Here is a 57,671-nt window from a genome sequence, read left to right as displayed (position 1 = left end):
TTTGTCGGCAATCGAAATGATTTTTGGTATGCAACAAATATTGAAATTGTTGACTATATGAAGGCGTTTCAAAACCTAAAATTTTCTGCAGATAGTCAATTTGTCTATAATCCATCAGTTTTGTCTGTTTGGCTTAGTATTGATGGCAACATAGTGAATGTACCTGGTGGAAGTCAAGTGGCTTTAATATAAAAACATTTGAATTTAAATAGACTACAAACTTTAAAAATTTGATATTTCGTTTTTTATAACGTCTTTTGTAATGAGACAAGTTGATAGGAGAAGATATAAATGCAAATGAATGGATTAGTAGGTGGCTTTTATAAAATATCAGAATGGATTATGAAACTAGCATATGTAAACTTATTATGGATTTTATTTACACTTGTTGGATTAATCGTTTTCGGTTTTTTTCCAGCAACCACAGCTATGCTTGCAGTGATTCGAAAGTTAATTATGGGGGAAACAGATATCCCTGTTTTTAAAACTTTTCTAACCTCATATAAGAAAGAGTTCAAGATAAGCAATCTAATAGGAATCATAATGTTTGTTGTTGGATATATTTTGTATTTTGACCTTTCTATTGTTAGGGAAGCAAATGGATTGATAAGGCTAATTTATTTTCCATTGTTAATGATCTTTTTTGGGTATGTCTTAACATCATTTTATTTTTTCCCCGTCATTGTCCATTATGAAACGAAGATTTTTCAGGCAATAAAAAACTCATTTATTATTATGATTTTACACCCATTATCAACGATCATGATGGTAATTGGGATAGTAGCAATTTATTTCTTAATGATAACCATTCCTGGATTAATTCCAATTTTTTGCGGAAGCATCCCCGCATTTGTCATTATGTGGTCTGCACTTCTCGCCTTTTCAAAAATTGAGAAAAAGCAAGAAGTGATCCCTCTCCAAAAATAGAATGATCCCTGCCTAATATCCTGATTTTTTTAGATAGGCAGGGGTAAATTCTACAACAAAAAAATCTCAAATTTCAAAAATGTGCTAAGAGGTAATAAAAATGGTGAAACAAAAAAGTGTGGTTGTTTGTAAAAAAAGATTCAGATAGGTTAAAAAGGAGTCTTTCATTAAAGGTTTTCAAAATGAAGGAAAGGAGGAAAGTGGCAAAAATATCCTAATCTAGAGTATGTAAAGATTAGGTACTATAGCCTATTTTTATTTTAGCAAAAAGTACTAGTTTTTACAATAACCAAAATAGTTTGTTTTTTTTCACAGCTAAGCAAAAAAACTAGGATGGAAGACTTTTTCACATTTTACTTAGTATTTATTGAAAGCGCTTCGCTTTAATCTAATCTGGAGGTTTTTTATGTTTAATAAAACAGGAAATCGATTTAGAAAAACAAATAAATTTATAATTAGCTCAATATTAACTGCTTCACTGTTTGTTCCCCAAGTAACAATGGCAAACAGCACACCTGAACAAGATCCTTCTTACAAAAATTATCAAATGGAATTCTTAGATCGAGGCCTAGTAGCTGTAAATGTAGAAAATGGTGTTTTTATAAGCTGGAGATTGTTAGGGAATGAACCTGAAGATATTTCTTTCAACCTATATCGTGATGGGAAAAAGGTAAATTCCTCACCAATTAAATCGAACACAAACTTTTTGGATAGGAAAGGGAATGCGGATTCTACTTATACTGTACGTGCAGTATTGGATGGTAAATTACAATCGAAATCAAAAGAGATTGGTGTATGGGGGAAAAACTACCTTTCAGTACCGCTAGAAAAACCAGCCGATGGAATTAATCCAGATGGATCAACCTATACCTACCATGCAAATGACGCAAGTGTTGGTGATCTTGATGGGGATGGTCAATATGAAATTGTATTAAAATGGGATCCATCGAACTCACAAGACAATTCAAGAAACGGTGTGACAGGTGAGGTCTTTGTCGATGCGTATGAAATGGATGGAAGCCATTTATGGAGGATTGGCCTTGGGAAAAATATTAGAGCTGGTGCCCATTATACGCAATTTATGGTTTATGACCTAGATGGAGATGGTAAATCAGAGGTAGCATTAAAAACCGCTGATGGAACAACGGATTCGACAGGTAAGGTTATTGGTGACCCAATTGCCGATTATAGAAATGCAGAAGGTAGAGTATTAGAAGGGCCTGAGTTCTTATCGATTTTTAATGGAGAAACTGGCCAGGAACTTGTGACAACTGATTTTGAACCAGCAAGAGGAAACGTAACGGATTGGGGCGATGGATATGGGAATCGTGTGGATCGCTTCTTAGCAGGGATTGCTTACCTTGATGGTGAAAGACCAAGCCTCATTATGGCGCGTGGTTATTATGAAAAAACAATGCTAGTTGCCTATAATTTTCGCGATGGAAAATTGACGAAGGAGTGGACGTTTGATAGTGACACACCAGGAAATGAAGGATATGCTGGCCAAGGAAATCATAATCTAAGTGTGGCAGATGTAGATGACGATGGAATGGATGAAATCATCTATGGTGCAATGGCAATTGATGATGACGGTAAAGCCTTATATACAACAGGATTGGGACATGGAGATGCGATGCATTTAGGTGATTTAGATCCAAATCATCCAGGTATGGAAGTATTTCAAGTGCATGAAGATAAAAACTCTGCATTTGGAATGGAGTACAGAGATGCTGATTCAGGGGAAGTTCTTTGGGGGATTTTTACTGGAAGAGATACTGGAAGAGGAATGTCTGCTGATATTGATCCTCGTTATGAAGGTGAAGAGGTTTGGGCAAGAGGTGGCATATACTCAAGTACTGGAGAATTAATAACAGAAGCTATGCCATCATCAACGAATTTTGGCATTTGGTGGGATGGCGACTTATCCCGTGAGCTCCTAGACCATAATTGGGATGAGTCTATAGGTTATGGAACAGGTAAAATTGATAAATGGGATTATGAAAACAATACAACTGTTAATCTACTATCAGCAGAAGGTTCAGCATCTAATAACTACACAAAGGGCAATCCAAGCTTGCAGGCCGATCTATTTGGTGACTGGCGTGAAGAAGTAATGTGGAGAGCAGCAGATAGTAGTGAGCTAAGGATTTATACAACAACAAACATGACGAATCAACGCATTTTTACTCTTATGCATGATCGCGTTTATCGTTTAGGGGTTTCGTGGCAAAATGTTGCCTATAATCAGCCGCCACATACAAGCTTTTATCTAGGTCATGGCATGAAAAATCCATCTGCACCAAAAATGTATGTTGTATCACAAATTGATGTGGATGTGTCACCGAACGTGCTTAATACAAATAAAAACAGTAGTGAAAATTCCGTTACAGCTAAAGTGAAAACAGCTTTAGGATCAAAAATAACATCTGTAAAAATGAAAATCAACGACATAACAATAATAGGAGCTCCAAAAGGAAACACGCTCAAATTTAATCAACAAGACATCATTAGTGCACTAAACGGTGAGAATGGGGAAATTGAGGTATCCATAACAGGCTCACTAGAGAATGGGAATTATTTTGTAAGTGAAGATATGTTTAGGATTATTAATCGCTAATAACTAGCAACCGTTTACTTTTCAACAATAATATTCATTTAAACAAAGGAGCGACTATTTTGGGACAAGGGAAACTATTGGGTTTAATAAGTGTTATTCTTCTGTTATCAATTTTTATGCAAGGTATGGCGGTAACCCCTCAAGTAGAGGCATCACAAGCAGCTCCGAAAAAATATCAATTTGACTTTGGAGAAGGTCCTGTAGAAAAGGGGTTTACGGGAGTTAGCGCAACTACTCGTTATAATGAGAAAATGGGCTATGGATTTAACACACCAGAAAACATGAAGAATGTTACAGCTGCAGGAACAGGGGTTGCTAGTGATGCTGTTCAATTTTTAGCCTTTGGCACGAAAAGTGAAAACACATTCAATGTTGATCTTCCTAATGGGCTTTACGAAGTAACTGTAACACTTGGTGATACTGCAAGAGCAAGCGTTGCTGCTGAAGGAGTTTTTCAACTCATCAATATGACTGGAAACGCAGCAACAGATACATTTCAAATCCCCATTACAGACAATCAATTAAATCTACTTGTTACAGAAGGGAAAGTTGGTACAAACTTTACTCTTAGTGCTATTGAGATCAAGAAATTATCTAAACATGCTGTAATGAAACCGACAATTTATATTGGTGGTGACTCTACAGTTTGTAACTATTACCCATTAGCGAATAGTTTACAAGCAGGTTGGGGACAACTTTTGCCAGAGTTTGTTGATACGGAAACATATCAAATACGAAATATGGCTTCAGGGGGGCAAATTGCTAGGGGATTTAGAGACGATGGTCAGCTTGAAGCAATCTTGAAGTATATTAAACCAGGTGACTATTTTCTGTTACAGTTAGGAATTAATGACACAAATCCAAAAAATATGACAACCGAAGCAGAATTTAAAGAGATAATGAGAGACATGGTTAGACAAGTTAAAGATAAAGGAGCGATGGTGATACTATCAACTCCTCAAGGAAGGGCAACAGATTTTAATTCAGATAATGTTCATAATTCAGAAAATAGATGGTATAGACATTCCATTTTAGCTTTAGCTAAGGAAGAAAAAGTACCATTAGTAGATCTAAATGTACTAAGTTCAACTTATTTTACATCAATAGGTCCTGAAGCTTCAGGTAAACTTTATATGCCTGGAGATAGCTTACACCCTAACCGTGAGGGTGCAAGACAACTTGCCCAAATTGTAGCTGATGATTTGAATAGACAAGGGTTTGAAGGATTTATGTCTCGATAATATTAATGGAAAATGAAATAGTAACTTAATAGACAAGGCTGTATAAAAGCTAGCCCTTTATACAGCCTTTTTTTTGTATTTTCAAGCATTTACCTCTCATGGTGTAAAAAAATTGATCTCAAAAAGAAATGAAAAATTTTCTATTTATATAATTATAATGTAATCAAGGATTGATTATAGTAAAATAGTCATTAATCGGCAATATTCAAGGAGAGAATTATGGCGAAAAAAGTAAAATGGCTATTATTATATATTATATTCAGCTTCGTTTGGATTATTGTTACTGATAACTTAATTGTCTATAACGGAATCCCCAAAGACATTCATTTAATTTTTCAAAATATTAAAGGATGCATATTTGTTGTGCTAACGAGTGTGTTTTTTTACTATTTAATAGTGAAAAAGGAAGCATATGAAAAAGAAAGGCAAGAGAAAAATAAGTTAAATATATTAATAAATTCAATGGTCGACTTTGTTAATTTTAAAGATGGTGATGGCAGATGGACGGAGGCAAATGAGTTTGCATTAAAGCTATTTCAAATTGAGAATGTTGATTACCGAGGTAAAAAGGATTCTGAGCTAGCTGACTTTAGCAATTTTTATGGTGATGCGCTAAGATATTGTGAAATATCAGATGAAGAAGCATGGTTAAAAGGTGAGGTTAGTCAGTGTATTGAAGAAATCCCTATGCCAGATGGAACGGTTAAAACGTTTAATACGATAAAGGTTCCAATATTTAATGAAAATGGAACAAGAAAAGAGCTCGTCGTATTGGGACGCGATGTAAGTGATAGGATTGCTGCTGAAAGGAAATTGGCAGAAAGTGAACAAAGATATAAATCATTGTTTGAATTTAATCCAGAATTAGTATATATGATTGATCTACAAGGAAATCTTACAAACGTAAATGACCATTTTTATAAATATACTGGCTATAACAAGGAAGATTTCTTACAAAAGTCAGTACTATCTCTTATCGTTGAAAATGATCGTCGACGGGTTAGTGAAGCCTATATAAAGGTGATTAAAGAAAACAAACCATGGATTAATGAAGAAATTGAGATTATTAAAAAGGATCAGTTAAAGAAGAGTTTACGTTGTACTGCAGTTCCTATGATCATTAATAATGAGACAGTAGGAGTGATTGGGTATGCCGTTGATATAACAAAAGAAAAAGAAACGATGCAACTACTTCGAAAAACTGAGAAGCTTTCAGTTGTTGGGGAATTGGCTGCAAGTGTTGCACATGAAATCAGGAATCCGTTAACATCATTAAAAGGATTTCTTCAAATGCTCCAATCCTCAAGTGATGAAAATCAAATGTATTATAAAATTATGCTTGAAGAAATTGAACGAATAAATATTATCTCAAGTGAGCTATTAGTTTTAGCAAAGCCGCAACAAATTCATTTTCAAAAACGAAATATAAATGAGTTGCTATCAAATGTGAAATCATTGCTTGAGTCTGAAGCAAATTTATATGGCGTTGAGTTAGAAATTTTAACAAATGATAGGCTCCCACTTGTAGATTGTGAGTCTAATCAATTAAAACAGTTATTTATAAACATAATCAAAAATTCTATAGAAGCTACATCAAAAAAAGTGCAAGTTTCTATTAATAAAACAGATCACGACCATATTTGTATTCTGTTTAAAGATGACGGATGTGGGATAGACCAAGAGAGGTTAAAGCATTTAGGAGAGCCCTTTTATTCAATGAAGGAGAAAGGGACAGGCTTAGGGTTAACCGTTAGCTATAGAATTGTCGAGTTTCATAAAGGTCAAATTCAGTTCCAGAGTAAAGTGAATGAAGGAACAACTGTAAGGCTTGTCTTACCAATTAATAAATAAAGAAAGAAAAATCCCTATACATCAAATGCCGAATAGCAAATGATGCATAGGGATTTTTTATAGTTGAAATTCAAGCACAAATTATAATTACTTAAAGCTTCTGAGATTATATCTGGATAATGTTGTAAATGAACAATCACAAATAGTTGGTAAAGTCGTATATTATAAAGTGGCAACTCACCTAAAGGAGCTGATTTGAAGTGACTCATTACTATTGTCAACCTATGTATAATCCGGTATATTATCCCAATGGATACCCAGTAAGACAGGTAACTACAATCCCCTACAATTATTACTATCAACAGCAAGGTAGACAATTTCCTGATGTCGATCCTACATTATTTGAACAATCGGCTAAATCAATGCAACATTTAATGAAAGAAGCAAGTTTGGTTTTAAATGAGCTAGCAAAGTCAAAACCGTTTGCTAAAAAGGTTATGGATGCAGCACAGCAATCAAATATGAAGGAAGTTGATCAGTTAATCAAGTCGACCGGTATTAAGTCAAAGGTAGAGACAACTTTTAATCCTGATGGAATTAACCTAAAGCTATCGTCTAAAGTTGGTGGTTCGGATTGTTGTCACTTAACAATTGGGCTTAGATGGCTGTAAATTGATTAACTTAATTTATGCAAAACGAGATGGAGCTACCAATTTCGTGTATATTCCCTTATTAATCCTGCGTTCACATTCAATAAAGTTTAACACAACCTAAATAGCTCCCCTCTGTCCCATAATATTAGTAAATTATAAAGACCCCCCTTCTGATGGGAATCTTGGCTTATCCTTGAAATTTGCAAATATTAAATCAAAATCGCATATGAATCCTTCAAATTACATTTTGTTTGAACAATTGTCGAAAGCGTTTATAATAAGGATATGGAAAACATTACATTAGTAATATTTTCTAAACTAATAAAAGGTGAATCAATATTAATTCCTAAAGTTTAGGTAAATATCACTAAATATTTATAGTTAATTAGAACTGATGTTTAATAAGAGATTTATAGATTTTATTTAAAAACCTCCATGAGTAAGTCCTTTTTCATAGTTCAAAGTTAATGTGAATCCTTAACGTTTAATAAGTAAAAATATCAATATTTAGTAAGAAACACTCTTTGTAATTGGAGGAAAGTAAATGGCAGGAGAAACAATTTTAATAATAGATGATGATGAGGATATCAGATCGATTTTACAACTGTACTTGTCAAAAGAGGGGTACTCTGTTACCGTATCTGGATTTGGAAATACTGCAATAAAATTAGTCGATCTCCATCGTCCCAATTTAATCATTTTAGATGTGTTACTCCCTGATATGGATGGATATGAGGTTTGTCGATTATTGCGTCAAAACACAAGTGCACCAATTTTATTTTTAAGCTCAAAAGAAGATGATTTTGATAAAATTTTAGCGCATCGAATTGGTGGAGATGATTACATAACAAAGCCCTTTAGTCCTGCATTACTTGTTGCTAAAGTACAAGCTCATCTACGTAGAAATAAAAATATTTCACATCAAGTATATAAACTGGATGAATGGACTGAAGACTCTGTATTGGTTTTTCCAGGGCTAACAATAGATAAAAACAGCTGTGTTGTAAAAGTAAATAAAAAAGCGATACCACTATCAGCAAAAGAATATCAGCTATTATGCTTGTTAGCAGAAAATCCAAATCGAGTCTTTACCGTGGAGCAGATGTTTGAACGGGTTTGGGGTGAAGAAAGTCTTGGTGATTATAGAACTGTAATGGTACACATCAGTAATTTGCGTAAAAAAATTGAACCACATCCTACAGAGCCAATTTATGTCTTAACCTTAAGAGGTATGGGGTATAAATTTAATGGCTTTTTTGATGATTAATATCACCATAAGTCTGTAAAAAATTTTTAATCTCTTCTTTTGTAATTCCTAGAGTGAATGCTTCTTGAATCAGCTTTACCCATTCATAATCGAGATCTCTATTTGAATCAGATAAAGTGAAATGCTTAAACTTTTCCATTTGAAACCTCCGTCATGATATTTGATAACCTTATCATACTTTATAAACTATAAAGCTTGTATAAGGTTTCTTAAAGATTAGTTAAAGAATGCAAATAAATTCCATAAGCAAAAGGTGGATGACAAATGGAATCATTAAGTAGGTATCAATCATTAGAGGAAATATCAAGCAATCACTTATATACTCTTTATAAAGGATTTTCTACTGATACTAGAAAGAATGTGCTTCTTAAGATAGTAAAGGAGCAACACGTTTCAAAAAAAACAATCGCTTCCATACAGCATGAATATGATTTAGTTCAATCAATTGAGATTGAAGAAATATTACGACCTATAAGTTTGGAAACTGATGGTAGGCAACCTTATGTGGTATATGAATATTTTCCTTGTGAAACGTTGAACACCTACCTCAAGAAAAAAGAAAAATTGAAAGTAGACGAGTTTTTAAGAATGACTATTAAGCTTGCAACGGCATTAGTTAATCTTAATCGCCATCAACTTGTACATAAAAACATTAACCCTTCTACGATTTTACTTAATCATACTTCAAATGAACTTAAACTTACTGGTCTCCAATATACTCAAAAAAATCGAATAAGTAACAATCAAATACCTATTGATAAAGAGATGGACATCGAATTAGCCTATATATCTCCAGAGCAAACTGGAAGAATCAATCGAAATGTAGATTTTCAATCAGACCTTTATACACTTGGTGTCGTTTTTTATGAAATGCTAACAGGTCAAACACCTTTTGTTGTAGAATCACCATTTGATTGGATCCATGCGCACTTAACAAAACAACCACCTCCTTTAACAGATCTAAATGAAGATGTTCCTGAAATCCTAGCAAATATTATTATGAAACTTCTAAGTAAATCTCCAATTGATCGCTATAAGAGTTCGTATGGCTTAAGAGAGGACTTAATCACTTGTCTCCAACATTATGAAAATGGACAACTAACCTCGTTTGCAATAGGGAAAAAAGATACATTTATGAATATAGAGACAAATAATCGATTATTTGGAAGAGAAGAAGAAGTAAATAAGTTAATATCCATATGTAATCGTACTCTTGAAAACGGTGAAACACAGCTTATGCTCATATCTGGTGAATCAGGAACAGGAAAAACAGCGATAGTGGATGAAGTGTTGCAGGAATTAAATAAGAAACAGACATTTTTAATTCGAGGAAAGTTTGACCTTCTCCTTAAGCAAAGTCCTTATAGTGCCATACTTGATGCATTTAAAATGCTTTTTAAGCAAATTCTCACAGAAGATGAAACAAATATTAACAAGTGGGGTCGTTTGATTGAAGATGAAATAGGATCTAATCTAACAATTTTATTAAGTGTTTTACCTGAATTGAAATGGCTTGTAAATAAAGAGAATGAAGAAATTGAATTGACGGCAGTAGATATGTCCTCACATTTTTATTATTTATTTCAAAAGCTTGTACGTGTATTTACTCAAAAAAATCATTCGCTCATTTTATTTTTAGATGATTTGCAATGGGCAGATAGTGCTTCTTTAGAATTGATAGAGTATTTAATTTCAAATCAAGATACACATTATTTTTTAATGATAGGAGCCTATCGAGAAAACGAGATAACGTCAGAACATCTTTTATATCAAACGATTAGTCACTTAAAAGATGAAAGAAAGGTACAAACTATTACTCTTGATGCTTTATCCTATGATATAGTAAGCGATTGGATTCAGTCATATCTATCAGAGCAAAAAGAAGATGTTAGAGTGTTAAGTACAACTATTTATCGAATTACACAGGGAAATCCATTCTTCATTAAACAATTACTACTATCTTTTTATGAAAATAACATTCTATTTTTTAATGAAAAGAGCGGAAACTGGTCGATTGATGAAACAAAATTATCACAAGCCTCCATTCAAGATAACGTTGTTTTTTATTTAATCAATCGCTTGAAAAAGTTACCAGAAACAACACTAAGGCTTATTCAAATAGCAGCGTGCATAGGTAATCAATTTGATTTACATACAGTTTATAAAATAGCAAAACAAGATCAATTAAGTACGAGTAGAATAATCGATACTGCAATTGACATGGGGCTTCTTCTTCCAGCGCACGAAAATGTAGATAAAAGGGAGAGTAAACAAGATATTAGTGATGTTTCTACTTCTAACTATCGTTTTATCCATGACCGCGTTCAACAGGCAATCTATTCAACAATGTCAAACAAAGAAACGTCAACTAACCATCTGGCAATTGGGAGAGAGCTTATTCAAGATGAAATGACTGAATCACAATTAGTAAATGTAGTCTATCATCTTAATCTAGCTCGACATTTACTGCCTGAAAAGGAAACGATCATGCTAGCCAAAATGAATGTAAATGCTGGAGAATTCGCGAAAAATACAGCAGCCTATCAAGCAGCATTAATATATTACAAGGTTGCATACGAATTATTAGGTGAGGATTGGAAGAATCACTATGATTTTACATTTAACCTACTTAAGGGCTTAGGTGAAGCACAGTATTTAAACAGTAAGTTCGATCAATCTGAACATACGTTTAATACATTGCTCAAGCATGCAAAAACAAAGGTTGAAAAACTATCGATTTATAATCTGAAAATCACATTGTATACACATGTTCACCGTGTAGAAGAAGCGGTTGAAGCAGGCTTAGCAGGATTGCAATTAATGAATCAGAAATTTCCTTTTAAACCGAATAAACTACATATTGTCAAAGAATTACTTTTTGTTAAAATAGCTTTCGCACTAAAACAACCGAAAGACTTATTGAAATTGCCAGAAATGGAAAGTGAAGAAAATCGTTTAATTTTGCGGACATTGATCCAATTAAATGCTCCGACCTATCATGTAGATCAAAACCTTTCAACTATTTTCATGCTAAAAGCGATGAGAATGACGATTAAGTTTGGTCTAACAGAATTTAGTCCATTAGTTTTTAATAATTATGCACTCATTTTAAGTGCAGGTTTTCATGATTTTAAGCAAAGCTATGAATTTGGAAAGCTAGCTTTATTGTATGCTGAAGAGAATGGCAATATAGGTATAAAAGGTAGGGTATCCTTTGTTTTCGCAAGCTTTGTGAACCATTGGAAAAACCATATAAAGGATAATATTAAGTATCTGGAACAATCGCAAAAATATTGTCTACAGGCGGGGAACATTCATCTCGCTGGAGCAAATAGTTCATTTCTCGTCATTTCTCATTTTATTAAAGGAACACTCTTAGAAGAGCTTAAGAATATTATTCAATTACAGAAAACCTTCATTGAAGATATTAAATATCCAATCTCGGCAGGCTTTATGGCAGAAATGCAGGAATGGCTTGACTATCTTACGAGTGATAAACGGATTGAATGGCAGTTTACTAAAATTATTGATGATGATTCTGCCAAAATCATTCATTATACAATGCGTCTACATATGGCCTACTTATTTAATAAGGATAAATTTGCTAATCAAGTATTAAAGGAATTAGCACCTTTAGTGAATAGTCGCTTAACATTAGTAATCGCACCAGAATTTTATTTTTTCGAAGCATTATGGCTATTGAAGTTTATTAGACTAGGAAAGACCACTATTTTGAGTAAAAGGGAATCGCTTAAAAAGATAAAACGAAATATACGAAAGCTAAAAAAATATGCTAAGTTGTCACCTGAAAATTATGAGTCTAAGAAAATGCTAGTTATGGCGGAGTTAGCTGCAATTACAAACAATAAGCAAACTGCAGAGGCGTATTTTGATATAGCGATCCAATCTAGTGAAGAAAATCAGTTTCTTCAAATGGTCGCTTTATGTAATGAAGCAGCTGGTCGATTTTACGCAGAGCAGAAGAAAAATAAAATTGCAGGTCTATACTTTACTGAAGCTTATAACAGCTACCTAAAATGGGGGGGCACTAAGAAAGCACAACATCTGTCTGATAAATATCGAACATACATGCTAGACAATGTAGAAGTCAAGAAAACGTTCTATGAAGGTCGAGCAGAGAATTATGATTTAAATGCAGTATATAAAGCAGCACAAATTATATCAAGTGAAATGAAAATTGAGCAATTGTTAGAAAAAGTTATCCATATTACGATGGAAAATGCAGGTGCAACGAAAGGGACAATTTTATTTAAACAAGGTGAGGAATTAATTGTTGTTGCTCATGAAAATTATAGGCTTGAAGAATCCGTACATAGAGATAATAATTTTTCACCTAATATTGTTCAGTATGTAAATCGAACTGGTAACATTGTTCAATTAGATGATGCAAGTAATATAGGTATTTTTCAAGAAGACGAATACGTCCTAAAAACGAAGGCGAAATCTATTATTTGTATACCAATTTTCTATTATCAAAAGTTAAAAGGGATTCTATATTTGGAAAACGAAAAGGTGACAAATGTGTTTTCAAAGGAACGGATTAGCTTCTTAACGCTACTATCAACGCAGGCGGCGATATCGATTGAAAATGCTCAGCTCTACAAAAACCTTGAGGATAAAGTTAAAGAAAGAACAGCCGAGCTTCAACAAGTTAATCAAACCCTTGAGGAGGCAAATAAGTATTTAGCACAATCAGAAGAAATAAGGAGAGAGTTACTATCCAATATTTCACATGATTTGCGAGCACCAATTGCAAGTATACAAGGGTATATGGAAGCAATACTAGATGGATTAGCGAACACGGAAGCAAAGCGAGATGAATACATACGAAATAGCATTTCACGTATAAAAGGATTAAATGTCCTTATTAACGATTTGTTTGATTTAACCCAATTGGAATCAGGCAATCTTTCTTTTAACTTTGATTATGTTCCAGCTGATAAACTGTTGGAAAACATAAAAAGCAAATTTCTCTACGAAGTCACAAGAAAAAATTTGTATTTACAGCTTGAGTTAAATGAAGATATGGAACTCTTTCCGTTAATTGAGATTGATGTTGAGAGGATAGGACAAGTTTTCGCTAATTTGATTACAAATGCAGTTAAACATACAAATAGTGGTGGGATTCATCTGAAATTAGAGATAGTGGAACAAAATGTAATAATCTCTTGCCGTGATACTGGTTTAGGGATTGCTTATGAAGATTTGCCTTATATATTTGAAAGAAACTTCACAAAAGCGAATCACCCTTCAAGAAAAGGGCATGGTCTTGGTCTGGCAATTTGTAAAGAAATCATCAAACATCACAACGGAGAAATTTGGGCAGAGAGTGAGATTGGAAAAGGTACCACGATTTATATACAGCTTCCTGTTGTTCGTGTGGAGGAAGAATTAGTATTAACTTAGGTCGGATTTGTTTTTACACGTGCTTGGTATCAAAACATGTAAGTGTTTATAAAAAAAAACGTGACTTACATTTAATGGTAAATATGATCTAAATCTATCGTTTGGCATATCCAGTGTATGGTTTGAATAAGTTCAGAATGAAGATTCTTTCGTGACTACGTCGAATCATTTTACATCATTTGCTAAACGAAAGTGGGGATCATCAAATGCCAAGTGAGTTATATAAAGTTGAAGTTAATATTCCGATCCAATCAATATGGGACTTTGTAAGTGTAATGGACAATTGGGCACCTCTTGTACCTGGATATATTGAGCATGAGATTTTAAATGATAGCGAGTCAATTTGGAAGTTCAAAACTGATTTAGGGGTTATTAAGAAGAAGGTAGAATTAAAAGTTGATATCACAGATTGGATTAAACCTAAAAAGGTTATTTTTAATCTAACTGGTATCAATGAAAAAATGACTGGAAAAGGTTATTTCGAAGCACAAATAATTGATACGAACAACACTCTGATGACTGGGTATCTAGAAATCACACCTGAAGGCAAAATGGCGAAATTAATTAATTCTAAGCTTAAGAAAAATTTAAATGAATTGACCAAGGAATTGACTGAAGCGATAATAGCTAAAATAAAAGAAGATGAACATGCGATAAGATAGTTGTTAGTAAGAATTAATCAAGTATAGAAAAATCTGTCCGTATTTAGGCATCCTATGTAGGTAGGATGTCTTTTTTACTATGAAAAAGAATGTAGCTTAGTAATAGAATTAATTAAAAGGCTAACTCGCTAAACTTTGTTGCTATGTACCAAGTGGTGTGGTGAGGTTGATTTCCGCTCCAATCAACCTTCCACAGTGTTCGTGTTATAACAACAATCTCTAAATTGAACGAAGCTTGTTCTTAAAAGTTAATTAAAAGCTTTGTTATTGACAACGGAATTTTATTTGTGATATATTTATCTCGAAATAAGGATATTTGAATCTGAGATAATACCACAAGTAATTATCTCTTTATATTTTGAATAGTCAATTCAATAACATCGAAAAATATATTAACAATTATTCACTGTCCCTTTAAAGTAAAAAAACTCAGAAAAGGGCTAGTACACAGTTCGACATTATAGAGCTATGTTTGTAGCTTAATTGGAGGAAATTAAAGTGAATGAATTAAAAGGATTACACCATGTAACAGCCATTACAAGTAGTGCAGAAAAGAACTATGAATTTTTCACTTATGTTTTAGGCATGCGTTTAGTGAAGAAAACAGTAAACCAAGATGATATTCAAACATACCACTTATTTTTCGCAGATGACAAAGGTAGTGCAGGCACAGATATGACTTTCTTTGACTTCCCTGGCATTCCCAAAGGTGTACATGGTACAAATGAGATATATAAAACATCTTTCCGGGTACCAAGTGATGCTGCGTTAGATTATTGGGTAAAACGTTTTGATCGTTTAGAGGTAAAGCATACAGGGGTGAAAGAACAATTTGGTAAACAGACGCTTTCATTTGTTGATTTTGATGACCAAGAATACCAATTGATTTCAGATGAAAATAACGAAGGTGTAGCTTCTGGTTCACCATGGCAAAATGGACCGATTCCTCTTAAGTTTGCAATAACTGGTCTAGGGCCAATTTTTATCCGTATCGCTAATTTTGAATACTTTAAAGAAATGTTGGAAAAAGTTCTATTATTTAAAGAAATAGATCAGACAGGAGCATTTCATTTATTTGAGGTTGGTGAAGGAGGAAATGGTGCCCAAGTAGTAGTAGAATATAATGCAATTCTGCCTCAAGCTAGACAAGGTTTTGGTACAGTACACCATGCAGCATTCCGTGTTGAAGACCGAGCAGTTCTAGAAGAATGGATTAATCGTATGGAAAGCTTCGGATTCCAAACCTCTGGATATGTTAATCGTCACTTTTTTGAGTCATTGTACACAAGAGTTGCTCCACAAATTCTATTTGAGTTTGCAACAGATGGTCCAGGATTTATGGGAGATGAACCTTATGAAACACTTGGAGAAAAATTATCTTTACCTCCATTCTTAGAGCCAAAACGTGAACAAATTGAAAGTTTAGTTCGCCCAATTGATACTGTAAGAAGCACAAAAGAATTCATTAAAGAATAATGAATAATTTACTATTTTAGATAAATTATTATGCTAAGTATTATGTATATTAAAGAGCTTCCTAATAGATGTTTCATCTCTAGGAAGCATTGTTACAAAAAGTAATAACCTAATAATTTATGATATTAATAAAGTTACAGATCTAATAAGTTGACAAAAGAAGAAAAACCTATTAAAATTATCTCATATTCAAGATATTTAAATTTAGGATATATATATTTTAAGCTATTAATGAAGTTGATAAGATTTAGGAATAGGACCCTGTGTTCAAAGCATAAAAATTTTTATTTTTTATCTCAAATTAAAAATTCTTCAAATGAGGGTAAAAGTGATCTTAGGAAAACTTTAAACAGCAGAATTTAAACCTCCAAATTAAAGGGGTTGATAAAATTTAAAAATATCAAATGAGAACAAACAATATTTTAGGCGGTGTAAAAGATGGGCATTATAGAGAAATTATTTGGTGGATCTAAACATAAGGAGGAAAAAACAATGACAAAATTAAACATTGGAATTATCTTAGGAAGTACACGTCAAGGACGATTAAGTCCACAAGTAGGAGAATGGGTGAAAGCAATTGCGGACAAACGTGAAGATGCAAATTATGAAATCGTAGATATTGCGGAATTCAAATTACCATTTTTAGGTGAAACAGATGGTCAAGAACCAGGAATAAAAGCTTGGTCAGAAAAACTTGCTAGTTTAGATGGATTCGTATTTATTACACAAGAATACAATCACAGTATCACAGGAGCTTTGAAAAATGCACTTGATCTAGCTCGTGTGGAGTGGAACAATAAAGCTGCAGGTATTGTGAGCTACGGTTCAACAGGTGGAGCTCGTGCAGCAGAACATCTTCGTGGGATCTTAGGTGAATTACTAGTTGCAGACGTTCGCACACATCCTACATTGTCACTATTTACAGATTTTGAAAACGGAAGTGTTTTCAAGCCAGCTGAATTACATCTTGATAATGTTAATGGTATGCTAGACCAAGTTATTGCATGGAGTGGCGCACTAAAAACATTGAGATAAAATAAATGACAAATCGTTATACATGGGAGGGGAGGATGTTAATCCTCTCTTTTTTTATATGATTAGAATAAAAATCCTAGAATATTTTTATAAAATGAGCGTTTAATTGGAAAATATGTTAACATAATATGGTAAATAGAGTTAAAGTAACACATCTACATATAAATAGAACAGGTCATCCATCTACTTTTAGTAACATTTTTTTAAAGAAAGAAGGTGTGAAAAAATTGGTAATTAATATCTTGTTTACAATTATGTTCATACTTGGTGTATATTATCTAATCAATTATCGATTAAGGATAAAGAAAGCAGCTGATTTATCTAAGGATGCACTTTATCCAAAAATAGACGATGAGTTTAATAGTATTCTCCTTCCGATTGAGTGGAAGGAAATGGAACCTCTTGCAAAGAATACGAAATCCTATCAATATGTGAAATGGGGAACTCTTATTGCCCTTTTATTGTTATTGGCTCTATTGTGGATTGTTCTTGCAACAGAATGGTTAGGATCCTCCTTCTTTAGTGTTGTCTATTTGTTTATTGTGATCATTAACTCGATTAAGCATCGTGGAAATCTGTTTATCTTATCAAAAGGAATCATTCTCAATGGTAAGTTCTATTCTTCAAATCAAATAAAGAATTATCAAATAGAAAAAATTGTCCGGTGGCACGAGCTTTACGGGCTTGATGATCGTGTGAACAACGCTTATAAAATAACATTTAAAATAAAGAAGGAGCTATTCCCTCCAAATTATATTGTTGTAAAAGATTCTGCTTACCTTGAACGAATGATTTTATTACTTGATGAACAAGGTATTCCAGGTATGAAAGAAAAGGAACTAGCTAATTCTTCAGTAGGTAATTTTACAACTAAATCTTAGTGTTTCCTCACAAATAGGCATAATCCATAAATGGTTTACGTCTATTTGTACTTCAAGGAAGGATATATGGTTAGTTATAAAAATTTTACTTTTTCAATAATATCTATAGCTAACTAATTAACAAAATTGGATGATCAGATGGATATTTAAAATATTGTCTAATCGCAAGTGATATACCTTTTGCAATATTTGTAGCCATTGTATATATAAGATGGAGATTCGTATAAAATAGAGAAGATTCTACAGCAGGATCATTTTCGAGGACCACTCCCATTACGCTACAATCTCCAATAGATGGAAGGTTATGGCCAAGACCACTCCCAGGTCGCAAAGAGCCTTCACGAACAACAATCGTGTTAACGATCCCTTCTGAACCAAGTACACTATCAATTGCAACAACAAAGCTATTATTTGGTAAGGCAATACCCGAAAATCTTGGGACAATGGTTGTGGCATCTAAGGGAGATTTTAGATTTCCCAATACAGTTAAGTGATTTGGATACATGTCTTGAAGTAAGGTTCCAACAAATGGACCAAGGCTGTCGCCATTAATTAGGTTAGAACCAATGCCTACGACATATATATGCTCCGTCCCTTCTGGAATTAAATTATACAAGGTGTTACGAATAAACAGCGGTGCTAGCTTATGACTATATGGGATAATTCCCTCAAGCATTGAAATTCTTGTGTCCATATCATTCTGTTTATACATGTTGTTATTTCCCCTCACCAATATTTTAAGTAGTTCACCGATCTCTCTGTGTAAAACGCTTTCATATTCTGGTATTTTTTAGAATTTTTGATCGTTATTTTATTTTACATTATAATTAAATATTCTTTATTCATATTAAAATTCCTTCTATAATTTGATTAATAGAATAAGTAACTAATAAACGTTTTGCTTGATCCTAGAATGATTTGTTGTTCTGATGAAGTTGATTATTGGTAAAGTGACTAGCTCATTGAATATAAAAGCTAAAATTTAGGTGTGACATAATTAATGTACGAGAATGCTTGCTAATGCTGCTAATAAATGAGCTTAAGTCAGCTTTTTTTATATGAAAGTTAGGAAGTAAAAGCTAAATAATTGAGATGTAGTGCACCCTTAATTTTCGTTTTTATTTAGTTTAAGGCTCAGTTAAAGGCTCACTGTTTTTTTGCGAATTGTTGCATGTAGAGGTAAAAAGCAATCAAGTTTAACAGAGTGAAGTATAATATAAAATTTTTAAAAAGAAGGAGATATTGTGCTAGGATAATCCACTATGAGAAAATAATATTAAACAGTTGGAAGGGATGATACATATGGCAAATTTAAAATTCGAAATAATAGAAAAGATTGGAACAATTTCAGAAGGCGCAAAAGGATGGAAGAAGGAATTAAATCTAATGAGCTGGAATGACCGTGATCCTAAATATGATTTGCGTGATTGGGATCAAGATAACGAAAAGATGGGAAAGGGAATTACATTATCTAAGGATGAGTTAATTCAATTAAAAGAGCTATTGAATGGAATGGACTTATAATAATACTCAAACTAAAAAGACAGGGGCGATCGATAATCTGCTCCTGTTTTTTGAATTTAGAAACAGTATTTATTGTCACTCGAAAGGATTCGTAATCGAGTCCTAATAAATACAAGAATGGTAATTCTGCCAATAATTCACTAATGTGATCCACTTGTAAACCTGTTAGCCTTGTAGATGGCCCTGTTTTATCCTAAAAAAACAAACAGGAGGTTTACAAAATGAAAAAATTATTAAAATTAGTGATCACAATTACATTAGTAATTGGTTCTTATATAGTATTTCCTACAACTCAAATAAATGCTCAAGCAGAAGATTCGATTCAGACTGGTGACACGTTGAAATTATTATGGGAAAAATATGATATCGAAAAAGTTGATAGTGACTACATTGACTTACGTTTTATAAATGAGAAAGAAAAAGCAAAAATCTCAAAGAGCTTGATTGAAAACAAAGATAATTCTTTAAAAGTCTCAAATAAAGAAAATTCTTTGGAAATCTCAAACAAAGAAAAGAAACTTCTTGCTCGTCTTGTCCATGCAGAAGCAAAAGGTGAGCCATATGAAGGTAAAGTAGCAGTTGCAACAGTAGTGTTGAATCGAGTTGAACACAAAGAATTCCCTGATACAGTTAAGGAAGTTATTTATGAAGAGAATGCATTTGAACCTGTCCAAAATGGTTCAATAAATGAAACTGCTGATAAAGAAGCACATAAAGCTGTTAAAGAAGCTTTAGCGGAACAAGAAAAAAATGATGAGTTACTGTACTTCTATAACCCTGAAACAGCAACAAGTGATTGGATTTTAACTCGTGAAGTTGTTAAAACAATTGGAGATCACGCATTTGCGATTTAAAGGGCGTGTACAGGATATAAAAAGTACCCTATAAAGTAGACACAGTAAAGTCTACCTATTGGGTGCTTTTTTTTATTATTCTTCTTTTTCATTGACTATTTTCGTAAACGCCTGCGGTGTCTCACCTGTCCCGCTGCTCCCGCAGGAGTCTCGCAATCCGTTCCAATCAACCTGAAATAGTTTTGTCTTAAAAGCAACAATCTCTTAGAAAAGAGCCTTCATTTTACACAACTGAATACTTATTCGTGCATTATTGCATACAGGTGAAAACAATGGACAACAACGGGATCATGATAGAATATTGGATTATATAAAAGTATAGTCGAAATGAGAAGGAGGTATATTAAAAATGGTGAACCGTGCAATGAATATTATTATTACAGACTATAATGAAAACTGGACTCAATTATTCAAAAAAGAAGCAAAATTAATTAGTGGAATTTTAAAAGATGAACTTGTAAAGATTCATCATATAGGCAGTACAGCAGTGTCCGATTTGAAAGCTAAACCAATCATCGATATGATGCCAATCGTAAAAGATATTTCAAACGTTGATCTTTTTAATGAAAACATGATTGAAATAGGTTATGATCCACTTGGAGAGTTTGGGATTAACGGAAGAAGATATTTCCGAAAAGGTGGAGAAAACAGGACACATCAAATACATATGTTTCAATATGATAATCATTTTGAAATTGAACGCCATTTGGCGGTACGTGATTATCTTAGATCACATAAAAAAGACGCAATTGAGTATGGAAAGTTGAAGGAAAGCCTTGCACTTGAATTTTCTAAAGACATTGAAGGATACAGTAATGGTAAAAGTGATTTTGTGGAAAACTTGGAACGGAAAGCAATTGAATGGAAGCGTGAAAATGAAAGGTAATCTTTGATTTCGTTTTTAACTAAACCAGTTATTAGTTTGCTAACATTTTCAAGAGTTTGCGAAAACATCAAACAACCGCTTTATTAAAAGGAGATTAGCTTTTTGTAATCGAATATAATAACAGAATTGCAATAGTTTCACGGAATAAGGAATAATTGTAAATATGGGGAAATGTAAAATGGTAAAGTTAATAACTGGTGAAACAGAGTACATACGAAATGAATGATTGTTACACAAACAATGAATATGACATTGAATTTGATCGCTGCACTCCAAAAGTTAATAGGGTATACAAATAATGCAAAAACCGTGAATGATGCTCCTGTTTTTATGAAATAAACATAATAGAGGCAGTTGTAAAACTTGGTCAAGCTCTCACGATGGTCCAATAATAGAATCACTTTATCATGTTTAAAATTGGTTCAATACTTAGTAGAAAAGTGGTGATTATCTTTGTATAAAAATATGGTGGAACTAAACGATAATTTAACAGAAATCTTTTTTGAAAAGCAAATAGATGATGAGGAGAGTCGTTACTTTGGAGGCGTGGTAGATGCTAAAACAGGTATCCCTAGTCCAAGTCATACTGGAGTTGGAAGTGTGCTTGGTAGTTGGCTGAGCTCCTATGTGAACCCAGACTCTCGATTTTATCATTATGACCTATTAGCGAGAAGAATTGATAAAGCATTGGATTACATGCTAGATCAACAGCATGAGGATGGAACAATTTCCCCGGGATGGACCAATTACCATTCCCCACCTGATACGGGATTTATAGTAACTGGATTTGCCCACATTTATCATTTATTGAAAAATGATAGTGGTCTAGAAGCTGACAGTTTAACTAGTAAGGTTAAGTCTTTTCTTGAAAGAACGATTCCGGCAATGCTGACTGGTGGATGTCATACTCCGAATCATCGCTGGGTCCTAACTTCTGCCTTATGCCACCTTTATACGATCTTTGGAAATGATGAATTATTAGATCGCGCAGAGGAATGGCTAGCAGAAGGAATCGACATTACCAAAGACGGAGAATGGACGGAACGGAGCAATGGGATCTATAATTCTGTCAGTAACATCTTTCTTTATCACACGGCACGGATAGGAAATAAACCGAAATTGCTAAATTATGTAAGGAAAAATCTTGATATGATGCAATACCTTGTTCATCCAGATGGAGAGGTTGTCACAGATTATTCAGGTCGTCAGGACTTTGGAAATGTTTTCGATTTATCTCCTTATCACTTAATCTGCCGTTTAATGGCTTTTCACGACAATAACCCGGTTTATGCTGCCATGTCAGACTTAGCTGCTGAAAATCTATCAGAAATGGGTCCAGTTAATAATCATATTATGATAGGATACCTGATGTTCCCTTTTATAAAAGAACAAAAGGTTGGTAAAACAGCGTTGCCGACTAATTATGAAGTCTTGATAAATGGTGATTTCCCAGGAATCGACAACTTAAAGAAAATGAATCTAGTTGGACATGGCTCCAAAATTGAACATAGTAGTATGCATGAGTCCTTTGGAGCACCCATTGTTCGTTTTCGACAGAGTGAGGAAAGTGCAACCATTATGAGTAAAAACGCGTCGTTTTTTTCTCTTCGTAAAGGCAATGCAAAACTACTTGGTGTAAGAGTAACTAGTAGTTTTTCACCTGGGATCATTGAATTTGACACAATCGAAAAAATAGATGATGGTTATCGTCTAAAAAAGCAGATGGAAAAAGGGTATCGAGGCCCGATACCGAAGCAGCAGTTAGCTAATATGGAGGATACAAGTATTTGGTATTTACTACCGCACCAACACAGGGGATTAACTCATAGCCAAACATTCGAAGTTGAGATCGATATAGTGAAGACTAGTGACAGTGAATGGAAACTCTATGTGAAGTCAGACGATCGAGAAGACGTATTTATGCAGATAGAATTCCTTTTTAATACTGATGGTCTTCTTAAAGGTGATGAAATTACTAGAGTTAATGAAAGAACGTATTTTTGGAAAAGGGATGAACTCACCTTTCAGTCTGGTGAAAACTATATTCATATGAACACTGGGACTCATGAACATTGGATAGAGAATATAGGAGGAGCTGGTGAGGTAAACAATGTGCAGGCAGTTAAAGTTAACCTTGTGTCTCCTATAGACAAAACCTTTCGTGTTTGGATTAAATAATATGTAAAATTTTCTTAATGGTGTTTGGTGATAATAAAACTATCTACTTGAAAAAAGTAAATGAGATAGATAAAAAGTCAAACGTAAGCTGGAGGTCATATATATTATTAAATCCAATATTTATAAAAAGATAATTTGATAATTAGTTTTCCTAATCGTTATATTGTTGAAGCTTGTGCACGATTCAAAATCGTGTTCCGTGAGAAGTGTCGGTTCGACCCCGACCACTGGTATCTATTTGTGAATAGAAAATAAGATAGAACACTCGCAATCGTTTATATATCAGCTTTTGTGAGTTTTTTGTTTTTTTAAGAATACGATAGAAAACGATAAGTTTGATTTGGATAGTAACGTATGAACGCCTCTTATATTACAGTGTCAATCCTCGGATATTTGGAGCCACTCTCGGCATTGATTTTTTCAGCTAGCATTTTAGGAGAAAAGTTAAGTCTTGTGTAAATATCCGGGGCTTTGTTGATTTTAGGAGGTGCAGCATTTGGAGAATTGTTTCGGTCGAAGAAAAACGAGCTAAGGGAAGAAAAGGCAAAGTGGCATTGTGATAAGCAGCATGGTGAATGTTGCAAATCGTCATAGACGTTTGATGTCTTTGGTAGGTTGCTGTCGATAAGCAGTAAAGAAAATCTAAGATTTATATAAAAAAGGGATCTATGCTTCCATTCCATTAAATCCTATGTATATGGGAATCGAGAAGAGGATCTCCTTCAATATGACAAGAAGAATAGTAAAGTTATTTGCCCATCTGGTAACGAGTATCTAATGTTCTTTAACTATCCTCTGAAAAAAGACTTATTTTTTATAAAATTGTTCTTAATCAATTTTATAAAAAGAAGGAGTGGTAGATACACATATACAAATCCAATTCCTACATTTGCCGTAAGATTAATGAGCTGATCAATACTATTAAATTCTTTAAAGCTAATGGAAGCAATCATTATTACAATAAGTAACAGTTGTAAAGTCGCTTTTGGAGGCATTGAAAAAGCTCTTTTTACTATCCTTGTACATGCCCACAAAGAAATACAGATAGGGGATATAACCACTAACAACCAAATAAATATAAACACGTATTCAAATCTTTCCAGGAATGAGAATTTTACGATTTTTACCATCATTAAAGTCGCCCAAGGCAACTGCTGTAATACCTCTTGATTGAAGTATAAGAATGAAATTAACGTTACAATTAGATACACAATGATGGTATATAAATTGCCTAAATATGCCCATTTAGATATAGTTTTAGAATTTGAATCCTTAATGAAAGGATAGTACATCAGTATCCACTCGAAACCAAGAAAAAGCAGGGAAAAAGCCTTAGAAGATAGAAATAGCTCACCAAGGGAGTGGCTGAAAGCTGGAAGTAAATAAATATAATTCATATGCTTCATTGGGAAATAGATTAAAATGAACAGAAAAGAAGGTAAAACAACTCCCCAGAAACTAAAGCCAGTTAAAGTACGGAAGCCACTTGATATAAGGTAAAACAATAAAAGCCCGAATACTAAACAAAGTTGCCATGTTTTTATTGTTGGATACACCCATATTTGTATGACTTCAATATAGGCGCGAAAAACCGTCAAGGAAGCTAACCAGAAATAGACCATTGCAAAGACAGATAAAATGTTACCCATCTTTTTTCCAAAGCAATATTGATGAACAGCTACTAAATCATTGTTTTCTTCATCTAATAGCTTAAAAATAATATAGAGTATGATATGGGTTGTAACGCCAGTTAATAGTAAAGAAATCCAAGCATCCTGTTCAGCACCTTTAATCACTTGATTTTGAAAATTTAGGATACCAACACCAGTTTGGGAAGAGTGAATGAGAAAAAATGTGAAAAAAGACGAAACCTGAAATTGTTTTTCTACTTTTACGGTCACTATTTTCCCACCCCAGTTTGTCTAACGACAATTTTGGTATTTACATCATACGTCATATTAGGATAGATCCTTTCGTAAAAACTCTTCTCGGACCAATTACTATGATTGATTCTATATAATCTTCCTAAACCTACAGGATCTACACCATTTTTTTGAAAATCCTTAAGAAGTAATTCAACGTCATTTGAAATGGATTTCTGTAAGGCGTTTTTAAACAATTTAAGATCCTTTTCCTTTTCCAAATTGATCCACTCGGGCAAAGCATCAAGTTCTACATCTAAATTTAGACTAACATTGGCTTGTTCCTGGAGATTTTCCTTAATGACTTTTACCTTATGTTTTCCATCAATCGTTCTGACCCCAATATTAGCTTTATGTCCTTTCATGTTGAGGTTAAAACTGTATACGCCCTGTTTGTTTCTGTCTGTCATTAATTTTAATAAGAATGTTTCTTTATCTGAAATCTTTAGTGCTAATTTATCACCTTTAAAAATCCCCATTCCATCGACTTTAATAGTTCCTTGAGAATCTACTGTAAGATTCGGAAAGGACATATCAATTCCACTGCCAAAATACTGGTCAAACATGACATGGAGGTCTGATTCAGGAATACCTTCATTTTCAATACTTTTATCAATCAAATTCATCAAAAATAGCGGACGCTCATTTAAGGTTTTATTTAGTATTTGATCAGGTGATCCATCTGTAATGACCATTCTGGTAATGCCGATCTTTTGATCTTTACAGATGGTGTCCAATACCTCTGCTAAACCTCTTCTACTTAGATTATCTCCAAATATAATTAACCTTACTTGACCTATTTCAAAAGGAAATTGAGACTTATGGCCAAGTTCTTCATGCAGACTAGATGTATTTTCAGCAACAGCTGTCATTAAAGTAGATCTATCACTTTCGGCATAATTTGGATAAACAACACTTGCTTTTAACATCTTTCCTTCTTCATCATAGCCTACATTATGCATCAAAGAGACTTCATTGATAATATTGTGAGGTACACATCCTGCCAGGATTAGAGATATAACAACAAAACCAATAGTAATAAATACGTTATTCGTCATTAATATCATCCTTCTTTTTGTTTCTCTCTTTAGGGGAATATTTCATTTTATCTTTAGGTCTCAAATAATCTGGCCTTTTGTTTAATTTATTATAAGGTGGTCTTATAATACTATCTGTTAAATTATTGTGGCGAAACGGATAAAAAGGAACCATGTAAGGAGTATCAAACGATTTTAGATTGAACAAATGACATAGTAACGCTGCAAAACCTATCATAATACCTAACCCGCCTAGTAATGATGACAATATGATAAAGGGAAATCTTAATATTCTAATGGTATTGGACATAACGGTAGTTGGTGTAGTGAATGAAGCTAAGGCTGATAAAGCGACAATAATTAATAAAATATTACTTGTCAGTGCTGCAGCAACTGCTGCCTGTCCAATGACAATACCTCCAACAATTCCCAATGTTTGTCCTACCTTGGTGGGCAACCTGGCTCCTGCCTCTCTTAATAATTCAATTGTCATTTCTAAAAAAAGAACTTCCAGTAACGGCGGAAATGGAACGTTTGCTCTAGACTCTATTAGAGGACCTAGTAAATCCGCGGGTATAACCTCATAATGAAACGTCACAACCGCAACATAAATTGAGGAAGAAAAGATTGAAAAGATGATCGCAAGTATTCGTGTAAAACGAAAGAAAGACCCAATAATCCAGTTATAATAATAATCTTCAGATGAGAGAAAAAAATCGAATATGGTAGAAGGCCCGGATATTGCGTATGGTGAACCATCACTAAATATAACTACTTGGCCCGAAGTGATTGTATAAGAAATTCTATCTAGCCTCTCTGAAGAAAAGTAAAGTGGAAAAGGAGTATGAGAATTATCTTTAATTAGTTGGATTAAAGCAGAAGTATCCCATATAATATCAAAATCTATTTCAGAGAGCCTTTTTTTTACGGATTCTATATGTTCTTCATTTGTAATACCATCTAAATAAACAATGGTAACTCTTGTTTTTGACAGTGTGCCTAGCACGATCTCTTCAGTCGTTAATAAAGGTGATTTTAACTTAGAGCGAAGTAAAAGAATATTAGTATCAAGACTTTCAACAAACCCTATTTTTGGACCTATAACATTAAACTCATTCTCAGTTTCATTAGATTCTCTAATCCCTTTAGATAAATTGTTTGCGTTTACTAAAAGACAATCTTCAGAGGTATTTTCAAATTTAATTAGGACATAACCTTGATGAATTTTCTCTTCGATTTCTTTTGCATCCAGAGTTCTAATGACATCTTCAAGAGGAAGCTTGTTTATAAATTGTTGAATATCTAGAGTTTGGTCTTTGTTTTTTTCATATTCATTAATATATGGAAGAAACACACGTTCCATCGTCTTGTGATCAATAAGTGTAGTGAAATATAAAATAAATATCTGGATTCCTGAAATGTTTTTTTTAATCTCTTTAAAATCAGATGATTTTTTAGCTCTTTTCACTATTTCTGCAAGTGTTTGATATTCTGTAGGGCTCTGATTATTTTTTTTCTTAAACATAAACAAATGTACTCCTTACTATGCAGTCAATACTTATTATCTTTATTAACAAAAATTGTATTCACTTATCATTTTTATTTTTGTTGTAGGACAAGTGAATAGATGGAAACTTTTAAAAAAAATCTCGAAAAAGATTTTTGGACTTATTCGAGATTAAACATTATTAATTAACTTTTTAAAGAATAATAGAGTATCATTACGCAACTTTATAGGAATCATGAGTGTTTAATCCTTATTTAGTTCAGACTAAAGTTTTAGAGTGTAAGTAAACTCTCACTTTACTTCAGCTTCTAACAATAGATGTTGATTAAACAGGGAGAGTGGCAAAGGGGGGAACTGTTTAGCTTTCGGGAACGACTCCTAAAGGTGCTTACATTCTACCCCGGCTACCGTATCATAAGAACAAGGAGACAATGAGAATTTCTTGTAATTATCAATAGACAATTGAAAGGTACGTTCCATGGAACTAAGAAAAAACCTCTCTAATTCCTCTTAATTAAGGAATCTCACGAGAGGTTTGTTTTATATGTTGCTCTTCGAAAAATAGTTCCGAGTATCTTCACGTACTTGTTTGGATAAGTCACGATCAAGCTCTTCATTTAACCATGCAAGTGTTTTACTTCGCAAAAAATCACACATTTTTTCTTCCGCAGAGAGCATAACTAAATTGATGGTACAAGAGGAGGGGGCTGTACAACAGTTTTCTCTATACAAATACCCATTATCTTTTATATTTTTACATTGAAAAATAGGCTTAGAACCTTCAACTGCTTTAACTACATCCCAAAAGGAGATATCTTCTGGGGACTTAGATAATCGATATCCACCCTTTACACCAGGGACAGAACTTACAATACCAGCCTTAGATAGTTTACCAAATACTTTTGAAAGAAATGTCTCAGAAAGCCCTTGAAATTCTGCCAGGTCCTTTATCCCGATACTTTCATTCGAAGGAACATCAATTAAATAAACCAGACAATGTAATGCATATTCAACGCCGACACTATACTGCATATAAACTCACCTACTTTTGATTTTAAAGCTTTTCAAATTGTATGTTAGGAGTATTTAGAGTGTTAGTCAAATAAAACTAATTTTTTTTGGTAAATTTTATTCATTTGACAAAAATAATGATAGCCTTTATATTATAGACACAGTTAATCGACGATTAACTTAGTCGTTAATTGTAACCTGAAATTCATTTAAAGGAGAAATGCAAATGAACAAAACACTTATCATAAATGCACATCCTAAAGTAGATGATACATCTTCAATGAGCTTGCAGGTTTTTAACCACTTTTTAAAAGCTTATAAAGAATTAATTCCTGATAACGAAAATATTGAACAGATCAACTTGTACTGTGATGAAGTGCCTATGGTTGATAAAATGGTCTTAAGTGCATGGGAAAAGCAACGAAAAGAACAGGAGCTAACTAAACAAGAGCAAAAAGTAACGGAGCGTATGTCTGAAATCTTACAACAATTTAAAAGTGCAAATACGTATATCATCGTTTTACCTTTGCATAATTTTAATATTCCATCAAAATTAAAAGATTATATGGACAATATCATGATCGCACGTGAAACTTTTAAATACACTGAAAATGGGTCAGTGGGACTGCTTAACGACGGAAGAAGAATGCTTGTCATACAAGCAAGTGGATCAATCTATACAAATGATGATTGGTATACAAAAGTTGAATTCTCTCACAAATACCTGAAGTCAATGTTCAATTTCCTTGGGATTGAAGATTATCAAATCATTAGGGCACAAGGAACAGCATTACTAGAACCAAATGATGTATTACAAAAAGCATACAAAGAAGCTGAAGAAACTGCTTCAAGATTAGCTGCAAAAGAAAAAATATATGCGATGACTCTAGGCGAGAATTAAAGTGCTATCTAAAATTTCATTATTTATTGAATAGACTTTTTAAGGAGGTAATTATATTGGAACAACGAATTAATTATTACAATGTAGCTCCAGAAGCAATTAATATAATGATGCAAATGGAGAAGTATACGAAAACTACAGGTATAGACCGTAAACTTCGTGAGCTTATTAAAATTCTTGCATCTCAAATTAACGGCTGTGCATTTTGTTTGAATATGCATACAGTAGATGCTAGGAAATTGGGAGAAACGGAACAACGTTTATATTGTATTAGTGCTTGGAGAGAGTGCACATTTTACACAGATGCAGAAAAAGTAGCTTTAGAGTTAACTGAACATGTGACATTGATACCGAATAAACGTGTACCTGATGAATTATATAATCGCATACGTAAACACTACAGCGAAAAAGAATATGTGGACCTTGTTCTCATAATCAATCAAATCAACAGCTGGAATAGAATTTCTATTTCAATGGGGAATATAGCAACTGAAAAATAATGATCCTCAACGAACATAATCTAGTGTTTGTTTCAGATTTTAAGACAAAAGCTATTCAAATGAACCAGTTTTGTTGAGGTAAAAAAATAATTTCATTAGAGGACTTTAACTATCAACTTACCTATTAGTAAGTTGATAGTAGGAATAAATCATAGATTTAGCAATAAAGTTAGTACAACAAGAACGTAGGATTCTAACTAAGGTAAGTATTTTTTTAGAGGTTAACTTACCTACTAGTAAGTAAATGTTAAGATAAATTAAAAGTATGAATGTTTAATCGAAGATAGGGTGATGTAATGATTGTAAAAAAATCGATTATTTTGCTTCTTAGTGTAACATTATCCGCGTGTATGAATTTTTCATTACCTGAAGGAATCTCTTTTAGAGGAGAATATGAGGGACAGGATAATAAACAATCTGGACAAAAAAACGATATAGAACAAAATGAAGAGCAAATTGATAAAGACTTATTATTGGATTCACAATATTTTAATGTTGTGAAAGAGGCAAATGGTAATAAAATGATTGAAAATCCAGCCAATATACTTGCTATGGTAAATAAAGAGTACAGCTTGCCGGAATCATATGAACCTGCGAACTTAGTTGTTCCTAATGTAGAGTTTTCTTTTGGCGACGCAGATGTACCTCAGCGTTATTTGAGAGAAGAGGCAGCAAGGGCATTAGAGGAATTATTTGTCCATGCTGAACAAGATGGGATTGAATTGATTGCTGTATCAGGATTTAGGTCGTATTCAAGGCAGCAGGAAATATTTAATGTTGAAAAAGAAACTAAGGGGGAAGAAAAGGCGCTGCAGGCTGTGGCTTTACCAGGGAAAAGTGAGCATCAAACCGGCTTGGCAATGGATGTAACGAGCAGAAGTGTTGGAATAAAAGAAGAATTCGGTGAAACAAAAGAGGGAAAATGGGTGAAAGAAAATGCTCATATAGCAGGCTTTATTATCCGTTATCCTAAAGGGAAAGAATCAATTACCGGTTATCAATATGAACCATGGCATTTACGTTATGTTGGAAAGGAACAGGCATCTGTCATTTATGAGAATGAGCTTACATTAGAAGAATATTTCCAAAAGGTGAAAAAGATTTAATTTGGTGATAATCATGAATGTCAAAATGGATACCCTATAAAAGAATTTGAATATTCTTTTCATCAGGTTTAATCCAAGTGGTCACTAGTATAGCTAAAGTATAAAAAAATCAATTATTAAAGGGGCGTTCCAAAATGATTAAGATGGAAAAGAAATTGTACACGGCTACTGTAAATGTTCAAGGCGGAAGAGAAGGGAAAGCTGCTTCTAGTGATGGAAATCTTAACGTGGACTTAAGATATCCCAAAGAATTAGGTGGTAACGGAGCTGGAACCAATCCAGAGCAATTGTTTGCTGCAGGGTTTGCCGCATGCTTCGAAGGTGCGATGGGTACGGTTCTTAGAAAAAAGAAGATTAATGCAGAAGGTATAACGATTGCTTCTCATGTGACGCTCGGCAAGGATTCGGACGACGGCTATGTGCTAGCAATTACTATGGACATCACGATTAAAGGCGTAGAAACTAGCGTGGCTGAGGAAATCGTTGCGGAAGCACATAAGGTTTGCCCATATGCCAAAGCAACCCGTGGCAATATCGAAGTAATATCGAACGTTGTTGGTTAATCAGAACATAGTTGATATCGTCAGCAACTTACCAATAAGAAGTAAAACGCAAAATAGTTGACTATGCAGGAAGGATTCAGCTCCTTTGCACATGATGACACGATTGTGATTATGGAATGCTTGTCGGGTATGCATCGGTTATAACTTCTGCCTTGCAGCTCCGTTGGGATCGCCAACACAGTCGTGTTTGTCATTACAAATAAAAAACGATTTAGCGGGTGATTAAAGGTCGAGCAGAAGTACAACAATTCTGAAGAGAGATATTTTATTTAATATTCGACTTAGGACCTTTTACCTTGACACTTACCTATTAGTAAGTTAATGTAAATACATGGAAAACAGAAAAAAACAAATTGTAGACTTAGCAATAAAGTTGATCCAACAAAAAGGGTATGTAGCCTTCAGCTATGATGACATCTCTAAACAACTTGGCGTGACCAAAGCAAGTATTCACTATCACTTTGAGAAAAAGGAGGATTTAGGAGTTGCAGTTACCGAACGTCTTTCAAAGAGCCTTCAAAACTCTTTATTGTTAATTAGAAATTCGTCGGATTCTGCTGAAGAGAAACTTAAACAATTCATTCAGCAACGAGCAAAAAGGTTCGAGTGTACTGAAATTTGTCCAATCTCTTCGTTGCAAACGGATTTTGAATCTTTGCCAAATACTATACAAGAAAAGATTGAGGAAGTAAGCAGATTGGAACTCACAATAATGAAAGAAATAGTTTCTGATGCACAAACTGAAAAAATCATAAATGGTTCTGAAAACGTTCAATCGTTAGCGATAACGATATTATCAAGTATTAAAGGAGCACTATTATACAGACGTGTTCTAGGAGACGATGTATTAGTGGAAGTACAGAACCAGATAAACCGTTTCTTAAGAAATCCGTAGGAACGGTTTTTTTGAATAATAAACTTACCTTCTAGTAAGTAAGAGTGATTTCTTGAAAAAATATTATAAGTATCTACTCACTTATAATAAATTTTTTTGGAGAATTAATAATAGAAAGTTGGGATTATAGTAATGAAAAGAATGCTATTGGTTTCTCTTTTGATGTCGAGTGGGGCTACCTTTATTACTCCATTATTTCCTTTGTATAGTGAGTCTTTTCAATTGAACAGTTTGCAGATTTCGATTTTGTTTGCCATTTATGCTGCTTTCCTTTTGCCAACTTTGCTTGTCACTGGAGACAAAAGTAGCACATGGGGATTGAAAAGTGTTGTTCGCAGTAGCATATGGATATCCATCATATCTACCTTGTTTTTCCTGGGAAGCATAGATACCTGGATGCTCTATGTCGCCCGGTTATTGGAAGGAATCGCTTACGGAGCCTTTACAGGTACAGCTGTTGCATTTCTAATGAAGCAAACTCATCCAAATAAAGTGAGCACAGCTCTAAAGTTATCAGGAGTCACAATCCTCGTTGGTTTTGGTCTCGGACCAGCTATCTCAGGTTTAATATTGCAATATTTACATTTTCAACCACTTCGGTTACCATTTTGGATTCTGCTCATCCTGCTCATCATTTCGCTCATCATTTTGGAAACGATTCCAAAAGATGTTGTTTCCCTTGAGCAAATACGAGTAAAAACGAAGATATCACTTGGTGTACCGAACAATATTCGTTCTCATTTTTGGTCAATGGTCGGTTTGCCTATCTTCACTGTTTTCACAATTCAAGGAATAGCGTTTTCCCTTATTCCTACTTTCGTCAAAAATGTCATTCACTCGTCTAACCTCTCCTTATCTGGATTGATCATTTTCGTGCTTCTCAGTGGGGCGGCTTTTGCTCAATTCATACCTTGGCCTAGTCATCCGGTTACACGTATCCGATTCGGCATCTTGCTTCTTGCAATAGGGTCATGGGTTATTGTTTCTTCTGGTTTAACATCAAGTTTGCTATTACTCTGGACAGGCATTTTCATCCAGGCGATCGGAGGCGGATGGACTTTTCAAATTTCGTTACGATTTGCCAGTCAGTTACCAGAACCAGAAGCACGGCCACGAGTCATTTCGGCTTTTTATTTGTGCGCGTACTCTGGATTTATCATTCCGGTTATTGGAGTCGGAGCACTTACTCAATTTTTAAAGTTTAACACTTCGCTGATCGTGTTGAACTTGTTTGCTGCTCAAATCGTTATCTACGTGTTAATTTATTCAGTCAAATTTAATCGTTATTATTCTAAAGTTACATCACAATAATCACCATTTAAACTTAATACCATTTTCTGATTGTTACCATCTCTAAAGTATGTGCCGAGAAGTTACCATTTCTTGATTAGCACCTGCCGCCACCATATCTATTTATGTGACCAATTAGACACAGGCGGTTCATTAAACCAATTTTTCCTTATTAATAACTTCAGCCCTTTTTCTGAGTAGTCTTCAACCATCTTGATTAGCTTCTTTAAAGAATCTATATGATCCTTTTTATAACTGGATACCACTGCATTTTGTAGATTGCTTATACTTACTGGATTTAGGAGCATTATTAAGTTTGCAATAAATTTATCTGAAAAAGGTGATTCCATTACTTTATTAACGTGAGCCTCTAGTCCAGTTGTAGTTGGAATTCCATTTTCTCTATAGATATCGGATAAAAAGGCTGATTGATAAAATGCTAACTTTTTCCCTTCTAGTATAAATTTTTTTGTGTCCATATCCTCTACGACTTCAGAAAAACCGATACAAAGAGCAACTCCAACATTGTTACATTGAAGGGAACCGAACATATTTGCCAATTCTACCGCATTTAGTGGTCGTTGCTGAGTTGATGCAACTTTGAATAGCTTCCCATCCCTTTCAGCTGCTTTTTTGTAAGAGAAGGAATTATCTTGTAATAAATCTTTATCATTAAGCAATTTTAATAAAGAAAAATCTAATTGAATAACATCATTGAGTAGTTTTTTATAAAAATTTTTCACTTTAAAATCTGTTAATTCAACATATTGAAGAGTAAGTGCTTGCAATCCATTACTCGTTAAATGCTTTAAGATTTCTATAATTAAATGATCTGAAAATAGCTTTGTTGTTGAACTATTTATATCATCTTCCCTGAAGAACGGTGTATCTTTATAACCTTCCTCAGACAATAATTGAGTAGCCTCTTGTTCTTGATATGTAGAGATTTCATATATTTCATTTAAAATATTCCTTAAATCAGGATCCTCAGAAGTTTGACTAAGATATTTTAATAATAAATTGATCATGTTTGAACTTGATTGTAAGTACCAAAGGGAACCTAATTCATTTACGTTCATTTTATACCCCCTAAAGATCCAATTTCTTTTTTTAGTTTGTCAATAAAATTCTTAAATATTCATGATCGGATTGAACTTAAAAAAGGAACAACATTTTATATCCGACCAAATTGATGTTGGTAATATAATGATTCAATAATATTGAAGTGAATATCTAAAACGATCTTACTTTTAAGGGAAAGCGAGTTATTTTGTAGGGTGCGAACAGTTTAATGTGGGGCACAGTTCAAAGTGAGAGCTTCTTTTTTATTTTAATACGTCGACCCTGATGGTATCACTATTTACAAAGCGGTGGTGAATTCAATAACTTTTGGCATTATCTTATGCATGTCATTCCGAGGTTTGAAGGACAACCAAAATTTTAGAAACAAAAGCTATTTTGAAAAAATTGATTGAAGAGGTATTTTGAGCTAAACAAAATGAGTAGAATACAAATTTTTTAATAGCTTAATAAGAAAGTGTAATGCACACAGTATTTTACCGTCACAAAATATTTACAATTTTTATGTCAATTATGCGCTACTCTCTTTTCGTTTCTTCCTATATATACAGTGAGAAGAATTTTTTAAAAGAAAGGGCAGTGATTAAGATGGCAAAATATCGAATTGTGCGTACTGATTTTTGGAAGAATCCGGTTGTTTTAGAAGAGATGACCCCGGAGGATAGGTATTTTTACCTTTATCTTCTAACGAATCCTAATACAACTCAAATTGGAATCTATCAAATAACGAAGAAACAAATGGCTTTCGATTTGGGGTATTCGATTGAGAGTGTTCAGTCTCTAATGGAACGATTTGCCCGGCATCACAAATTGATTCGTTACAATCCTGAAACAAGAGAATTAGCCATTAAAAACTGGGGAAAAGATAACCTCTGTAAAGGGGGAAAACCGGTTATGGATTGTATTTTTTCGGAATTAAAAGAGGTTGAGGATACCTCGCTTATTCCATATGTTTTGGAATCCATTCAAAAACAGGAGATTCGTAGTCTATATGAATCTTTTTATGAGCCTGAAAGATTGTCCTCTGACAAGGAAATGAAAGATCGAAATGAACAGGATACATATGCAGATAAGGATGAAGATATTAACGATACGTCTGTGTCTCGTTATACGATACGGGGACAAAAAGAAAAAGAAAAAGAAAAAGAAAAACAACAACAAAAAGCTTTTAACCCAAATATAGAGAATAATCCATACATAGAGGATCAAACACAAAATCAAAAAACAAACGATGTGAAAGAAAGCGTTGAGTTTTGGGACAACGATGGATTTGGTTTTTCAAGCGTGAATGCTAAAAAGCAGCTGTTATCTTGGTTAAATGATTCTAGCTTTTTACAGCCGAAAAATGTGATCTTAAAAGCAATGACAATTGTCTGTGCTAATAACAAGCGGAAGCAGAACTATATGGTGGGTATCTTAAAAAACCGGGAAAATGAATCTTTACTGACCGTTGATGAAATTGACTCTTATCAAGAGAACCATAAGCCTGACCCAAAGTATAGGCAAACAACTGAATCGGTCTGCGAAGGTGAATAAATATAACGAGGTAAAGATTGATAAATTTCTCATTCATGTACCAAGAGCTTCAAACTACAGTCAATTAGATCCTGTTTACAGGGATCAATTTAAAGTGGTCTCACCTGACAGTGAGATTTTATTGGAGGACTGTATTTGGAGCGGTTAATTTTGTAGTTTGAGCAGGGGGTGGAAATCGTTGAGGATGCAATTTCTAGAGTTTGGGCTGATAGCCAAGTTTCCAAAACCAGCTTCAAGCAATAAGTTACTTGTATAAGCCGAAAGGAGTGAGAAAGTGGGTAGACGAATAAAACATACTTCACGTGACGTGGAGGAGTTAGCGAGGCTCATGACAGCGGAAGCAATCGGTGAGGGAGCCCAAGGGATGAGCATGGTGGGAACGGTTGTGGCCAATCGGGTCGAGGCTGACTGTGCTCCTGACTTTAAAGGGTTGCGCAATATCAGACATGCGATTTATCAAACTATACCTGGAACTGGAATTCCTCACTTCGAACCCGTCTTAAATGGAACATTGTATACACAACGTCCGAACGAAGCTGACCTCCAGAGGGCTAGGGATTTGTTACATGGTCATAGGGAACCTCGGTCCAGAATGAGTTTGTGGTTTTTTAACCCCAGTCCGGGGAAAAAATACCGAGCTGCTTGTACCGCCACGATGCCAAGATCCCCTATGACGAAGTTCGATTTTGCGCACAAGAATCATTGCTTCTATGTCGCGGTACCGGGCTACTGCCCAGAGTTTTATAGATAAATTAAAAAGGAGTTAATCTTCTCATGACTTGTGGAGACTATAATTATTATCCAATGAATTATTATCCTGGTTTTTATCCACCTTCCATGACGCGGGCAAGTAGCCCACAACAACCTGGCGGCTTCCCGGCGACTATGCCATCGGGGCCCTCGTTTGCCGCTCCAGTGGTCCCAATAGGGACTGGGCAGCAACTTCTGGCAGGCGTGATGGAAGAATCATTTATCGAAAATATCCTACGCTTCAACAAAGGTAAGGTCGGTACATTCTACTTTACTTACCAAGGTAACAACAAATGGAATGCAATGGTTTACCGAGGGCGCGTAGAAACGGCTGGTCGTGACCACATCATCATCAGCGACCCGTCCAGCGGCAAACGCTTCCTACTGATGATGGCAAATCTCGACTGGGTAGAATTCGATGAACAAATTAACTACCCTCAGGCAGAAATTAATCCGGAAGTCCAGGCGTCCATGACGACATCGGAGTGAGTTTGTAGAACGCTAAAACCCGCTTATTTCATTTTGGGAAAATGAAATAAGCGGGTTTTTAGTTTTAACTACATTTAAAATTGAAATTCGGCTTCTTTTATTTTCACACATTGGACTTGCTTTCCAGATTTCTATTTCCTGCTCGAATTGTTGATGTTCTTCGCTGTTTCCTCATACTTTTCCTAGACATTGTTTCTGAACCATTGTCATAACCTGTGTTTTCATTATTTTAGGCGTTGACTCACATATTCGACACATACAAGGAGTCTTCAAAGTAGCGGGCATGTGAATCTTGGTGGGTTTTAAGTTCATCACTTTCAATCATTCCTTTTTCAGGCATGTAGGGGGATTGGATCGACTTCATATTTTTAGAAGGAGGCTCATCACCCGCACTGCGGAATGCCAGCATCTCTCGCTGTAATCAACCTCATAGTACACCTAAATAGCAACAAAATTTGCGAAAACAACCATGACAAAAAAGGACAAAAAACTTACTTTAAATTCCGTTTCTCCATCACCTAAATGCACATTTGTTCAACCTGTCCATTATAGAAAAACAGTAAAAAGACTTCAATTTTAATGAGGTTCATAAATATTCACATACCTGCATAATAGCTAAATGTGATACACTATTTTCAGAAAAAATATAATTATACAACTATACCGTACTCGGGAAATATGTGGGGGATTCAGATGAATATAACATTATCAAATAGAATGCATTCTTTTCAACCATCAATTTTTAGTGAATTATCACAATATAAAAAGCAAAAAATTTCTGAAGGTGCCCCAATAATTGATTTAAGTATTGGAAGTCCAGATCTAGCACCTCCTTCTTTCATAACAAAGATATTAGCAGAAGAGGTACTTAAAGGCGATCAGTATGGCTATTCGTTAACAGGAACGAGCGAATTTAATCATGCAGTGTCAGCGTTTTATAAGAGAAACTATCAAGTGAATTTAACAGATCAAGAGGTATTATTGCTTATGGGGTCTCAAGATGGGCTAGTCCATTTTCCGATGGTAATTGCCAATCCTGGTGATGTCATTCTAGTGCCTGATCCTGGTTATACGGCATATGCTGCAGGAATTGCGATGGCAGGTGCGAAGCCTTATTTTATGCCGCTTAAAAAAGAAAATAAATTTTTGCCTGATCTTTCGATGATCCCTACTGAAATTGCTGAACAAGCTAAGATCATGATATTAAATTTTCCTGGAAATCCTGTTCCAGCCTTAGCTAGCAAGGAGTATTTTACTGAAGTTGTTGCTTTTGCGAAGAAGCATCATATTCTTGTGCTACATGACTTTGCCTACTCAGAGCTCTATTATGAAGGTAATAAGCCTGTTAGTTTTTTATCGATCGACGGTGCCAAAGACGTTGGTGTGGAAATGTCCTCGTTTTCTAAAAATTATAATATGGCGGGGAGTCGTATTGGTTTCTTAGCGGGGAATAAGCAAATTGTCCAAGCGATGAATCAGCTGAAGAGTAATTTAGATTATGGTGTTTTCTTACCTGTTCAAAAGGCTGCCATTTGTGCTTTAGAGGAAGGGGCAGAATTTTGTGAATCTAGCCGGAAAGTTTACCAAGAAAGAAGAGATATATTGGTGAGTGGGCTCAAAGAAATTGGCTGGGAAATCACCAAACCTGATGCTGGTATGTTTATATGGGCAGAAATTCCACCAGGGTTTACATCACTTGAATTTACCTATGCTCTAATCGATAAGGCAAATGTAGTTGTTACACCAGGTCATGCATTTGGTCCAAATGGTGAAGGATATGTAAGAATCGCATTGGTGAGTGATACTGAACAACTTAAGAAGGTTATTTCTTCTATTAAAGAAGCTAATATTTTTAAGGCTCTTTTCTAAGAGATTGATGATTTTAAAACGAAAACTGTTTTAGGTTGATTGGAACGGAAATCAACCACACCGCACTACTTGTAAGTAGCAACAAAGTTTGCCATAACAGCCATTTTTAAAAAGTAGACTCAGGTGGTCATAAGATTTTACACCAAAATACGACGAATATTGATAAATTTTACAAAAACATAACAATTTTCTTGAATTTGCTTTATGTAGCTACAGTAAACTCATATTATCTGAATATTTCTTAAATAGTTTTAAGGAGGATAATATGTTAAGAATTCAAAAAATGATTACTAAATCTATGTTGGCTGCTGCTACATGTGCTCTATTGCTTACCCCTGTTAATACAAGTGCAGCTGAGCCAATGACAAAATATCAAAGAGACACTGGACAAGCCCTTCATGTTGAGTTATTAGGTCGTTATACAAGTGGAGCCGAAATTGGAGAAGGTGGAACAGAGATTGTCGCTTATGATTCAGTGACACATCGTGCCTTTTCTGTTAATGGAGCTGCAAAGGCTCTTGATATTATTGATTTATCTGTCTTAAAAATTGGTGAACAGGAATTACCGCGAATAAAACAAATTACTTTAGCTGACTTAGGTGTTTCTGCATCAGATGTAACGAGTGTTGCGATCCACCCAGATGGTGAGTATATTGCTGTTGCTGCTCCAGCTGAAAACAAAGTTGATGTTGGACATGTTGTATTTATGACAACCGATGGTGATTACCTCTCACATGTTAGTGTTGGATCCTTACCAGATATGTTGACATTTACGTCTGATGGAACAAAGGTATTAGTTGCAAATGAAGGTGAACCGAATGGAGATTATTCTGTTAATCCAGAAGGAACTGTAAGTATAATTGATGTTTCGGCTGGTGCAGCATCAATAAATGACCAAGCTGTGAGTCAGGTTCCTTTTACGGATGAAATTATTGAAGCTGGAGTTAGAAAGGTTCATCCAGACAGTACATATTCGCAAGATTTAGAGCCTGAATATATCGTTGTTGATGAACAAAATCAGTATGCGTATGTTGCATTACAGGAAAATAATGCGATTGCTAAGCTTGATCTTGAAAATAAGAAATTTGTTACAGTCAAAAGCCTAGGTTATAAAGACTTTTCAGTAGGGAAAAACAAGCTTGATGCCTCGAACGATGATGACGAAATTAATATTACCAATTGGCCAGTATTATCAATGTATCAACCTGACGGGATGGCTTCATACACAGTAAATGGTCAATCTTATATTTTGTCAGCAAATGAAGGAGATGCTCAAGATTATGATGGATTTTCTGAAGAAGCAAGGGTGGCGGATTTAGTTGATTCATATGATTTAAATGCTGATTTATTTGAAGGCTATTCACAAGAGGAGCTTGATCAGTTAATTGCAGAAGGTTTATTTAATGATGAAAAACTAGGAAGATTAAACTCGACAACTTCAGCACCGATGAATCAAGAAGGAAACTATGAAGCGATATATGGCTTTGGTGCACGTTCCTTTTCGATTTGGAATGCCAATACACTAGAGCTTGCTTATGATAGTGGAGCTGATTTTGAAGAAATAACGAAGGAAGTCTATAAAGAAGAATATTTTAATACAAATAACGATGAGAATGGTTTTGATTCGCGCAGTGATGATAAAGGTCCAGAACCGGAAACTGTTACAGTAGGACAGGTCCAAGGTGGAGCTTATGCCTTTATTGGTTTGGAAAGAACAGGTGGGATTATGATTTATAATATCAGTAATCCAAATTCTCCTACGTTCAATCATTATTTTTCAAGTCGTGTTTTTAACGAAGATGAAGCTGTTATATCTGCAAGTGGAGACGTTGCACCTGAAGGATTAACATTTATTCCAGCTGATAAAAGTCCAACAGGTCAAAATATCTTACTAGCTGCTCATGAGATTTCAGGTACAATAGCAGCATACCAAATTGGTATTGAAGTTGATGCTCCTGTTGAAGAAGAAGATCCAACTGAAGAGGAAGAAAATCCAAAAAAACCAGTTGATGAAACACCAAACCCCGATGTAGAAGAACCGGAAGAAGATCTATATGATGAGGAATTACCCGATCAGAATGAAAATGACGTTGTGACTCCTGTTGAGAACAACCAGGACGAGGATAAAATCGAAAACGAGGAAACACAAAACTCTACAGAAGAAATTAGTGCTAATCAAACAAATGATACATCAATAGTACAAGGTGAAAAGTTACCTAATACTGCAACGATGAATAACACATTCTTGCTATTAGGATCTGTTTTAGTTGTTATTGGGTTTTTCTTATATAAACGTAAAAATAGAGTGGAGTAATAAACGAAATAGAGATTTTATCTCTTTGGATAAACTTCGGCTTAGAATGAAAAAGCTAACAACCTATTTGTTTGAGGTCGTTAGCTTTTTTTATCTAAATTGGACTTTTTCAGTGCTAACTCTTTTAAATTTGATTTTTTAAAATGCTAATAAACTGTTAGTTTTTTGTAAACAGGGGAATATAAAGGTAGATTGTGTATTAAATCATCACTCCAATGATTGTTGCTTTAAAAAGATTTAAGAAATATAAAAAGAAGAGACTTATTATGTAAGTGAAAATTACAAAGAGAGTAGCTTTATCAGCAGAAATTTTAAAAAAGAGAGGAATGAATAGTAGGATGAAAACAGTTACATTTTCAATAGGAGAAGGTAATCAAGAGAGCTACAATGAAATTGAGATCCTTCTTGCAAAAATGGACGGGATTGAAAGAGCGTTAATCGATTTGAATGATGGTGATCTTAAGGTTGAATTTAATGAAGAAATCACCGATACCACTCAAGTAAAACAAGCGATAGAAAGTCAAGGTTCTATAATAAAGGAAATCAAGGAATAACTTCTCGTTTTAGACATCTAATGGTGTCTTTTTTTTATGTAAATTATTTCAATCTAAAGATATTTAGCAGAATTGATATTGTACCTATAAATATCCTTATTTTAAAGCCGATATAAATAGTAGCATACTAAATGTTTCTTTTGAAAACTTTTACAAAATCTTAACAACTTAGGAGAAGAAAATGAATCAAAGAAAATTATCGATTAATAAAAGGGACAGTATATCAACGAAATTACTAGCTTTAATGAGTTTAATTATTATTATTACTGCTACAGTCATTGGGGGAGCTAGCTATTTTATAGCAAAAAAGTCATTGATTGAAGAAGGTAAATCAGAGTTGAAATATATTGTAGAAGGCTCTGTAGTAACTTTATCTGTATTAAATGATCAGGTTGAAAATAATGAAATAAGTATTGAAGATGCAAAAGAAAAAGCAAGAGAGCTACTAAGTGGACCGAGACTTTCTGGAGATGAGGGGTATGACTATAAAAAGTCATCTTTCTTATATAAAGAAGATGGTTATATCATTGGCTACGGGTCAGATTATTCAGCGCAAATTCATCCGTCAAATCCTATAGGGTCTATACCATCTGATACAACAAATCGTGAAAAGATGGTAAAGGGAGCTGGTGCAACATCCCCATCTGATCGTTATGTAGCGTATGAAGATAAAAATGATGAAACAGGTGAAATCAGAAATAAGATTGCATATATGACTCATTTTGAGCCATGGGACTTGTATGTTGGTATTGCAGTATACGAAGATGAATTCTATGGTGGCTTAATAGAATTAAAGTTTATAATCATGATAATAACAGCGATTATTACTGTTCTTAGTCTTTTCGTCTTCTTTGCATTAACGAAAAAGAAAATTAGATTACTTGTTGATGCTACGTCAGCTTCTATTGCTATTTCAAATGGGCAAATTAACAATTTAACATTACCTGAATCAAAGGATGAAATTGGACAATTAGGCTATGCGTATAATCGGATGACAGGGCAACTTAGAGATCTATTACAAAAGCTACAAAATACAAGTAGTCATTTATTAGACTCAGCATCTGATTTATCTGCTGTTTCTGAAGAAACTTCGGCAAGTAGTGAAGAAATTGGTCGAGCAATTTCTGAGATATCCCATGGTACACTTTCGCAAGCAAGCGAGTTAGAAGATACCAATCAAAGAGTAGAGCACTTAAATCAATCAATTAAAACGATGAATCATCAGAGTAGTGCAATTAAGGAAATGTCTTTGAATTCGGAAAAGGCTACACAACAAGGTAAAGCGATCGTTCAACAATTACTTCAATCAAACGAGGACTCATTAAAGGCTTCCGATGAAATTAGTGTTGGAATTACAAGTTTGTATAATAAAGTAAAAGATATTTCTAGAATAACAGCTACAATTGAAAGTATTGCATCTGAAACAAATCTTTTAGCACTAAATGCAAGTATTGAAGCAGCTAGAGCTGGAGAGCATGGAAAAGGTTTTGCGGTAGTTGCTAGTGAAGTTCGGAAACTAGCGGAACAATCAAACCTTGCTACAAAACAAATTCAAGGCATGATAAACGGTATCGAAAAAGAAACAGAAAAGACTGTTATAACAATGTCTGATACAACTGTGCATTCTCAACAGTTAAATCAAGCTGTTAAAGCAACTGAAAAAGAATTCAATCTTATATCCTCTTCAATTAGTCAAACAATTAAAGCGGTTGAATCGTTAAATTATGAATTATCACAAATAACAGATGAAAATAACAACATCACGATTGCTATTCGAAACGCATCAAGTGTTTCGCAGCAAACAGCAGCATCTGTTGAAGAAATTACTTCATCAATTGATGAACAAATAAGAGCCGTTTCCAATGTAGCTAGTTCCGCAGAACAATTAACAGAACTTAATCAGCAATTAGATGAACTTATTAAAAAATATACATTTTAATTGTATTTAAAAAAATAGTCAGATGAATCTTTCCTATAGTAAAATGTAAAATTAGTGGATTATCTTGAGAAAAGGCATCTTCAAAGGATGTCTTTTTTTAGAGGGAAATATAAAATGGAATGTTTTACATGTGTACTTTAATTGAAGGATTTTTTCAATAAATGTTTTTTTTTTAGTTTCTTGGACAAAAAAGTTTTAGATTGATTGGAGAGGAAGGTGCGAGAGTCCTGCGGGAGTAGCGGGACAGGTGAGACTCATGCAGGTGCTTGCGCCGAGGATGCTCACCGCCCGCCCCGCGGAAAGTGAGCATCCTCGAACGGAAATCAACCATCCCTTATACTTATATATAGCAACAAAGTTTGGCGAAAACACCTTAATGAATAAGGACTGCTAAAAACTCAAGAAACATACAATATTATACACATATAACATCAAAATTAATTTAAAATAATATTTTTATAGATTATTTTGAATCTTTTGTCGAAAAACAGTTGTTAACTAGTTCATAAAAGGTATAAAATAGGTTAATACAGTTAATTGAATTTTATAAATTATTTATTGGATGTAAAGTTATTATTTCGATAATAGCTACTTTTAAATTATTTTGAACTGGGAGAGTTAGCTATGACTAATAAAATTAATATCACATTAAGTGCAACCAAAAAGGAAAAACCTAACGCAGATCAATTAGAATTCGGACGTACGTTTACTGATCACATGTTTATTATGGATTATAGTGCAGCAAAAGGATGGTATGACCCGAGAATCGTTCCTTATGAACCAATTTCTTTAAGTCCTTCTACAATGGTATTTCACTATGGTCAAACTGTATTTGAAGGTTTGAAAGCATATCGCTCAAGTGAAGACAAAGTACTTTTGTTTAGACCTGATAAAAACATGCATAGATTAAACTTATCAAATGATCGACTTTGTATTCCACAAATTGATGAAGAATTTGTCATTGAAGCTTTAAAAGAATTAGTTTCAATTGATAAAGAGTGGATTCCAACTGCAGAAGGAACATCATTGTATATTCGACCTTTCATTATTCCAACAGAATATTACCTTGGAGTTGCACCATCTAAGTATTATCGTTTTATGATTATCCTTTCACCAGTAGGTTCTTATTATAAAGAAGGAATTCACCCAGTTAAAATATTTGTAGAAAATCAATATGTTCGTGCTGTGGATGGCGGAACAGGCAAAGCGAAAACGGGTGGAAACTATGCATCTAGCTTAAAAGCTCAGGAAGAAGCAGAAAAAAGAGGTTACTCTCAAGTTCTTTGGCTAGATGGTGTGGAGAAAAAATATATTGAAGAAGTTGGAAGTATGAATATTTTCTTCAAGATAAACGGTGAAGTCATAACACCATCATTAAATGGAAGTATACTTGAAGGTGTAACAAGAAATTCAATTCTTCATTTGTTAAAGCATTGGAATGTTCCTGTTTCAGAACGTAAGCTATCAATGGAAGATGTTTATAATGCGTATAAAGAAGGTCTTTTAGAGGAAGCGTTCGGTACTGGTACAGCAGCAGTTATTTCTCCAATCGGTGAACTATTCTATAATGAAGAAAATATCGTGCTTAACAATGGGGAAACTGGAGAACTTACTAAGAAGTTATATGATACGTTAACTGGAATTCAAACAGGTAATCATGAGGATGTCTTTAATTGGGTTGTTGAAGTAAACTAAGTTATAATTTCATAATGGTTCGGAGACCACAATAGGTGTGGTCTTCTTTTTTTATGCAAAAATAAGGAATTTTCATGAAACAAATAGCACACTTATATCGTCTAATATGGTAAATAAACCATAAGGATTTATTATCATATTTAAGGTTTTTTACCACAAATTTGTAGTAAAATAGTATTTATTAATCATAAATGTTGAAGGTAATTTTTAACAATAAGAAGGATATTTTGATCTGATAAGCAATATATATTATAGGGTTGTTAAATTGTCTTTTTAACGAATGGTGTTTTCAAGGTAAGGGGTGCTTATGAAATAAAGTGATTAATGGGGATTAAATTATTTTAAGTTTAGAGAAAGAATATCTTGCGGGAAAAGTGGGAGAGCGAATGTATAAAAAATATGTTTCTTCGATTGTACTTTTATTGTTGGTTACAGGGTGTAGTTCAAGTATGACAAGTGGTAATCAAAATGAGGAACCCTTGTCAGTAAGAAGTATGGCTACTAATACTTCTCAGTTAGTTGAAAAAGCGGTTGAATTATCAGTGGACTTAATTCATCCAACAACACAGGAAATCCTTTATTCATTTACACCAAAGTTAAATCCTAAACCTGAAGAATATGTGAAAGAATTGAATAAGCTTGCGGATGAGTTAGCAGGTAAATTAGACCAACCGATGATTCCTGCGAAATTAAGTAATGGTCAGCTTTCAAATGGGCAGAGTCGTGTGGTTCTTGATGAGGAAAAGCTTGTAGAATCGTTAAAAAATGTCCGTGCACTTGATAAAACAATTGCGTTACCAATTCAAGAAGAATTACCGAATGTTACGCAAGAAACCATAAAGGGGATTGATGAGGTTGTTATCGGTAGCTACAAGACAACTTTCAATGCAAATGTGTGGGGACGTACTGAAAACATTGCTTTATCAGCTAATACAATCAATCAAATTGTATTAGGCCCTGGAGATCGTTTTTATTTCAATTTAGTTGTTGGAGAGCGTACACCTGCACGTGGGTATCAAAAAGCGAAGGAAATTGTGAATAAAGAGTTTGTTGAAGGTATTGGTGGAGGGATATGCCAAACATCTTCTACTTTATATAATGCTGTTGCAGAAGCCGGTTTAGAAATTCTTGAACTACACTCACACTCATTATCGGTAGGCTATGTTCCTGCTGGTAGAGATGCAACAGTATCTTGGGGCGGTCCAGACTTTAAATTTATGAATAACAAGGATTACCCAGTTATGATTAAAACGATTGTGAACAAAAGCTCTGGATCTATTGAAGTACAAATATTAGCATCAAAGCAAGCTGCTGCAAAAATCTAAAAGAAAGGCTGGCAAAAACCGTAAAGGGTTTGTTGCCAGCCTTTTCATTTACTTCTAAAGCACTTGTGAATTTGTACTCAGTGTGACAACATGTGATCTTGGTAGAAGAGCTATAGGTTATAGATAAAACTCACTTTAAATTATTATTTTGTTTTTTTATCTAGATCATGATGTAGAACAGTACTAGGTATTTTTGGACAAGGAATCTGTCCTTTCGGGACAGGTTTTGTCACATACACAAAATCGCCAGTTCCATCCGGTGCACTTCCGGTTGCCCAAGGACCTTCTCCAGATTCCTCTCCTTCCGATAAATTCCAGAATTCATATGCTTCTGTCTGAGCTTCTTCTTCTGCTTCGCGAGGAAATGTTGCAGGAACGACAACTCCATTTTTCTCTTCTAGCTCCTCAATGGCAGCCATCCATTGGTATTGATGGTATCGGTCTCGTGCTAACATTTTGCGGAATGTTGCCCGGACGCCTTCATCCTTTGTCATGTGGTATAACCTTGCTACTTGAAGTCTTCCTTGAGACTCTGCATGAAGATTAGCGCGCATATCAGCTAATAAATTCCCACTAGCAACAATATACGAGCCATTCCAAGGTACGCCATTTGAGTTGGTAGGCATTCCGCCAAGACCGCTCACGAGTAGATGCTGGGGATCAATACCACCCATTATTGCTGCTGTAGCTGGGTCTTTTGCGGCTTTTGCTTGATCCTCAGGCGAAGCACCATCTAGCAACTGACTTATAAGCGAACAAAGCATTTCTACATGGCCAATTTCCTCTGTGCCAATATCCATCAGCATGTCCTTATATTTTTCTTCTCCGCGACAGTTGAAGCCTTGAAACAGATATTGCATCATGACTGTCATTTCACCAAACTGCCCACCTAATACTTCCTGAACTCGACGGGCGAGCATGGGATCTGGGCGTTCTACCTTTACTTCATATTGTAATTCTTTTTGGTGACGAAACATATGATTGAATCCTCCTTTAGTAGATTAAGTAAATATCAATTTTTACTGCTTTTGAACATCCGTATTCTATTACCCGACTAAATTGATATAAAACAAGTTAAAAGAATATAAGACATAGGGACTATATGTTTGCGAATTGTTGATAAAGCTTTGGTTAAGCTTAAAAAATAAAGTTGAATGCTTAATCGTTTATGAAATAGGGTAAGGGATCTCTATTAAACATAATGGAGGGTGTATTGACATGAAAACGACATCTACATATTTACTAGAAAAAGAGGATATGGTTAATCAAAATATAGTTCCAAATTGGGTTGTAGAAGAATATAACACATTTCATAACACAGTAACTGATCAAACATTTCCTTGTTATTTTGGCATGACTGCTGAGAAGAAAGGTGAATTACGCTATTCGTTTATTCACCATGAGGATTGGTCAAATCTACCTCGAGCAATTGAAGAGTTTATTAAATTATTTGATGCACCAAAACTTACACGACACGGTTTATTTGTGTTTGTTGAACCTGAAAAAGAAGAGAGGACATTAGAGTATTATCGTGATTATTTTTGGAATATATTAAAATACCTACATAAAACAGATGATCAACCATGGCCTGTGAACATTCCTCAAGATCCTGATCACCATTTATGGGCATTTTCATTTGCTAATGAGCCTTTCTTTGTGTTTGGAAATGCCCCAGCATATAAACAAAGAAAAACGAGAGATTTAGGAAACTGTCTTGTTCTTGGTTTTCAACCGAGAAGAATCTTTGAAGGGCTAGAAGGAACTTCAAAAGGTGGCGTAATGTCTAGAGAAAAGGTAAGAGAACGTGTTGAAAAGTGGGATCAGCTACCAAAACATCCTAATATTAGTCACTATGGGGATCCTGAGCATAGAGAGTGGAAGCAATATTTTATTGGAGATGATGTAAAGCCAATAGAGGGGAAGTGCCCGTTTCATCATAAATAAATCTAGCGAAATTATAAGGTTTTGTCCCATTTCCTTTTGATTTGTAGTAGGATAAAAGATAATGCTCAAAAAGAAGGGGAATGCGCAAATGTCTTATAAAATGATAGTGTTAGATTTAGATGATACATTATTACGTGATGACCATACTATTTCAGAACGTACAAAACAAGCCCTTATGGCAGCGCAGGAGATAGGTGTGAAGGTCGTTTTGGCATCTGGACGCCCAACATTCGGTATGAAGCATATTGCTGAAGAACTTTCCTTAGCGAAATACGGTAGTTTTATTCTCTCTTTCAATGGTGGGAAAATATTAAACTGTCAAACATTTGAAGAAATTTTCAGTAGCACGTTAACACCGAAAGCTGTTCATACCCTTTATGAAATTAGTCGCCGTGAAGGTGTTTATATCCATACCTATGTAGGTGATGAAATCATTACTGAAGAAGCAAATCCATATACAACAATAGAATCAGATCTGACAGGTTTACCAATTAATGTTGTTGGAAAATTTACAGATGCTGTATCAGAGCCAGTTGTTAAAGTATTGATGGTGGATGCTCCTGAAAAGTTAAAAGTGGTCGAATCAAAACTTCAAGCTGAATTAGATGAAGAATTCAGTGTGATGCGTTCAAAGCCTTTCTTTTTAGAATTTACCGAAAAAGGTGTGACGAAGGGAACAAGCTTAAATCAATTAATCCAGGTTTTCGGTATAAACCGTGATGAAGTGATTGCAATTGGTGATAGCTACAATGATTTGGCGATGATTGAATTCGCAGGTCTTGGGGTGGCAATGGGAAATGCTCCAGACGACATTAAAGAAATTGCTAATTTTGTTACAGATACAAATATGAATGATGGCGTGGCAAAAGTTGTAGAAGAGTTTGTTCTAAGTAAAATAGTCTCAGTTTAAGTAATAGAAGTCGATCTTATTAAACAATAAGGTCGGCTTCGTTTTTTGTGTTCATTTTCATTTCTAGAGATTGCTTTCACTCTATTGAATGATAATCTCTCTTTTATCATCTTTCGGCATTCGGCTTTTATATACGATTAGATAAATGATATAGTGTTAGTATAAAAAAATAATAAAACTAACATTTTTAATGGTTAACAATATAGAGGTGTAAAGATGGGGAAGAAAGTTACTATTCAGCAAATTGCCGATTATCTTGGAGTTTCTAAATATGTTGTTTCAAGAGCATTAGCTGGAAAAAGTGGTGTTAAGGAAGAAACAAGAGAAAAGGTGCTAAATACAGCAAAACAGTTAGGATACAAAACTGAAGATATTATCTTTCCAACAGAGACTAATACGGTAAATAATATTCAACATGATAGATCTGCTCAAAAGAATGTCCTTGTGGTTTTGCCAAGAAGTTATTATCAAGATTCAGTCTATTGGGGGAAAATCATAGATGGGATCTCTCTCGAATTGAATGATCTTTCACGTGGCATGGTTATTATGACAGAAACAGATAATTTTACTACTGTCATTAACCCTCAAGGTTTTATCGGTATTATCTGCGTAGGTAAACTATCAACAACAATCCTTTTAGAATTTAAAAAGTGGAAAATCCCAGTTGTATTAATTGATTCGGAAGAGCCGTTGTTTACGACAGATACAATTTTTGCAAATAATTATGATAGTAGCTATCTATTAACAAATTATTTAATAGGATTAGGTCATAAAAAAATGCAGTTCATTGGTAATTATCATTTTTCACGAAGCTTTTATGATCGCTGGCTTGGTTTTCGAAGTGCATTAGAACTTCATAACATAACAGAACAATCTAATGAACAAGTTACCTTACATAATGGACTTGAGTTTGAGGACATGTATGCAAATATTAAGGCTTGGATTGAAAAAGAAGTAGAGGATGGAAATGAACTTCCTACAGCATTCGTTTGTGCAAATGATTTGATCGCCCTTTATGTTATCGACTTATTAAAGGCACTAAGTTTCAATATCCCAGAAGATATCTCTGTTACAGGATTTGATAATTTAGAAAACTCCTATCTTAGATCGCCTACCCTTACAACAATCCATGTCCCAAAGGAGCAGCTTGGAAGAAGAGCAGTCAAATCTTTATCTAACAAAATTAAAAACGGCAAAGATCAGCATGAAAAAGTCCTTCTTACTTGTGAAATGATCGTTAGAGAATCGACAGCGAAACCAAAAGAAAATAGTGTCTAATAAAGTATCTGGTTCCATTTAGATGTGTGAAACCTACATAAAAAATAGTAGAAACAAAGAATTTATAAGGCGTGGCCTTCAGTTTCTCACAGTATTGTTCCGGGCACAGGGAATGTGGATCTGTACGACCGGGTGAATTTAATCCCTTTTGACAAGCTTGAATCCTTCTTTAAAGAAAATCTGAAGAAAAAATAAAGCTAGTGTTGGAAGATCGTTGAGAGCTTCGCATGCCAATAGTACTTTGAGTGAGACCGCAGAGTGAATCCCGTATATCTATTCGGGATTCACTCTTTTTTGTCTGAATAGAAATTCCATACGCTATGTAAAATATTTGACGTTATTTCAGGAAGTTTTTCTCCGTTGCTCGGAGCCCTTGCTGGTGAAGGCATGCTTAAAGCGGTGTTAACTATTTTGACTATGACTGGTCTCTTGTCAGCCAAAGGTGGAACCTTCTTTATTTTATCTGCAGCTGGAAACGCGGTCTTTTCCTTCTTCCCCGAAAGATATGCAAAAGTAATTTTGAATCTGTACAAAAACAAGGTAAATTATTGGCTTACATTTTGTTGCAGGCAGTTAAGCGGTAAAGGCTAGCCATTTGTCTTGACAAGGTTGGCTGTGTCACATGTAATAAATTAGCGGCACCCGTCATGCTTCCTTCTCTTGCAACAGTAAGAAAATATCGTAAAACTCTAAATTCCATATAAGCACTACTCCTTCATAATGGATCAGTATATACGTTTTAGAAATACCTATCAAGCATATCTTGATATAAGATATAAGTATTTGTTATATGCAAAAGGTATATATAAAATAATAACAAAGGGTGTAAACAACAGGTTTTTTTAAAACAAGTTGAATAATGAATAGTGTGGACAAAGGAATCTTTTCCAAAAAAAATAAATTTTAAAAAAGAAAATAGGAGGGAAAAAAATTTGACTGAAAATAAGAAAGTTTGGTTTATTACAGGTGCCGGGCGCGGCATGGGTGTTGACATTGCGAAGGCAGCCCTGGCTGCTGGTAATCAAGTCGTTGCGACTGGCCGAAATACTGACAGAGTCGCAAAAGCTCTTGGCGATGACGACAGCCTGCTGGTCGTAAAACTGGATGTCACCAGCCCGGCTGATGCCGAGGCAGCAGTCGATGCTGCGGTTGACAAGTTCGGAAAGATCGATGTACTGGTCAATAATGCCGCAAACTTCTATGGGGGTTACTTTGAGGAGCTGACCCCGGACCAAATCGAGTCGCAACTGAGGACGGCCCTTATCGGCCCAATGAATGTTACCCGGGCAGTGTTGCCTGTAATGCGAAAGCAGCGTTCCGGTCACATTATCTCGATCTCTTCAGGCGCCGGCATTTCTGGATTTGAGTTTAATACCGCTTACGCCGCGTCTAAGTTCGGTCTTGAGGGATGGATGGAGTCGCTGCAGCCTGAGGTCTCGCCATTCGGCATCCATACCACAATTGTCAACCCTGGAATGTTCCGCACTGAGCTTCTCACGAGGGAGTCGGCGACCTACGCGGATCATTCAATCGAGGACTATTCAGACCGCAGAGCAAGAAGTCAAGATGCGTATAATTCCCAGAATGGCAAGCAGGCCGGAGACCCGGCCAAGCTGGCCAAGGCACTGATCAACATCTCAAATGAAGAGCTACCTCCACGTCGCTTCATCGCCGGCACTGACGCCGTTAGCATCGCAGAGCAAAAGATCTCCGACCTCCAAGCGCAAATCAATGCGTACCGAGACATCTCGACGTCTATGGCACACGTGGATGCATAAGGTGTCAGACGGGAAGTTAACTGAGTTCTTTGAAAAGAACCTTTAAAGTAAAATGCCCCTATAGATTTTGGGGGGGCATTTTATTGAAGAAAGGACTGTTTTTTTTTTGGCTAAACGAAATAATTTGTTGATTTTCATATTAACCATAGGAGTATTCGGTATCTTAAATACTGAAATGGGGGTTATTGGCATATTACCCTCCATTGCTGATCACTTTCATGTCAGTATATCAAAAGCAGGATGGCTGGTTAGCCTTTTTGCACTTGCTGTTGCAGTATCCGGTCCAACCATGCCATTATTGTTTTCGGGGATCAATCGGAAGAAGGTCATGTTACTGGTACTGGGTGTTTTCGTTTTGGGGAACATCGTATCCATATTTACATCTAACTTTACCATTCTACTAATTGCTCGTATTATTCCAGCTTTTTTTCATCCTATTTATTGTTCTTTGGCATTTACAGTTGCTGCTGCCTCAGTAAGTAAAGAAGAAGCTCCAAAAGCTGTTGCTAATATATTCATTGGAGTATCTGCCGGTATGGTAATCGGTGTACCAGTCTCAAGTTTTATTGATAGTGCAGTTTCTTTACAAATGGCGATGGTATTCTTTGCTGTTGTAACTGCTATAGCATTCATTGCTACATTACTATTTGTACCATCTATGCCGGTTGAGGAAAGACTTTCTTACGGAGCTCAAATATCGGTATTAAAAAAATCAATTACTTGGCTTTCTATTGTGTCTGTCATTTTATTAAACTCAGCCGTATTTGGAGTATATAGTTATCTTGCAGATTATCTGAGAACTGTTACGAATATGTCTTCGAATTCTATTAGTTTAATGTTATTTATCTACGGTGGAGCCAATATTATTGGAAGTATTGTAGCAGGGAAGTTACTTACTAAAAATGCAATCAAATCTGTAGTAACTTTTCCATTCGCATTAGGAGCAGTTTACATCATATTATTTTTCACAGGACAGTTTACGGTACCTATGGCTATCATTACTTTAATTTGGGGAATATTGGGTGGTATAGGAGCCAATATTACTCAATATTGGATTATGTCCGCAGCTCCCGAAGCTCCTGATTTCGCAAATGGATTATTTCTAACAGCCGCTAACTTAGGAACAACATTTGGTGCAGCTGTAGGCGGGTTATTTATATCAGAAATGGGTACACAATACGTCGTATTGGTTGGAATCCTATCATTGTTACTAAGTTTGGTAACTATTTTACTAAGATATTATAAGTATAGTCCTTCAAAACAATTCTCCGTTTAAGGAGTATACCTTTTATGATTTGCCACTCAATCAAAGAACGAGAAATGGGGGAGTAAAATGTCACATGATAAACAAGTTGCACTTGTAACTGGCGGGAATCGAGGTATTGGATATGAACTGGTCAAACAATTGGCTTTGAATGGCTTTAAGGTGATTTTGGCAAGTCGGGATCCAGGAATGGGTAATGAGGCTGTGCAAAAACTTAAGGAGTTAAATTTGGATGTTTCGTGTGTTAAGCTGGATGTCGCCAATCAAGAAAGCATCCATCAAGCTGCGGTTGCAATAAATGAGAAGTATGGAAGAGTAGACGTATTAATTAATAATGCAGGCGTGTATTTAGATGAGAATGAAAAGTTATTGGTTATGGACCCTTGCATTCTGGAAAAAACAATGGCAACTAATTTCTTTGGAGTTTACCATGTGATCCGTTCCTTTATTCCCCTCATGGAAAAACATGGATTTGGGAGGATTATTAATGTTTCCTCAGAATATGGGGAGATGAGCGAAATGTCATATCCAGGAGTAGGAGCTTATAAGTTGTCTAAATTTGCCCTAAATGGATTGACACGATTGGTAGCAGCAGAAATCAAGGAAGATATTAAAATAAACGCCGTCGATCCGGGATGGGTAAGCTCAGATATGGGTGGACCATCAGCTCCAAGAACCCCTAAGCAAGCTGCTGAGTCTATCCTTTGGTTAGCGACGATAGGACCTGAAGGACCTTCTGGCGGGTTCTTTAAAGATGGGAAACAAATCCCTTGGTAAACATTAGTATTTGTACAAGTGCATCAGTATGAGATAGGTACAGCTCCATAGCTGACACATTGTCTCTTGAACTTAAAGTAACCAGCAGGGAGGCTGCCGTCAAGTTGGCAGTACCCCGATTTAGATGTGCTGGTCAACAATCCAGGTAACCTATGGTGGCTACTTCGAGGAATACATTATTCTTAATATGTTTTTTGAAATTTTCCTATACATCTGATAAAGAATTTGAAAATTTCGCCTGAATTTCTTTTAAAAACATATCAGCAGGAGCGGAAAAAACATGATGCTTTTTCCAAACAATAGTTAAGCCAGATTCAAGTCTTGGAACTAGCGGTCGAAAACAAAGGTTACTATCACTAGACGTATTTACTATTTTATCAAGGGTTATTGCATAACCAATACCCTCATCAACCATAATGGCAGCATTATAGGCAAGGTTGTATGTAGTCACAACATTTAATTTATTAAAATCTTCACCAAACCAATCCGCAAATTCATTTTTAGAAAATGTCTGTTTCATAGCCTGTCGTGAACAGATTACCGGAACATTTAATAAATCCACTGCTTGAATGGTATCTTTCAAAGCAAGAGGACTGTCTTTCCTCATAACAACACCCCAAACATCTTTAGCTGGGATATCGATATAATTGTATTTGGATAAATCAGCTGGTTGAATTAAAATACCAAAGTCAAGCAATCCTTTGTCAAGTCGTTCCGTCACATCGTCTTCGTTTCCGCTGTAGAGGTGATACCGGATATTTGGATAACTTAACTGTAATTCTTTTACTACCCGTGCGATCTGTCTCATAGCGTCTGTTTCCCCACCGCCTATATAGACATCACCACCTATTGTTTCTTCCATGGAACTAAATTCTGCCTCTAATTTATCGACCATATCGACGATTTCTTCTGCTCTTTTTCGCAGGAGCATTCCTTCATCTGTAAGAATGACACTGTGACTACTGCGAATAAATAGTTTTTTACTTAACTCTTGTTCAAGGTCTTTTAATTGTCTTGACAAGGTTGGCTGTGTTACATGTAATAAATTAGCGGCACCCGTCATGCTTCCTTCTCTTGCAACAGTAAGAAAATATCGTAAAACTCTAAATTCCATATCATTACTCCTCTATCATAATGTTAGAGTATATACGTTTTAGATATACCCATCAAGCATATCTTGATATAAGATATAAGGTATTTGCTATACGCGAAAAGCACGCTAGAATAAATAACAAAGGAGGCAATAGTGGCTTATATCACAGAAGAAGGTGCTCTGATTATCAAGAATTTTCGTGTGAATGTGACAGCTAACTCATTTTTCCAGGTTTGCGATCAAAAAATAATTCCAGGTAATTTCAGGTAATTCCTGAATTAATGGAGGAAGACTTAAAATTGGACATGACGGAATACTTTATGCAACAGCTTGTGATGAATATGAAAGGAGTATATCTCAAGACCCTGCTACATTAGTTGGAAAACATAAGCGGATGTTATAGGTATTAAATAGACAATTCCGCTTGAAAAGGATCAAGCGGGATTGTACTTACCCCTCACTTTTCAAAAAATCATTCATCTTCAAATAATTTTTCTCCGCGGTGGAGGCGCATTGCAATCCGTGCTATATGTTGCATTTCTCTAGAAGTTGGGGCATGGCCTGCTAGATAACGTGTTACTGCGATGATCAACGTTTCCTGTGCATGACTAGCAAGCTCGGAATCCTCAATTTCCCAATGTTCATGTTCGACCATCGCCGCTTCAAACATTTGAAACGAATGAAACTCTGCATCCTCTCTTAGTAAAGCGTGCCCGAGTGTATTGAAGAGTTCACTTATATTACCTCCGCGTGCCAGGTAATTCACTACCCAACGTGCTGATTCTGCAACCTGTTGTTGTTTATTCATCATCTCCAATAATTCTGAAGGATTTTGCGGTTCAGCTTCTACATCCTTTGGTTCCGGTCTTCGTGCAGATGGTAAATTGAGAAAACGATCTTGATAGACACTCATTGCTCCATGGAA

General features: G+C 34.9%; 47 protein-coding genes and 3 pseudogenes (2 of these 50 cut by a window edge). 38 read left to right on the top strand and 12 right to left on the bottom strand.

Going from position 1 to position 57,671, the window contains the following annotated elements; translation table 11 throughout:
* The 7 genes from HUW50_RS25215 to HUW50_RS25185 form a co-directional block, all read left to right on the top strand.
* Window positions 1–192, top strand: the final stretch of a protein-coding gene (locus tag HUW50_RS25215; RefSeq protein ID WP_066327574.1) for a polysaccharide deacetylase family protein. 609 nt of this gene lie to the left of the window's left edge; 192 of the gene's 801 nt are visible here — the last part of the coding sequence; its start codon lies off the left edge, out of view; its stop codon occupies window positions 190–192.
* A gap of 99 nt (window positions 193–291) precedes the next feature.
* The gene (locus tag HUW50_RS25210) at window positions 292–927 is read left to right on the top strand and encodes a YesL family protein (RefSeq protein WP_083964474.1); all 636 of its coding nucleotides are present in this window, start codon (window positions 292–294) and stop codon (window positions 925–927) included.
* Between the two features lie 499 nt (window positions 928–1,426).
* Entirely contained in the window at window positions 1,427–3,544 is a 2,118-nt protein-coding gene (locus HUW50_RS25205) for a rhamnogalacturonan lyase (protein ID WP_185654120.1), read from the top strand.
* Window positions 3,545–3,660: 116 nt separating this feature from the next.
* A complete protein-coding gene (locus HUW50_RS25200; RefSeq protein ID WP_066327729.1) occupies window positions 3,661–4,785 on the top strand; it encodes a rhamnogalacturonan acetylesterase in 1,125 nt (374 codons plus the stop codon).
* Window positions 4,786–5,004: 219 nt separating this feature from the next.
* Window positions 5,005–6,636, top strand: a complete 1,632-nt coding sequence (locus HUW50_RS25195; RefSeq protein ID WP_185653476.1) for a PAS domain-containing sensor histidine kinase — start codon at window positions 5,005–5,007, stop codon at window positions 6,634–6,636.
* 200 nt (window positions 6,637–6,836) lie between these two features.
* Window positions 6,837–7,247: a YuzC family spore coat inner layer protein gene (locus HUW50_RS25190; RefSeq protein ID WP_232328978.1), complete on the top strand. Its 411-nt coding sequence runs from the start codon at window positions 6,837–6,839 to the stop codon at window positions 7,245–7,247.
* A gap of 526 nt (window positions 7,248–7,773) precedes the next feature.
* Window positions 7,774–8,496: a response regulator transcription factor gene (locus HUW50_RS25185; protein ID WP_185653475.1), complete on the top strand. Its 723-nt coding sequence runs from the start codon at window positions 7,774–7,776 to the stop codon at window positions 8,494–8,496.
* Here the strand turns inward: HUW50_RS25185 and HUW50_RS25180 are convergent.
* A complete protein-coding gene (locus HUW50_RS25180; RefSeq protein WP_083964473.1) occupies window positions 8,474–8,635 on the bottom strand; it encodes an anti-repressor SinI family protein in 162 nt (53 codons plus the stop codon). The genes HUW50_RS25185 and HUW50_RS25180 overlap by 23 nt on opposite strands.
* 125 nt (window positions 8,636–8,760) lie before the next feature.
* Between HUW50_RS25180 and HUW50_RS25175 the strand changes: the two genes are divergently transcribed.
* The 5 genes from HUW50_RS25175 to HUW50_RS25155 all read left to right on the top strand — a co-directional run bounded on the left by HUW50_RS25175 (window position 8,761) and on the right by HUW50_RS25155 (window position 17,977).
* Window positions 8,761–13,923 (top strand): ATP-binding sensor histidine kinase, encoded by a 5,163-nt coding sequence (locus HUW50_RS25175; protein WP_185653474.1) that lies wholly within the window; start codon window positions 8,761–8,763, stop codon window positions 13,921–13,923.
* 206 nt (window positions 13,924–14,129) lie between these two features.
* Window positions 14,130–14,585 (top strand): SRPBCC family protein, encoded by a 456-nt coding sequence (locus tag HUW50_RS25170; protein WP_185653473.1) that lies wholly within the window; start codon window positions 14,130–14,132, stop codon window positions 14,583–14,585.
* Between the two features lie 498 nt (window positions 14,586–15,083).
* Window positions 15,084–16,061 carry a ring-cleaving dioxygenase gene (locus HUW50_RS25165; protein WP_066327542.1) on the top strand — a complete coding sequence of 326 codons (978 nt, stop codon included), beginning with the start codon at window positions 15,084–15,086 and terminating at the stop codon, window positions 16,059–16,061.
* Between the two features lie 438 nt (window positions 16,062–16,499).
* Complete coding sequence (locus HUW50_RS25160; RefSeq protein ID WP_066327531.1) at window positions 16,500–17,096, top strand: NADPH-dependent FMN reductase; 597 nt, start codon at window positions 16,500–16,502, stop codon at window positions 17,094–17,096.
* Between the two features lie 218 nt (window positions 17,097–17,314).
* The gene (locus HUW50_RS25155; RefSeq protein WP_232328977.1) at window positions 17,315–17,977 is read left to right on the top strand and encodes a hypothetical protein; all 663 of its coding nucleotides are present in this window, start codon (window positions 17,315–17,317) and stop codon (window positions 17,975–17,977) included.
* Window positions 17,978–18,086: 109 nt separating this feature from the next.
* Here the strand turns inward: HUW50_RS25155 and yyaC are convergent, their stop codons facing one another.
* Window positions 18,087–18,689 (bottom strand): spore protease YyaC, encoded by a 603-nt coding sequence (yyaC, locus tag HUW50_RS25150; protein WP_232328976.1) that lies wholly within the window; start codon window positions 18,687–18,689, stop codon window positions 18,087–18,089.
* A gap of 590 nt (window positions 18,690–19,279) precedes the next feature.
* On the opposite strand from yyaC, the gene HUW50_RS25145 reads away from it, so the two are divergent.
* From HUW50_RS25145 to HUW50_RS25130, 4 genes are all read left to right on the top strand, one after another.
* Window positions 19,280–19,501, top strand: coding sequence for a YdbC family protein (locus HUW50_RS25145; RefSeq protein ID WP_066327529.1), 222 nt, complete (start codon window positions 19,280–19,282; stop codon window positions 19,499–19,501).
* Window positions 19,502–19,722: 221 nt separating this feature from the next.
* Entirely contained in the window at window positions 19,723–20,355 is a 633-nt protein-coding gene (locus tag HUW50_RS25140) for a cell wall hydrolase (RefSeq protein WP_185653471.1), read from the top strand.
* A 349-nt stretch (window positions 20,356–20,704) separates the two neighbouring features.
* A complete protein-coding gene (locus HUW50_RS25135; protein WP_260445606.1) occupies window positions 20,705–21,241 on the top strand; it encodes a GrpB family protein in 537 nt (178 codons plus the stop codon).
* A gap of 453 nt (window positions 21,242–21,694) precedes the next feature.
* Complete coding sequence (locus HUW50_RS25130; RefSeq protein ID WP_260445605.1) at window positions 21,695–23,419, top strand: hypothetical protein; 1,725 nt, start codon at window positions 21,695–21,697, stop codon at window positions 23,417–23,419.
* A gap of 788 nt (window positions 23,420–24,207) precedes the next feature.
* On the opposite strand, the gene HUW50_RS25125 is transcribed toward HUW50_RS25130, so the two are convergent.
* The 4 genes from HUW50_RS25125 to HUW50_RS25110 all read right to left on the bottom strand — a co-directional run bounded on the left by HUW50_RS25125 (window position 24,208) and on the right by HUW50_RS25110 (window position 28,917).
* Window positions 24,208–25,320 (bottom strand): GerAB/ArcD/ProY family transporter, encoded by a 1,113-nt coding sequence (locus HUW50_RS25125; RefSeq protein ID WP_185653470.1) that lies wholly within the window; start codon window positions 25,318–25,320, stop codon window positions 24,208–24,210.
* Window positions 25,320–26,399, bottom strand: coding sequence for a Ger(x)C family spore germination protein (locus HUW50_RS25120; protein WP_185653469.1), 1,080 nt, complete (start codon window positions 26,397–26,399; stop codon window positions 25,320–25,322). Before HUW50_RS25120 ends, HUW50_RS25125 begins: the two co-directional genes overlap by 1 nt.
* Window positions 26,389–27,903 (bottom strand): spore germination protein, encoded by a 1,515-nt coding sequence (locus tag HUW50_RS25115; protein WP_185653468.1) that lies wholly within the window; start codon window positions 27,901–27,903, stop codon window positions 26,389–26,391. Before HUW50_RS25115 ends, HUW50_RS25120 begins: the two co-directional genes overlap by 11 nt.
* A gap of 522 nt (window positions 27,904–28,425) precedes the next feature.
* Window positions 28,426–28,917, bottom strand: coding sequence for an RrF2 family transcriptional regulator (locus tag HUW50_RS25110; protein ID WP_185653467.1), 492 nt, complete (start codon window positions 28,915–28,917; stop codon window positions 28,426–28,428).
* A 205-nt stretch (window positions 28,918–29,122) separates the two neighbouring features.
* Here HUW50_RS25110 and HUW50_RS25105 point away from each other — a divergent pair, with 205 nt between their 5' ends.
* From HUW50_RS25105 to HUW50_RS25080, 6 genes are all read left to right on the top strand, one after another.
* Window positions 29,123–29,797: an FMN-dependent NADH-azoreductase gene (locus tag HUW50_RS25105; protein ID WP_185653466.1), complete on the top strand. Its 675-nt coding sequence runs from the start codon at window positions 29,123–29,125 to the stop codon at window positions 29,795–29,797.
* Between the two features lie 56 nt (window positions 29,798–29,853).
* Window positions 29,854–30,297: a carboxymuconolactone decarboxylase family protein gene (locus HUW50_RS25100; RefSeq protein WP_185653465.1), complete on the top strand. Its 444-nt coding sequence runs from the start codon at window positions 29,854–29,856 to the stop codon at window positions 30,295–30,297.
* A 296-nt stretch (window positions 30,298–30,593) separates the two neighbouring features.
* A complete protein-coding gene (locus HUW50_RS25095) occupies window positions 30,594–31,403 on the top strand; it encodes a M15 family metallopeptidase (RefSeq protein ID WP_185653464.1) in 810 nt (269 codons plus the stop codon).
* Between the two features lie 134 nt (window positions 31,404–31,537).
* The gene (locus HUW50_RS25090; RefSeq protein WP_066327506.1) at window positions 31,538–31,966 is read left to right on the top strand and encodes an organic hydroperoxide resistance protein; all 429 of its coding nucleotides are present in this window, start codon (window positions 31,538–31,540) and stop codon (window positions 31,964–31,966) included.
* Window positions 31,967–32,297: 331 nt separating this feature from the next.
* The gene (locus HUW50_RS25085) at window positions 32,298–32,861 is read left to right on the top strand and encodes a TetR/AcrR family transcriptional regulator (RefSeq protein ID WP_185653463.1); all 564 of its coding nucleotides are present in this window, start codon (window positions 32,298–32,300) and stop codon (window positions 32,859–32,861) included.
* Window positions 32,862–32,993: 132 nt separating this feature from the next.
* Window positions 32,994–34,172, top strand: a complete 1,179-nt coding sequence (locus HUW50_RS25080; protein WP_185653462.1) for an MFS transporter — start codon at window positions 32,994–32,996, stop codon at window positions 34,170–34,172.
* Between the two features lie 98 nt (window positions 34,173–34,270).
* On the opposite strand, the gene HUW50_RS25075 is transcribed toward HUW50_RS25080, so the two are convergent.
* Window positions 34,271–35,248, bottom strand: a complete 978-nt coding sequence (locus HUW50_RS25075; protein WP_260445724.1) for a DUF3231 family protein — start codon at window positions 35,246–35,248, stop codon at window positions 34,271–34,273.
* A 571-nt stretch (window positions 35,249–35,819) separates the two neighbouring features.
* Between HUW50_RS25075 and HUW50_RS25070 the strand changes: the two genes are divergently transcribed.
* The 3 genes from HUW50_RS25070 to gerQ all read left to right on the top strand — a co-directional run bounded on the left by HUW50_RS25070 (window position 35,820) and on the right by gerQ (window position 38,006).
* Window positions 35,820–36,767: a DnaD domain protein gene (locus HUW50_RS25070; protein ID WP_083964471.1), complete on the top strand. Its 948-nt coding sequence runs from the start codon at window positions 35,820–35,822 to the stop codon at window positions 36,765–36,767.
* A 328-nt stretch (window positions 36,768–37,095) separates the two neighbouring features.
* Window positions 37,096–37,518, top strand: a complete 423-nt coding sequence (locus HUW50_RS25065; RefSeq protein WP_260445604.1) for a cell wall hydrolase — start codon at window positions 37,096–37,098, stop codon at window positions 37,516–37,518.
* A 23-nt stretch (window positions 37,519–37,541) separates the two neighbouring features.
* On the top strand, window positions 37,542–38,006 hold the full coding sequence (gene gerQ, locus HUW50_RS25060) for a spore coat protein GerQ (protein WP_066327489.1): 465 nt from the start codon (window positions 37,542–37,544) through the stop codon (window positions 38,004–38,006).
* A gap of 174 nt (window positions 38,007–38,180) precedes the next feature.
* Here gerQ and HUW50_RS27465 read toward each other — a convergent pair.
* Window positions 38,181–38,379, bottom strand: a pseudogene (locus HUW50_RS27465) (DUF3900 domain-containing protein); the annotation flags it as partial.
* 320 nt (window positions 38,380–38,699) lie between these two features.
* Between HUW50_RS27465 and HUW50_RS25050 the strand changes: the two are divergent.
* The 6 genes from HUW50_RS25050 (at window position 38,700) to HUW50_RS25025 (ending at window position 47,702) form a co-directional block, all read left to right on the top strand.
* Complete coding sequence (locus HUW50_RS25050) at window positions 38,700–39,875, top strand: LL-diaminopimelate aminotransferase (RefSeq protein ID WP_066327488.1); 1,176 nt, start codon at window positions 38,700–38,702, stop codon at window positions 39,873–39,875.
* Window positions 39,876–40,140: 265 nt separating this feature from the next.
* On the top strand, window positions 40,141–42,189 hold the full coding sequence (locus HUW50_RS25045; protein ID WP_066327483.1) for a choice-of-anchor I family protein: 2,049 nt from the start codon (window positions 40,141–40,143) through the stop codon (window positions 42,187–42,189).
* Window positions 42,190–42,461: 272 nt separating this feature from the next.
* Window positions 42,462–42,743: a heavy-metal-associated domain-containing protein gene (locus HUW50_RS25040; RefSeq protein ID WP_083964469.1), complete on the top strand. Its 282-nt coding sequence runs from the start codon at window positions 42,462–42,464 to the stop codon at window positions 42,741–42,743.
* Between the two features lie 181 nt (window positions 42,744–42,924).
* Entirely contained in the window at window positions 42,925–44,682 is a 1,758-nt protein-coding gene (locus HUW50_RS25035) for a methyl-accepting chemotaxis protein (RefSeq protein ID WP_185653461.1), read from the top strand.
* Between the two features lie 624 nt (window positions 44,683–45,306).
* Complete coding sequence (locus HUW50_RS25030) at window positions 45,307–46,377, top strand: branched-chain amino acid aminotransferase (RefSeq protein WP_066327462.1); 1,071 nt, start codon at window positions 45,307–45,309, stop codon at window positions 46,375–46,377.
* A 386-nt stretch (window positions 46,378–46,763) separates the two neighbouring features.
* A complete protein-coding gene (locus tag HUW50_RS25025; RefSeq protein ID WP_066327459.1) occupies window positions 46,764–47,702 on the top strand; it encodes a VanW family protein in 939 nt (312 codons plus the stop codon).
* A 143-nt stretch (window positions 47,703–47,845) separates the two neighbouring features.
* On the opposite strand, the gene HUW50_RS25020 is transcribed toward HUW50_RS25025, so the two are convergent.
* Window positions 47,846–48,679, bottom strand: coding sequence for a manganese catalase (locus tag HUW50_RS25020; protein ID WP_066327453.1), 834 nt, complete (start codon window positions 48,677–48,679; stop codon window positions 47,846–47,848).
* A 241-nt stretch (window positions 48,680–48,920) separates the two neighbouring features.
* Here HUW50_RS25020 and HUW50_RS25015 point away from each other — a divergent pair, with 241 nt between their 5' ends.
* The 4 genes and pseudogenes from HUW50_RS25015 to HUW50_RS27330 form a co-directional block, all read left to right on the top strand.
* On the top strand, window positions 48,921–49,646 hold the full coding sequence (locus tag HUW50_RS25015; protein ID WP_066327439.1) for a YqcI/YcgG family protein: 726 nt from the start codon (window positions 48,921–48,923) through the stop codon (window positions 49,644–49,646).
* 88 nt (window positions 49,647–49,734) lie between these two features.
* A complete protein-coding gene (locus HUW50_RS25010; RefSeq protein ID WP_066327436.1) occupies window positions 49,735–50,556 on the top strand; it encodes a Cof-type HAD-IIB family hydrolase in 822 nt (273 codons plus the stop codon).
* A gap of 216 nt (window positions 50,557–50,772) precedes the next feature.
* Window positions 50,773–51,834, top strand: coding sequence for a LacI family DNA-binding transcriptional regulator (locus HUW50_RS25005; RefSeq protein WP_066327430.1), 1,062 nt, complete (start codon window positions 50,773–50,775; stop codon window positions 51,832–51,834).
* Window positions 51,835–52,161: 327 nt separating this feature from the next.
* Window positions 52,162–52,332, top strand: a pseudogene (locus HUW50_RS27330) (PTS beta-glucoside transporter subunit EIIBCA); the annotation flags it as partial.
* A gap of 85 nt (window positions 52,333–52,417) precedes the next feature.
* On the opposite strand, the pseudogene HUW50_RS25000 reads toward HUW50_RS27330, so the two are convergent.
* A pseudogene (locus HUW50_RS25000) lies at window positions 52,418–52,534 on the bottom strand (LysR family transcriptional regulator); the annotation flags it as partial.
* A 232-nt stretch (window positions 52,535–52,766) separates the two neighbouring features.
* Between HUW50_RS25000 and HUW50_RS24995 the strand changes: the two are divergent.
* The 3 genes from HUW50_RS24995 (at window position 52,767) to HUW50_RS24985 (ending at window position 55,653) form a co-directional block, all read left to right on the top strand.
* Window positions 52,767–53,612 (top strand): SDR family NAD(P)-dependent oxidoreductase, encoded by an 846-nt coding sequence (locus HUW50_RS24995; RefSeq protein WP_232328973.1) that lies wholly within the window; start codon window positions 52,767–52,769, stop codon window positions 53,610–53,612.
* 106 nt (window positions 53,613–53,718) lie between these two features.
* Window positions 53,719–54,888, top strand: coding sequence for an MFS transporter (locus HUW50_RS24990; protein ID WP_066327420.1), 1,170 nt, complete (start codon window positions 53,719–53,721; stop codon window positions 54,886–54,888).
* A gap of 57 nt (window positions 54,889–54,945) precedes the next feature.
* Window positions 54,946–55,653 (top strand): SDR family oxidoreductase, encoded by a 708-nt coding sequence (locus HUW50_RS24985; RefSeq protein WP_066327408.1) that lies wholly within the window; start codon window positions 54,946–54,948, stop codon window positions 55,651–55,653.
* A 205-nt stretch (window positions 55,654–55,858) separates the two neighbouring features.
* Here the strand turns inward: HUW50_RS24985 and HUW50_RS24980 are convergent, their stop codons facing one another.
* Both HUW50_RS24980 and HUW50_RS24975 read right to left on the bottom strand, forming a co-directional pair.
* A complete protein-coding gene (locus tag HUW50_RS24980) occupies window positions 55,859–56,767 on the bottom strand; it encodes a LysR family transcriptional regulator (protein ID WP_185653460.1) in 909 nt (302 codons plus the stop codon).
* 451 nt (window positions 56,768–57,218) lie between these two features.
* Window positions 57,219–57,671, bottom strand: the 3' end of a protein-coding gene (locus HUW50_RS24975; RefSeq protein WP_185653459.1) for a Rieske (2Fe-2S) protein. Its footprint extends 1,311 nt past the window's final position; the window shows 453 of its 1,764 coding nt (coding positions 1,312–1,764); its start codon lies off the right edge, out of view; its stop codon occupies window positions 57,219–57,221.

Origin of the sequence: Metabacillus sp. KUDC1714 (genome assembly GCF_014217835.1) — a bacterium.
GTDB lineage: Bacteria > Bacillota > Bacilli > Bacillales > Bacillaceae > Metabacillus > Metabacillus rhizosphaerae.
This window is presented reverse-complemented; position numbering and strand designations above follow the sequence as displayed.

Excerpts from the sequence above, each read along its gene's own strand:
- HUW50_RS25210 (WP_083964474.1), top strand. The coding sequence starts at position 292 with ATGCAAATGAATGGATTAGTAGGTGGCTTTTATAAAATATCAGAATGG.
- HUW50_RS25205 (WP_185654120.1), top strand. The coding sequence starts at position 1,427 with ATGGCAAACAGCACACCTGAACAAGATCCTTCTTACAAAAATTATCAA.
- HUW50_RS25200 (WP_066327729.1), top strand. The coding sequence starts at position 3,661 with ATGCAAGGTATGGCGGTAACCCCTCAAGTAGAGGCATCACAAGCAGCT.
- HUW50_RS25195 (WP_185653476.1), top strand. The coding sequence starts at position 5,005 with ATGGCGAAAAAAGTAAAATGGCTATTATTATATATTATATTCAGCTTC.
- HUW50_RS25185 (WP_185653475.1), top strand. The coding sequence starts at position 7,774 with ATGGCAGGAGAAACAATTTTAATAATAGATGATGATGAGGATATCAGA.
- HUW50_RS25180 (WP_083964473.1), bottom strand. The coding sequence starts at position 8,635 with ATGGAAAAGTTTAAGCATTTCACTTTATCTGATTCAAATAGAGATCTC.
- HUW50_RS25175 (WP_185653474.1), top strand. The coding sequence starts at position 8,761 with ATGGAATCATTAAGTAGGTATCAATCATTAGAGGAAATATCAAGCAAT.
- HUW50_RS25170 (WP_185653473.1), top strand. The coding sequence starts at position 14,130 with ATGCCAAGTGAGTTATATAAAGTTGAAGTTAATATTCCGATCCAATCA.
- HUW50_RS25160 (WP_066327531.1), top strand. The coding sequence starts at position 16,500 with ATGGGCATTATAGAGAAATTATTTGGTGGATCTAAACATAAGGAGGAA.
- yyaC (WP_232328976.1), bottom strand. The coding sequence starts at position 18,689 with ATGTATAAACAGAATGATATGGACACAAGAATTTCAATGCTTGAGGGA.
- HUW50_RS25145 (WP_066327529.1), top strand. The coding sequence starts at position 19,280 with ATGGCAAATTTAAAATTCGAAATAATAGAAAAGATTGGAACAATTTCA.
- HUW50_RS25140 (WP_185653471.1), top strand. The coding sequence starts at position 19,723 with ATGAAAAAATTATTAAAATTAGTGATCACAATTACATTAGTAATTGGT.
- HUW50_RS25135 (WP_260445606.1), top strand. The coding sequence starts at position 20,705 with ATGGTGAACCGTGCAATGAATATTATTATTACAGACTATAATGAAAAC.
- HUW50_RS25120 (WP_185653469.1), bottom strand. The coding sequence starts at position 26,399 with ATGACGAATAACGTATTTATTACTATTGGTTTTGTTGTTATATCTCTA.
- HUW50_RS25115 (WP_185653468.1), bottom strand. The coding sequence starts at position 27,903 with ATGTTTAAGAAAAAAAATAATCAGAGCCCTACAGAATATCAAACACTT.
- HUW50_RS25110 (WP_185653467.1), bottom strand. The coding sequence starts at position 28,917 with ATGCAGTATAGTGTCGGCGTTGAATATGCATTACATTGTCTGGTTTAT.
- HUW50_RS25105 (WP_185653466.1), top strand. The coding sequence starts at position 29,123 with ATGAACAAAACACTTATCATAAATGCACATCCTAAAGTAGATGATACA.
- HUW50_RS25095 (WP_185653464.1), top strand. The coding sequence starts at position 30,594 with ATGATTGTAAAAAAATCGATTATTTTGCTTCTTAGTGTAACATTATCC.
- HUW50_RS25090 (WP_066327506.1), top strand. The coding sequence starts at position 31,538 with ATGATTAAGATGGAAAAGAAATTGTACACGGCTACTGTAAATGTTCAA.
- HUW50_RS25085 (WP_185653463.1), top strand. The coding sequence starts at position 32,298 with ATGGAAAACAGAAAAAAACAAATTGTAGACTTAGCAATAAAGTTGATC.
- HUW50_RS25080 (WP_185653462.1), top strand. The coding sequence starts at position 32,994 with ATGAAAAGAATGCTATTGGTTTCTCTTTTGATGTCGAGTGGGGCTACC.
- HUW50_RS25070 (WP_083964471.1), top strand. The coding sequence starts at position 35,820 with ATGGCAAAATATCGAATTGTGCGTACTGATTTTTGGAAGAATCCGGTT.
- HUW50_RS25065 (WP_260445604.1), top strand. The coding sequence starts at position 37,096 with ATGACAGCGGAAGCAATCGGTGAGGGAGCCCAAGGGATGAGCATGGTG.
- gerQ (WP_066327489.1), top strand. The coding sequence starts at position 37,542 with ATGACTTGTGGAGACTATAATTATTATCCAATGAATTATTATCCTGGT.
- HUW50_RS25050 (WP_066327488.1), top strand. The coding sequence starts at position 38,700 with ATGAATATAACATTATCAAATAGAATGCATTCTTTTCAACCATCAATT.
- HUW50_RS25045 (WP_066327483.1), top strand. The coding sequence starts at position 40,141 with ATGTTAAGAATTCAAAAAATGATTACTAAATCTATGTTGGCTGCTGCT.
- HUW50_RS25035 (WP_185653461.1), top strand. The coding sequence starts at position 42,925 with ATGAATCAAAGAAAATTATCGATTAATAAAAGGGACAGTATATCAACG.
- HUW50_RS25030 (WP_066327462.1), top strand. The coding sequence starts at position 45,307 with ATGACTAATAAAATTAATATCACATTAAGTGCAACCAAAAAGGAAAAA.
- HUW50_RS25025 (WP_066327459.1), top strand. The coding sequence starts at position 46,764 with ATGTATAAAAAATATGTTTCTTCGATTGTACTTTTATTGTTGGTTACA.
- HUW50_RS25020 (WP_066327453.1), bottom strand. The coding sequence starts at position 48,679 with ATGTTTCGTCACCAAAAAGAATTACAATATGAAGTAAAGGTAGAACGC.
- HUW50_RS25015 (WP_066327439.1), top strand. The coding sequence starts at position 48,921 with ATGAAAACGACATCTACATATTTACTAGAAAAAGAGGATATGGTTAAT.
- HUW50_RS25010 (WP_066327436.1), top strand. The coding sequence starts at position 49,735 with ATGTCTTATAAAATGATAGTGTTAGATTTAGATGATACATTATTACGT.
- HUW50_RS25005 (WP_066327430.1), top strand. The coding sequence starts at position 50,773 with ATGGGGAAGAAAGTTACTATTCAGCAAATTGCCGATTATCTTGGAGTT.
- HUW50_RS24985 (WP_066327408.1), top strand. The coding sequence starts at position 54,946 with ATGTCACATGATAAACAAGTTGCACTTGTAACTGGCGGGAATCGAGGT.
- HUW50_RS24980 (WP_185653460.1), bottom strand. The coding sequence starts at position 56,767 with ATGGAATTTAGAGTTTTACGATATTTTCTTACTGTTGCAAGAGAAGGA.